Origin of the sequence: Lacihabitans sp. LS3-19 (assembly GCF_024343575.1) — a bacterium.
Classification (GTDB): Bacteria; Bacteroidota; Bacteroidia; order Cytophagales; family Spirosomataceae; genus Leadbetterella.
This window is the reverse complement of sequence record NZ_RJUA01000017.1, coordinates 1-57,671: the sequence shown is the minus strand read 5'-3', so window position 1 is coordinate 57,671 and position 57,671 is coordinate 1. Positions and strand designations below refer to the sequence as shown.

Below are 57,671 nucleotides of genomic sequence, written 5' to 3'. Positions count from 1 at the left end.
TGCCAAAATGTTCTTGATTTCAGCTTCGCCATATGCAGGAAATGCTGTCATTTGGGTTTTGTTGTATTTTTCGTACAACTCTACAGCATACTTATCTCCGCTTGAGATAACAGCAGCTGGATTGTTGACCCATTTTTTAATCCAAGCAAAATCTCTTCTGTCTTCGATTCCCGCTAAACCAGGACCTACAACAACTGAAGCGTCTGCAGCATGGCATTGAGCACAGTTGTTTTTAAAAAGCGTTTCACCAGCAGCAGCGTCGCCATCTTGGGCAAACGATTGAATTGTTAAAACAAATACAAGGGCTACTAGGGTAAGTAATTTTTTCGAAATATTATTAATCATTTTAAAATATAATATTGCAATTTTATAAGGGTGCAAAGCTAAGGTAGGAATGTTTTTTATCAAAATAAGTATTATATTTTTTTCTGAAATGAATAAATTTAGAATGATTTTAAATAAGATTTTAAAGTATTGATTTAAAATACTTTAAAACAAAAAATACCATAAGAAAAGTAGAATATCCTAACCTTTCAAATGGTATTAATTTTAGTTTGGGAACTTTCCGAAACATAAGAGGTCCCGAGCGGATTCGAACCGCTGTAGAAGCTTTTGCAGAGCTCTGCCTAGCCGCTCGGCCACAGGACCCTCTCTATTTTAAATCGAATGCAAATTTATGACCAAATAGCTGCTCAACCAAAAATATTATCTAAAATTCTTCAATTTTTATTAAAAAAAGGAATGGCTGCCTTATAGACAGCCATTTCCAAGAGAAATTATTTTTGAAAAAACTATTCAAAAACTAAAATTTTAAAACATTCAGACTGATTTAGTCTAAATATCTTACAAATTAAGCTTCATCAGTTGTTTTTTTCTTTGCTACAGCTTTCTTTTTTGGAGCCGCTTCTTCGCTTTCTAACTGATCTTTCAATGCAGCTAATGCAGACAAATCACCAAGTGTAGATTTCTCCATCTCAGGCAATTTTGTTTTTTCTGCAGCTTTAGTTGGAGCAGCTTTTTTCTTATCGGCTTTAGGCTCTTCTTTTTGAACTTCCCAAGTTTTAGTATGAGAAAGAACAATTTTCTTCTCTTCTTTATTAAACTCGATTACTTCAAAAGAAAGTTTCTCGCCCATTTCACCTAAAGTACCGTCTTCTTTAGCAATTGCTTTAAGAGCAGCTTGTCCTTCGATACCGTAAGGCAACTCAAGTGTTACTTGCTTGTCGTTTTTACCTACGATGTTACACTCATGAACAGTTCCTACTGAGAATACTGTCTCAAAAGTATCCCAAGGATTTTCTTCAAGATGTTTGTGACTTAAAGCCAATCTTCTGTTATCAACATCTAATTCAAGAACTATTACCTGAAGCTCATCACCGATTTTAACAAAATCAGATGGATGCTTGATTTTCTTAGTCCAAGAAAGATCTGAAACGTGTACTAAACCATCGATACCTTCTTCTAACTCTAAGAATAAACCGAAATTAGTAAGGTTACGAACTGTTCCTTTATGTTTTGTACCGATAGCATATTTAGCCAAAAGATCTTGTTTTGTCCAAGGATCTTCTGTCATTTGCTTAATACCCAATGACATTTTTCTTTCGTCCTTGTCCATAGTCAATACAACTGCAGAGATATCATCACCGATTTGTAAGAAATCAGACGGGTTTCTCAAATGTTGTGACCAAGACATTTCTGAAACGTGAATTAAACCTTCAACACCTGGTTTCAATTCAAGGAAAGCACCGTAATCAGCGATGTTTACGATTTTTCCACTCACTTTAGACCCTACTTCTAGACCTTCAGCTAAAGAATCCCAAGGATGAGCTTCCAATTGTTTCATACCTAAAGAAATACGTTTCTTGTCGTCATCAAAGTCAAGAACTACCACTTTGATTTTATCGTCAAGATTCAATACTTCGTTAGGGTGATTTACTCTACCCCACGAGATATCCGTGATGTGAAGTAAACCGTCAACACCACCAAGGTCGATGAATACACCGAAGTTTGTGATGTTTTTAACCACACCTTCCAATACTTGTCCCTTCTCAAGGTTAGTAAGGATTTGTTGACGTTGAGACTCAAGGTCTTTCTCGATCAACACTTTGTGTGATACTACTACGTTGTCGTTGGTATGATTAATCTTAACAACTTTCACTTCCATACGTTTTCCAACAAAAACATCAAAGTCTCTGATTGGCTTAACATCAATCTGTGAACCTGGTAAGAATGCCTCAATACCAAAAATATCTACAATAAGACCACCTTTTGTACGACGCTTGATTAAAGCATCAACAATAATGTCAGTCTCAAGTGCACTTTCAATATTAGACCAAGCTGTAAGGACTCTAGCTTTCTTACGTGAAATAACCAATTGTCCTAAAGCATCTTCTTGTTTTTCGATGAAAACCTCAACTTTATCGCCTACTTTAAGATCAGGCAAATCGCGGAATTCTGAACGAGAAACGATACCATCTGATTTGAAACCAATGTTTAATAGAACCTCTCTGTCAGTCATACCAACTACAAGAGCATCTACTACATCTTTTTCTTCGATTGCGGCGAAAGTATCACCGTAAACTTTCTCTAACTCTTCTTTTTCTGCAGTTGAATACCCTGCACCAATACCTTTTTTTGTTACTTTGTCCCAATCGAAATCAGGAAATGTTTGATTTGTCATAAAAGATTTAAAACACTCATTATTACATCAATAGACCGAGCCTTTCTATTGAAAATTGTTAAAAATTGATAATTCCTTGTTAAAAAGGAGTGCAAAGATAGGAAAGAGAGGAAATATTTCAAAGAAAAGACTTGAAATATTTTTGTGTAAAAGATTTAAAATCAAAATTTTAGGCGGGTGGGTTAAGTTTGTGAGGACACCAAACTTGGGCTGGCCACTTATCGTGCTTTACTTAGAAATGGCAGCCACTTTTCCTCCAACTTGCCAGAGCAGTCCCTAACAAACATTAAAAATGATGGCTTTACAGGTTTGTACTTAAGATTCATATTGGCTTCATCTGGCGTTGAACAACCCTTGGTTGAATTGCATCTTTTGCAAGCAGTTACTAAATTTTCCCAGTGGGTTTTACCTCCTCTTGCTTTAGGAATAACATGATCCAAGGTTAAATCTGTTGTTTTTCCACAATATACACAGGTATTATTATCTCTTTTGAATATGTTTTGCCTGGTCATCACCACATTACGGTAAGGAACGGAAACATACTTATTCAACCTGATGATGGAAGGTGAAGCGAATGAGTTGTTGATAGAACGTAACCTTTCCTTTTCAGACTCTGCAACCAACTCGGCCTTATTGAGATAGACTAATAAGAAGGCCTTAGGAACAGTGCAAATACTTATTGCACGATAATCGGCATTTAGGATTAAAACTTTCCGCCCCATAAACAATTAGATTTTTGAGTAATAGACTAATTGTCAGGCAATTTAATGAATAAGTTTATTAAAAAAAAGAGGTAATATTTAAATCACAAGAAAATAATAGAAAAAGAGAAAATTGTAGACTTTTTAATAACGCTAAAGAATTATAAATCTCTGCTTCTGTCTCTAGAAACATCCTTTTCTTTAATACTTTCTCGCTTATCGTAAAGTTTTTTACCTTTTGCTAAGGCAATTTCTAATTTCACAAATCCAGATTCATTGATAAATAATCGCGTAGGCACAATTGTCAAACCTTTATCTGTAAGTTTTGCATTTAGTTTTTTAAGTTCTCTTTTGTTGAGCAAAAGTTTACGATCTCTTAGTGGCTCATGGTTGTAATGTGTTCCCATTTCATATTTGGCAACATTTAGGTTCTTTACAAACAATTCCCCACTATTGAAAATACAATATGCATCAGACATACTAACTTTTCCTTGTCTAATAGACTTGATTTCAGTACCTGTGAGTACCATTCCTGCAGAATACTCCTCTAGAAAAGCATATTCAAATTTTGCTTTTTTGTTTGGGATACTTATATTTTTGGAGAGATTCATTATTTGTTTTAAAACCTTAATTGGGATGCAAAGATAACAAAAAAATCCCTGCCTCAATGATAGTGACAGGGATTCCGACTTACGTGCTTTCCTAATAATCCATGTGCTGGCCTAGGCCTGTACGAAGGATTAAGTCTTTAAGAGCATAGCTCTAATATTTTTATTCATTCGAATTCTAATCGACAAATGTAAAAAGCGAAAAATAAAATTCCAATCAAATTGCCGTTTTTTAAATCTGCGATCTATTAATCTTCATGTTTATATCCGTTTAATAACTTTCGGTTTCGTTTATATCCTTTACTAATACTGTGCCAAAATAAGTTTACGTATTTAAAAAAAATAATAGTTTAACAATAGAAGACTGATTTTAAGCACTTTATATAAAAATAAATTTTTCAGCAGTAAATTTAAAGCTTTCATGAAAATATTATTGGCAATGAAATGGAAAATTTATTTAATGATTCAGCCAAAAAATATTCTTAATATTGTCATAAGAATATTGATTATTGGAGTTTTATTTAGAAAAATTGTCCAATATTTCAATTGAGAAATAATTTAAAAATATCAATTTGATAAACAAACAATTAAATTCGACGGAAAAACCCCAAGAAACTGCCATTTTGGTAGGCTTGATTTCTCAGAAACAAAATGCGGAAAAAACTAAGGAATACCTCGAAGAACTGGCTTTTTTGGCAGAAACTTCAGGTGTAAAGACCTTAAAAGTATTTGTTCAGCGGCTTAACTATGCAGATCAGAAGACGTTCGTGGGAAAAGGCAAATTGGAGGAAATTCAGACTTGGATAAAAATAAATCCTGTAGATACCATAATTTTTGATGATGAGCTTAGTCCTTCGCAAGTGAGGAATCTTGAAAAGGCTTTTGAAGAAATAAAAGTTATGGACAGGAGTCTACTTATTTTAAATATTTTTTCGCAAAGAGCCCAATCAGACCAAGCAAAGCGTCAGGTAGAGTTGGCACAATACAAATATCTTTTGCCGAGACTTACCCGAATGTGGTCTCACTTAAGCAAACAAAAAGGTGGTATAGGTATGCGTGGACCTGGTGAAAAAGAACTAGAGACTGATAAGCGTATAGTACAAGACAGAATAGCTTTTTTGAAAGATAAACTTGAAAAAATAGATAAACAATCTGCCACTAGAAGAAAAGAAAGGGACAGGCTTGTGCGTGTAGCTTTGGTAGGTTATACCAATGTTGGCAAGTCAACTTTAATGCAAAAACTAGCAAAAACGGAGGCTTTTGCAGAAAATAAGCTATTTGCTACAATAGATTCTACCGTACGGAAAGTGGTTTTGGGAAATATTCCATTTCTATTGACTGACACAGTTGGTTTTATAAGAAAGCTTCCGACAACTCTTGTGGAGTCGTTTAAATCGACATTGGATGAAATTCGGGAAGCAGATATTTTGATACATGTGGTGGATATCTCTCATGGCTCTTTTGAAGAACAAATAGATGTAGTAAATACTACATTAGCCGAAATTAATGCCAAAGACAAACCTACCATATTGGTCTTCAACAAATTGGATCAATACGAACCAGAGTCTAACGAAGGTCTTGACAAACATTTGGCTACAGAAGAAGACTTGAGAATCAATTTAGAGAGGTTAAAAACAGGATATTTGCAGAAAAATGCTGAAAATGTAGTTTTTATGTCAGCTGTGAATAACGAAAATATGGCAGAGATGAGAGATGTGCTGTTTAAATTGGTAAAAGAAAAGCACTTTTTGATATACCCAAATTGGGATGCTGCCAAGAACGTTTTTTACGAATGGCAAGATGAATCAGAACTTAATAAAACAAACCCTTAAATATGGAAAACAAAAACAATTCAACAAACCTCCCTGCTCTGTATACCCTCATGACCGTATGGTTTTTTTGGAGTTTTGTGGCAGCATCCAACGGAATATTGATTCCGCTATTCAAACTAAAGTTTGATTTAACCCAAACCCAAGCCCAATTGGTAGATTTCGCTTTTTATGCTGCTTATTTTATTGGTTCGGTTTTGTATTTGATCTTTTCAAAAATAATGAAAGGAGATATTCTAAACAAAATCGGTTATAAAAACGGAATCGTGATTGGCCTTTTGATTTCTGCCGTAGGTACTTTATTGTTTTATCCGGCCGCTCAAACTGCTTCTTATCCCCTATTATTGGCAGGATTATTTATAGTTGGATTGGGTTTTTCATTACAACAAACCGCTACCCAGCCTTTTATGATAGCTTTGGGACCTCCTGAAACTGGAGCACAAAGGATTAACCTTGGTGGAGCAGTAAATAACTTAGGCGGCACAATTGGCCCAGCTTTGGTTTCATTTGCAATATTTGGTTCTATTTCTAAAGAAGCGGCAGAAAACGCTTCGATAGAAGATGTCAAAATACCTTACTTATTCTTGGGATTATTATTTGCCTTGCTTGCCTTGTTTTTCTGGAAATCAAATTTGCCTAGAATCAAAAACGATGAAGATGTTAAAGTAAGTAACGTAATGTTAACACTTCCGATGATATTTCTAAGTGTATGTGTTTTGGTAGCCATATTTACTTCTATTGAAACAGCCATCATGTTTACGTTCGGCTTGATGGTAGTTTTGATGCTTGGCTATTTGATATATTCGGTAGGTAAAAAATCTGGAGCAGTTACCAATGCAAGCTCGGTTTTATCCTATCCACAAGCGATATTGGGCATGACAGCTATTTTTGTATATGTCGGGGTAGAAGTAACTATTGGTTCAAATTTAGGTGAATACTTGAAAATCACAGAAAACTTGGACTCTTCAGAAATATCAAAATACGTTTCTCTGTTTTGGGGAAGTATGATGATTGGTAGATGGACGGCTTCAATTAGCAATTTTGACCCTTCTCCTAAACTAAAACGAATCCTAATAGTCGTAGTGCCTTTTGTGGCTTTTGCCATTATATTATTAGTTAATTCTCTTTATAGTGGTGATGTGACAGATTTATTGCCTTATGCAGCTTGTGTGGTTGTTTTAATTGTGGCTTATTTTGCTAGTAAAGAAAAACCTGTGAGATTGTTATTGTTATTTACTGCACTAGGAGCCATAATGACCATAATTGGGGTGATGACCACCGGAAAAGTTGCCTTATTTTCATTGATTTCTGGTGGATTGTTTTGTTCTATACTATGGCCAAGTATTTTCTCATTAGGAACAGCTGGCTTGGGAAAATATACCAACCAAGGCTCGGCATTTTTGATAATGATGATACTGGGTGGAGCAATAATACCAGTGGTACAAGGAAGAATTGCTGATACCGCAGGAATTCAGACTTCCTACCTTCTAGCTACAGCTTGTTTTGTTTATCTATTTGTCTTTGGAATTATCGTTCAGAAAGTATTGCGTAAGCAAGGGATTGACTTTGACAAGGAAGTTAGCAATGTGAAGGGTGGACATTGATTTGATTGGTTTAATTTTAGATTTATTGGATTGACGATTGACTCGATTTACGATTGACGATTTACGATTTACGATTTATTCGATTGACGTTTTATACGAATGACAGTTTGTGATATTTGATTTGCGTTTGACGGTTTATTTACCTCATTTGGATTTATCTGAATGAGGTTTTTTATTTCGGGCGGCGTTCCGTTTTGAGGATTTCGCTTTAGGATTATATTCTAGGCATTTGTTAATCCAGAAATTAAAATCAGCTTGGGTTCTTAACCCAGTTTCGTCTACTTGCACAAATGCTTTCATGGGTCTGCCTGTAAACATCATCTCGAAGCAGCCCTGTTTTTCTAAAAGCTCAGCTTTCTCATCAGGATCTACCCTGCACATCAACTCATCTTTGATGATGCCCACACACATTTTGTCATTCAGCATAAAACATAAACCACCCATCATTTCTTTTTCCTCGACGTTTTCGAGGTTTTGTAGACTGAACCGGATGCGGTTGGCTAGGGTTTGAGAGTAGGACATGGGTCTTTTGTTTAGAATAAATTAAAAAATACCTGAAAACCAGTAGAATAAAACCATAAAAATACTGTCTAGACAGTATTTTTTATAAAGAAATATCTTTCCAATTTTGCTTAAGAATTAAGAATAATATTTTGAAATTAGAATTATTATTTTGAATTTTAAAAGAAAAACCCTAAAAACCATTATAATCCATGGAAGCCACTAGAATCCTAATAGCTGACGACCACCATCTTGTTGCCGAAAGTTTGAGTATGCTTTTGGGTACGGTAGATGGCTTCGAGATAGTTGGCACAGTAAACAATGGTTGGCAGGCTCTTTCTTTTGCTGAAAAAAATACAGTTGACATCGTTTTGGCGGATTATCACATGCCCTTGTTAAATGGCATAGAGATGACCATGCGTATGAAGGACACCTCACCAAAAACAAGGAGCATTATGCTGACCATGAGTGAGGAAGCCCAACATATAAAGGAAGCTTTGAAAGTGGGTATTTACGGCTACGTAATGAAAAGTGCCGAAAAGCCAGAACTCATAAACGCCATAAGAACTGTAGCCAATGGCGAAAAGTATTTTAGCGAGCGAATAGTAAAAAAACTAGCCGAAATACCCGAATTCGAAAGCCCAAATGGCAAAACCCGAGTGGAAGACGTAAACCCACTCACCAAACGCGAAATAGAAATACTAAAACTAATAAGCGAAGACCTCAGCAACATAGAAATAGGCGACCGTCTGCACATTAGCAGCACTACCGTAGAAACCCACAGACGAAATTTGATGAAGAAACTGGGGGTAAATAGTGCGATTGGACTGATGAGGTGGGGGTTGAGGAATGGGGTGGTGGAATGATAGATATTAAATAAAAATATTTAATTATGAAGTCAAACTTTTTATTGTTATATACTGTGAGAAGAAGTTTAACCGAATAAAAAACTGGACAAGAAATTAAGTTTAAAAGCTTTAATTTATGTCCAATATGGGAATTAATGTTAAAGAAAAACTATGTTTAACCTAACAAAAAACAGGAATTAAATTTTAAAATAATAAATAATAAACTTTTTAATTATGAACAAAGATGCGGTCATAAAAAAACTAAACGAATTTAAGGATGGAGAAAAAAATGTGGCAATCATTGTCAATGTTGACAAAATCACCAACGATGGAGTTTCCATCATAGGCGGAATTTCTGGATTGATTGAACCTGGTAAAAACTCATTTTTTTTAGATTCCAAATACATAAAAAATTTCGTTTTAGATTTTCAAAATAAACCTTTATCAAATGATTTTGAACAAAGAATTTTGATTATGAAAAAAAATGGAACTTCTGGGCAAGGAGGTCAAATACCTGCCATTACTCAAAGGCCATGCCCTGTTACATGGACGAGATTTGAAATGAAAGGTCTAAGTTTAACATTTGATATTATCTAAATGGCACCTGAAGCCTTAAAAACTTGCCAAGAGAAATACCCTCACAAAGTGAGTATGGTAGAAACTTTATTAAAAAATGATTCTTTAAGAAATAAATTTGTAACACTTAAACAATATAAGGACTTAAAAATTATATTGGACAATATTGATTTATCAAAAATAGATAATTCGTGCTATAATGTGTCAAATATGATTGCAGAAGTTATTAACAATAATAATTTAAAATGTGAAAAAATTTATGCCATTTCAAGAAAAGATTTGGTAGCTGATACTTGGGAAAATCATCAAGCTGTTTTAGTGAGAAAAGAAGCAATAAGAAAATATAAAAATAGACAAATCAATTATCTTCAGAGCATTGTCATAGATCCTATGCTGCAAATAACCGAAAAAAAGGAAGATATGTACTTTTATTTGGATGAATGGTTCACACTTGTAACAAAAGCAGAATTAACAAATCAAAGTATTGATATTAGTCATGTATCATTTATTATTTTTCCAAGTATATACTATAAGCCTTTGGGTACAAAGTATTTAGATTTTTTCAATCCTTGTGATTACTTATTTGAGGACGAGGTAACAGAAAATGGTAAAATTAACCAAAACCCACTTATTACCATTAAATAATTTTGATTTTCACCAAAGACTATATACAATTTTGGTTAAGTCTTGTTCTTCAAGAAAAAATTGTTGTTTGGAAAATTCAGGAATTAAGAAATTCTGCAACTCTTGTTTTGAATATTAATGATGAATTCATTTTGAAATCATTTTTTAGTGAAGATAAAAAAGAGAAAAGCCGATTCAGAAAGGAAACTCGAAATCAAAAATTAATTTCGGGTTTCTTCTGTACTCCAGAAGTCTTGCATATTGATAAACTTAATGACATTATTATTTATCGGTATATCAAACCAAAACTATCGCATGGCTTGATTTTGGAGGACAAAGTATTAATTTTCTTTAGAATTCAACAGTCACTAGGAAAATTAAATCCATCATCTTTCAAAAAAAATTATCCTCCCCAATTGTTTTCTAAAAGTTATTTTATTCAGAAACTTAGCACAGATCTAGCCTTATCAATAAGTAAATGGAAAAAAAAATATGTACATGAGACTTGTGTTCATGGGGATTTGAAATCAGATAATATTATAATATTATCTGAAAATGATTATTATGTGATTGATTGGGAAAATGCTGGAATTGGTGATGAGGTTTTTGAATTGAGTTATTTTGTTTCCTCTTTAATATTATATGATACTGATAATTTTGAAATTTTGGATTTTACTGGCCGAAGTGATTTAGTCAATTTTATAACACACAATCCAGAATACAAGGTTGTTTTTAAAAATATTTACTTACGAAATACTAAAAAATTCAGAAAATTTTTAGCGTTCCTTTCCATCTCAATAATTTGGAGAATTGTTATAGATAATGAATATCAAATCAATCAAATAAAAGATAATTTTTATTTTAAATTATCCACTGATCTATTATCGGCTATAAACAGAAATGAAAGAATTATATGATTATTTTGATACCTTTTTGCAAAACAAAATAGAGGTAAATAGAAACTTAAATCCATTACTTAATGGACCATCTGTACAATCTTTATTATATCGAACGTATACAAATCCCATTGGAGAAGTAGGTAATGAGTGTTTTTTAACTGATATTTTGAAGATTGAGTATTTAGACAATGAAACGAAAAACGTTGAAGTAATTAGGAAGCTTGAAAATGGAATAGTAAAAGCAGGAAGTTTAATGGCACCTTTGGTCTTGAATCCGGGAGAATATTTTGTAAATAATAATAATAGTAATAGGATTAATTATTTTGTTTATAATCATTGGTATGATGATAATTTTTTTTATTTGAGGAAAAACTTTAGTTGTACATATCCAAATAATCATATTGGACGATTTTATTTGAACTTAACAAAGGAAGGTGTTGTGAATTTTATTAAATATGCTATAAAAGATAATACAAATTACTTTAGTTTAAAGTGTTTTTACAAAACAAAATTTTATGACAGATCTGATATTTTAGTTCTGTTTTTCCCAATTATAAATTTTGACTTATTCTTTGAGATGGTAATCAATTTTTATAATGCCAATAGGGTAAACTTTCGGTTAGGAGTTCCATTTTTTCTACATAAAATCAATAATTCAATCGGATTTGGAGAAAACCCATCTGATAATAATTTTAGTTTCGGCCTTTTGAGGGTAAATTTAATTTCAAAAGTTATTAAAGAATATCCAAGTGCTGAAAAAGAGCCATTAATAAAAAAAGTGATTAATAGAATTAAATCACAAGGATATTATTTGAATTCTTTTTTTTGTAACCCATATTCAGATTTTACTAAATTTTATCAACAGAAAGGGCTATTTTGAATTCACTTTATATACTTTAATTATTCCATTAAAAATCAACTTTTACTAAAGCTATTAACCCTTTGTTCTCTTTTGAGTTGTTTAATGTAATACTCCCATCATAAGGCCTCAATCTTTCATAAATATTATTTAAACCCATACCGATGCTCTTGGGGCTTAAACCTGAACCATCATCTTTGACAATTAAATGTAAGTGTCTATTAGAAGATGAATAAACTATCCAAATATTACTTGCATTCGCATATTTGAGAGCATTATTTACTAATTCAAGTGTAATGTTATAAAATTCTAGTAATAAATTATTATTATGAACAAATTCAAATTCCTTAAAATCGGTATGTACACCTATTTTTCTACTTTCAGTTATCTCGTCTGCAAATTTATTGATTGAATTAACTAAACCATAATTTTCGAATTGGGAAGGCATCAAACCGTGGGAAATTAGCCTAACTTCTTCATAAGCAATACCCATATTTTCTTTTATTCCTTCATATATAATTCTCTCATTCTTAGACAAATTCGTAGCATCTAAAGCTCCCAAACGCCACTTTAAAGCAGATAGAGTACTCCCAAGATTGTCATGCAATTCTGCTGCAACTCGTTTACGTTCTATGGCTTGACCTTTAAACAAGGCCTCGGTTATTTCGAAGTTTTTCATAACTAACTCTTTATTAGCTAAGAAGAGTTCAGCTGTTCTTTCCTTTACTTTTTCTTCCAAAGATGAATTAACATTCGATAATTCTTCTTTTTGAGCTTCAATAATTTTACTTTTTTTAGTCCTATCAAAAAGGAAATATGAAATTAATCCAACCAATAGGGATGCCAATAATATTCCAAAAATTAACCAAAAATTTTCTTTCTTTTTCTGTTCGATGTCCCTTAACTGCGTTTCGTTTAGTATTTTTTGTAATTCAAAATCATAGCCATATTTAGCCGCTTTAATTTTACTATTTAAGTCTTGTTTATTTATCTCATTTCTTGTTTCAATGCACTTGAATAAATAGGCATTAGATAATTTATAATTATTTAACTTTGAATATATTTTGGAGAGTAAAATTTCTGAATCATATATTAGGTTCAAATTTTTAGTTTTAATACTATTTTTATTCGCATCTAAGGCGTAAATCAATGCATTTTTAATATCATTTATCTCATAATAGGTTTTGCTTATATCAAAATAAACTTGGGCATTTAGGCCTTCATGGTTTAAAACAGCAAAAACCAATTTAGATTTTAAGTAAGCGGATAAAGCTAATTTAAATTTTTTTTCATCAAAATACACATCTCCTATATTAGAATTATATATTCCATCTCCAATAGGATTATTCTCGTTTTTAAAAACCAATAACGCTTTTTCATAGTAATATTTTGCAGAATCGATTTGTTTATTCTCAAAAAAGGCAATTCCAAAATCATTATAAAGAGATCCAAAATTATTATAGCCTTTTAATTTTAATGCTTCTGATATTCCTTTTCTATAAAATTCTATTGCATCATCATTTTTATTTTCTTGTCTATGATTTATTGCTAATCCATGATATATTTTCGACATAAAATAACTTGAATTAAGCCTTTGTGCATACTTCAAAGCTTCAAAATACTGAAAATTTGAATTGAAATACTTACTTTTAAAAGAGTCATCATCACCAAATAATATATGGCTTAGAAGTAAATCCGCATCCATTTTAGAGGTTTTTGCTTTTTGTTCAAGAAATCTCAACTTTTTGTATAGAGTCGCAGAATCTTTAAAGTAAGAAATCTCTCTAGCAATTTCTTCGTATTCTTTTATGAATTCTTTTTCTTTTACAAAAATTGTTTTTTTTCCAATTTCTGCCTCTCTAAACCACGGTTTAAAGAAAATAAGTCCTACAAGAATTAGAAGGGAAAGTAAAATACTTAAATACCTGATTTTCATTAATACATGCAAAAACTTTGTGAAGATACATAAAAATCTAAATATAGGCCCAAATCTACTGCCTAAACAGTACTCAATCCCCAAAAAATACCAAAATCACAGTATTTCCTTGCCCACTGCTTCAGCCTAATTTTGATAAGAAAAAATAGAGGATGAAGAAAGTGGTCAGCTACACCATTGGATGGGATACCAAAGCCAAAGAGGGCTACCTCACGGCTGTGGATGAAGAACAAGTATCACATGCATTTGGGCAGCTCTCACAAGAAGAATTCAGAATCCTTTATGATTTATTGAAAGAAGACAAAGTATTTATTGATAACAACCATTGGTTTGTCAGTGGTTGGGAAACCAAACACCCCAAAAGTCATGATAAAAATCAATTACCCCCAAAGCAATGAAATCCTCTTTCTGAGAGGTGATATCAACTACACAGAATTCCATCTGGTGGATGGAAAGAAGGTGGTGTCGAGCTTTACGCTTTTGAGACACCAAGAGAAGCTTGGAAGCTTCATAAGAGTTAGCAAAAACCATTTGGTGAATCCTGATTATGTGAAAGAAATGGAGCATTATGGAGTTTATGCTTCTCTGAAAATGGCCAATGGAAATCTTTTGAAAATCTCTCGCAGAAGAATCAATTATGTAAAAAATAGTATCTCAATAATTAAATAAAACAATGAAAAAATCAATTACTTTCTTATCAATTATTTGCCTTTTGGCATTTAGCCTTTCTATTTCTGCCCAGACTGTTCGCCGTTGTAACAATAACCCTGGTATTGCGGGGGTGAATGTTTATACAACCATTCAAGCCGCCCATGATGCAGCTGTTGCCGGGGATATTGTTTATGTAGAACCAAGTACAACAAACTATGGCACGTTGGATTGCCGTAAACGACTTACCATTATTGGAAATGGTTATTTTAATAGTAAAAATATAAATAATTCATTTGAAACACGTAATTCACAAATCAGCACACTAACATTTAATAATGGCTCAGCTAATAGTATTTTAACAGGAATTGACCAAGTGGGGAGCGTGAGCATTAATGATATAAATATTACTATTACTCGATGCAAATTGGGAAGTACTTTCTTTGGAGTAAGTACTAATTTAGTTGGTGGAGTAAATTCAAGAGGGAATAATGGCACAATTACGAAGTGTTATATGTCTGGAGGTGTTTCAGGAAATAATTCAACAGTAATCAATAGCCAGTATGGGTATAATTGTTTAGTCTCAAATTGTATTATTTTTTCTGGTTCAATTATTAACTTAACAAATTCTGTAATTAGCAATAATATTTATTATAGGGGCGGTGGTTCGGCTTTCTCTTCCTTATTTGGTTGTGGTGTAACCAATAACATTTTAGATGCCAGAGGTTCTGCTACAGTTCAAGAATTTGTAGTTGGTGTAATTAATGGGTCAAGTGTCGGAAATACAATTTCAAATAATATTTGCCTTGGACAGGCAGCAACCCCTTCTGGTAATGGTAATGTCAATTTCGGCGACGAAACCGTTACTTTTTTAACTTCAAATCCTTGGACTACTTGGAGCACAGAAGATGCAAACTTTCAACTTGGGGTTGGTTCTTCAGCCATCGGCATTGGTACTGGAGGGACAAATGCTGGGGCATTTGGAGGTTCAAATCCCTATATTTTGTCGGGGATGCCTGCTTATCCAATCATTACAAGTTACTTACCTTCAGGCGTAGGAAATAGCACTACACCTATAAATGTCAACGTATCTGTAAGAGGAAATAATTAGATTTAAAAATTATGAAAAAGTTATTTTTTCTAGTCCTTTTACTGCCTTACACCTTTGTTTTCGCCCAAAATATCAATAAATTAGAATATTTCATTGATGCGGATCCAGGTTTCGGAGCAGGAATAGATGTGCCAATTACTGCTAATACGTCTTTAACTGCTAATATTAATATTTCTGTTTCGAGCGTATCAGATGGGTTTCATTTTTTGAGTATCCGAGCTAAAGATGTTAATAATACTTGGGGAATAACCGCCATTAGGCCTTTTTACAAAGAGGCTATTTCTACGGCTGCCATTCCAAATATTACAGAATTGGAATATTTCATTGATGCCGACCCAGGCTATGGATTGGCTACAAGTGTAGCCGTCACGGCTGGAAGTCCATTGACTCAAAATTTTACCGTTACTTTGCCAAATACTGTATCAGAAGGTTTTCATTTTCTTTCTATAAGAGCCAAAGATGCCAATAATAAATGGTCCGAGGTAGCAGTAAGGCCTTTCTATAAAGAAGCAATTTCTACGGCAAGTATTCCAAATATTACCGCAATGGAATATTTTATTGATGCCGACCCAGGCTATGGTTTAGCTACAAGTGTGGCGGTTACAGCAGGAAGCCCATTGACTCAAAACTTTACTGTAGCTTTGCTAAATACAGTGGCTGATGGTTTTCATTTTATTTCTATAAGGGCAAAAGATGCTAATAATAAATGGAGTGCTGTAGCTGTAAGGCCTTTCTACAAAGAAGCGATTTCTACAGCAAGTATTCCAAATATTACCGCGTTGGAATATTTTATTGATGCCGATCCAGGTTATGGATTGGCAACTAGCGTAGCAGTTACAGCAGGGAGTCCAATGTCTCAAAATTTTACTTTTGCTTTGCCAAATACGGTTACAGATGGTTTTCATTTTCTCTCGGTTCGAGCAAAAGATGCCAATAACAAATGGAGTGTTGTAGCCGTAAGGCCATTTTATAAAGAATCAACGGTTTCTTCAAGCATTCCGAATATCGTTGCCATGGAGTATTTCATAGACACAGACCCTGGTTATGGGGCAGCAACTGCCGTAGCCGTAAGCCCTGATTCACCTGTTACTGTGAATTTCACAGCGGCTTTGACTAGCTTAGGCTTAGGTACTCATAAAATTTCAATTAGAGCCAAAGATATTAATAACAAATGGAGTGTAGTAGGTATAAAAGACTTTATAGTTTCAAATACTTTTACACTTTCTAGCTCACCTTCTGCTTTCTGTCAAAACACCGCTTTCAATATTCCATTTACGGCGGTCGGCACTTTCAATTCGGGTAATGTTTTCACGGCACAGCTTTCAAACGCATCAGGAACGTTTACCAGTGGAACAACTTCACTTGGGTCTTTGACGAGTGTTAGTTCAGGCACAATAGTGGCAACGGTTCCTAATTCTGTAAGTGTTGGTAGCAATTATAAGATAAGAATTATTTCATCAAACCCTTCTGCATCTGATAACCCAGCAGTTCCATTTTCGGTTTTGTCGGTTTGCCCACCGCCATGTGCTACTTCCATGACATTGGCGAGTACGGCACATGATATTTCGAGTGGGATTTTGATTAAGGAAGTAAATGCCAGCACTGGAGTTATTATCGCCACGAATAAAATAACTGGAACCGCCATTGTAACCTATAAAGCAGGAAAAAGCATCACACTTGAACCAGGTTTTAAGGCTGATAATGGGGTTGTATTTATGACTGAGTTTGGGGGGTGTAATTGATAGAGGAAAGAAATATGAGTTTACCCGTTCAAAAGGCTCTTGAATCTGAAAATTTAAACTTTTAAAAAAATAAGATTATGAAAAACATCGAATTTATTAAGGATTTATTGGGAATTATTCTAATAATACTAGGCACACTCTTTCAACTTCTTTTATTATGGAATGAACTCCATCCAAAAGAAAACACAAATAAGGGCTTAGAAGTGGCTAGTATTGATGACAACATTGCGAAAATCATTTTGGCAATTATTGAAAAATTACCATGGTTATCAGTTGTGGGTTTTGGACTACTGGTTGCTGGAATTTTCTTAATCAAAAATTGACCAACTTATTTTCTTAAGTATTTTTTTATACTTGGACAATCTTGGTTATCAAATACGGCATAAATATTACACTGTTAACAAATTCCAAAAGTTGTTTAAGCTGAAAGTATCCCGAAAAAGCAGCGATAAAAAGAGAGTAGGGCTTCATTAAATTTTTTAAAATTATGGCAATTAATTATTTAGACCCAAAGCACCGTCAGACACTGAGTGACATACAAGGAAATATTCTCAAAAGTCATGGAAGAGAACATACTGCGAATCTTTTTATTGAAGGTAGATTAGGAGAAGAAAAGGAAGTGAAGAATTGGCTAAATAGTCTAGTAAATGAAGGAATTATAAAGTCAGGATATGAGCAGTTGTATGCAACCCATCTCTGGAAAACTCAAAGAATTGATGGAGGACTTTTTGCTTGCATACACATTTCTAGACTGGGATACGATTACCTTTTCGACCCGTTGATCACAGAAGACAAATTTTTGGGTAAATCTGCTTTTTTAAATGGGATGGAACAGGCTGGTTTAGATGATCCCGACAAAGCGAAATGGGGTGAGGGCTACCAACAAAATATACATTTTCACTTATTAATAGGTGATAATGAAAAAAATAAGGTTGAACAATTGGCTGCAAAAATTAAGAATGAAGTAGAATCATTTGCTACCGTACACCATATAGAATTTGGAGATGCAATTAAAAATAGAGAAGGAGCAGGTTTGGAGCATTTCGGTTATGTAGATGGCATATCGCAGCCTTTATTTTTTGAAGATGAAATACAAAAATACAGAGATGCTCACGGAGAATCTGGAAAACTAAAGTTCGACCCAACCGCAGATCTAAAACTGGTTTTAACCCCAGATCCATTTTTCACCACTGCCCAGGGCAGTTTTTTTGTTTTTAGAAAATTAGAGCAAAACGTTCAAGGTTTTAAAAAGGCTGAAGAGAAATTGGCTGATAATTTACATTTAAAAGGTGACGAAAGAGAACGAGTTGGAGCTATGATTATGGGTAGATTTGAGGACGGCACACCGATTCAAATGTCAGAACATGAAGGCTTAATAGCCAACTCTTCCTTCAATAATTTTGATTATTCTGAAGACGAACAAAGCAAATGTCCTTACCACGCTCATATCAGAAAAACCAATCCAAGAAGTGATATAAGTGACTCAAAGTCCGCCATAATGGCAAGAAGAGGAATTCCTTTCGGAGAACGGCTAGACGATATGGACGACGGGATTGCAGAAACTAAACCCTTGGGAGGTGTTGGGCTGTTATTCCAGAGCTATCAGGCCAGTATCGAAGCTCAGTTTGAAAGAATTCAAAAACAATGGGCAAATGATAAAAGTTTTCCCAAAAATGCACTTGGGATTAATGATGGTAATGACGTTGGTCTTGACCTTATAATAGGCCAGAAAATAGGCCAAGACGGTTATCCTTCTGAAAGCTCTTACTTTAAAAAGTGGGGCGATAAGAACTCTGAGGTAAGAATGACTTTCGATCAATTTGTAACTATGAAAGGTGGAGAATATTTCTTTGCTCCAAGTATTCCTTTTTTGAAAACTTTAAAATAAGTTAGTCATGAAAAAAATAATTACGGTTTTTGCAATTCTTGGCCTAAGTTCAAATGCTTACTCTCAAGCTGTCTTTGATTTAAGTAATAATAGAGTAAATGATACATTGAAGCTTAAACATGGTAAAATAGTTACCTTAGAGGTTCAGAATGTTAATAAATTTGCTTCCGAAGTCGAAATTGACACCAAAATAGTCTCTTACGTGTCAGTTCCTTCCGCATCCTTTGCGACCCTATTTGGAATTGAAAAAAAAGCTAATGAAGATTCTATAAGTGATGCTACAAAAGCAATGTCAGCTATTGTTGCGAATAAAATCAAGAAGAATGAAATTGACAATCTTAAACAAAGTTTAGAAGACCTTGTAAAAGATTGTATTATTTACAATCAAGCTGTTAGTAATTTGAGTTCGCTTCAAAAGATTTATAGTATTCTAATACATATTTCTAAAATTGAAACCTTCAATAATGAAAATGTAATGTCTGATGCAATGAAAGATTATAAGATTGATGAATTGTTGAAAAAAGCCGAAATTGAGGAGGATAAGTTTGAACAAACTTACGAAAAAGCCTATCTATCATATGTTAAGACCCTACAATTGGCTTTGAAAACTGAGTCAGTAGATTCAAGCAGAATAAAGAAAGAAGCAGAGACGATTAGGTCAAATTATACAAGGTTAGATAAAGGTTTAGATACCCTTAATTTGAAAACTTATGAACTAAGAAAGAAGCTACTATTATCAGACTCCTACATTGCACGATCTATTGGGCGTGTGGCAAATGGAGACGAAGTAGAATTTAAAGTAAAGGTTAATAAGAAAGATTACGAACCGTTTATTTTTGAAACAAAGGGAGGCTTAAAGCTTGATTACTCTGTTGGGCCTATTCTTAGTTTTGGTAAAAATGCCCAAAATTTGGTGCCTTATTTTGATAAAAAAACAGACTCGACCGTTACTCTTCAAAGCAGAATTCCAGAAAATAGACTAAATTTAGGAATAGGTTCATTTTTGCACATTACAGGTAGAAATGGCAAAAACGCAAGAATGGGTATGTTGGTTGGTATTGGAACCGAACTAAAGGATTTGACAACGATTGAAACTAATTTGGCCATTGGCCCAACCATTGTTTTGGGAAAACAAACTAATTTAATCAGTCTTTCTGCGGGGGTAAATTTCAACAGAGTAAATAGATTAAAAACAGACGAATATAAAATTGGCAATGTGTATAAGAAAGATGCTCAGTCGTTAGATAATACCGTTGAGAAGGTTTTCAAACCAAGTCTATTTTTTTCTGTAACCTATATCTTACCGAAGAGAAAATCATCATAAAACCCCATCCACCCTCCTCAACCCCTCCACCAATTCCTCGGCAGTAGGAAATCCGAAGCCTAAACCCTAGACGGAAGCATTGGTGATTGAAATTGTAAAAAAAGCACACAAACCTATAAACTCTGTGTGCTTTTTCAATTTATAAAAACCATAACTCACCCCAACCTCCCCAAAGCCTCTTCAATAGCCTTTATTTTAGCATCTGCGTCGGCAAGCTTATCTCTTTCACGTTGAACTAAATCAGGTGCGGCGTTGGCTACAAATCGTTCATTAGCTAGTTTGCCTTCAACCGATTTTTTAAAACCTTGGGTGTATTCGAGCTCTTTTTTTAGGTTTTCTTTTTCGGCGGTTATGTCAAGGTTTTCGCCCAAGTCTATGCCGAATTCATCTCCTTTGATTACTAAGCTCATGCCTTTTACAGAGGTTGTCACAAATGTGATTTCTGAAAGGTTAGCCATTTTTTTAATTAAATCCTCCAGATGAGCATATTTATTGGCATCTTGGGTGTTGATGCTCAATGGCAAAGCTTCTTTTGGAGACATTTGTTTAGACTGACGGGTATTTCGTACCCACGAAACCAACTCAAACAATATCTCAAAATCAGCCAATATTTTGGTATCTACCTCCCCTCCTTTCGGGAATTCTTTTATACAAATGGAGTCATTCTCCGCTCGCTCTTGTATGTTTTGCCAGATTTCTTCCGATATAAAAGGCGTCCAAGGATGTACCAAACGCATGAGTTCTTCGAAGAATTCTAGCGTAGCATCGTAAGTTCCTTGGTCTATCGGTAGGCTTTGTCCATCCAAATAGGCTGGCTTTATCATTTCAAGATACTGCGAGCAGAAGTCATTCCAGATGAGATTGTAAGTTACTAAAAGGGCGTCTGACATTCTGAATTTGTCGTAGTGGTCGAGGGCTTCGGCGATGGCGGCGTTGAGTTTGGCTCTAAACCATAATATTGCAGACGTGTTCTCGATAGCTATGCTAGTAAGTTTCCTATCGTGCTCACTTATGCTCGAACTGACAAGGTTCTCGGCAGCTACGCTGGTAAGTTTCGCATTATCATGCTCACTTATGCTCGAACTGACAGTTGGATTGCTCGAATTGACAGAAGAGGAATCGCTCGAACTTACGATTTTCCAACCCTTCACCAACCTAAATGCGTTCCACATTTTATTGGAGAAGTTGCGGCCTTGTTCAACTAGTTTTTCGTCGTAAGGTAGGTCGTTTCCTGCTGGTGAACTGAAAAGCATTCCTGTACGAACGCCATCTGCTCCGAATTTGTCAATCAAATCTAATGGGTCTGGTGAATTCCCTAAAGATTTTGACATTTTACGGCCTTGCTTATCTCTTACTATTCCTGTTAGATAAACGTTTTTGAAAGGATAAGTGCCTTTATATTCAAATCCCGCAATTATCATTCTTGCTACCCAGAAGAAAAGGATTTCAGGGGCTGTTACCAAGTCGTTGGTTGGGTAATAATAGTTGATGTCAGCATTATTGGGGTCTTTGAAACCATCAAAAACCGATATTGGCCATAACCATGAACTAAACCATGTGTCCAACACGTCTTCGTCTTGGGTGAAGTCAGCGGCCGTAACATTTTTGCCATTTTTTGTTTTAGCGATTTCAACTGCAGCCTCTACTGATTTGGCTACGATGTAAGTTCCGTCTGCCAAATAATAGGCGGGAATACGATGTCCCCACCACAGCTGACGACTGATACACCAATCACGAACGTTTTCCATCCAGTGGTTGTATGTATTCTTGAATTTAGGCGGAATGAGTTGAATGGTGTCATTCATCACATTTTCGTGAGCTGGTTTACTCAATCTTTCCATTTTCAAGAACCACTGCAAAGAGATTTTAGGCTCAATCACAGCACCCGTTCTTTCTGATGTTCCAACGTTTGATTTGTATTCTTCCACTTTTACCAAATTGCCCGATTCCTCCAACATTTTGATAATCATTTTACGAGCAACAAATCTATCTTCACCTACTAAAATCTCCGCTTTTTCGTTGAGTTTTCCTTCATCAGTCAGGATATCGATAACTTCGAGTTTATGTTTTTCTCCTAGAGCAAAGTCATTTTGGTCATGGGCTGGAGTTACTTTCAAACATCCCGTTCCAAATTCCATCTCTACATATTCGTCGGCAATAATGCTGATTTCTCTGTTGATAAGTGGAATTCTAACTTTTTTGCCTATCAAATTTTTATAACGCTCGTCTTCAGGATGCACACATATAGCTGCGTCTGCCATAATTGTTTCTGGACGAGTTGTGGCGATCGTCACCTCGGCGTCATCTCCGATGTATTTTATATGCACCAATTTCGAAGGCATTTCTTTCGTGATTACCTCCTCGTCAGATACCGTTGTTTTGGCCTGCGGATCCCAATTTACCATACGGTAACCACGGTAAATGTCGCCTTTTTGGTGTAAGTCTACGAAAACGTCAATTACGGCATCATAAAGGCTTTCCTCCATCGTAAAGCGTGTACGATCCCAATCGCAAGAAGCTCCTAGTTTGCGTAATTGTTTCAGGATTATTCCACCGTATTTCTCTGTCCATTCCCAACAATATTTCAGAAATTCGTCTCTTGTTAGATCTGCCTTATTGATGCCTTGTTCTTTGAGCATTGCCACCACTTTCGCTTCAGTTGCTATCGATGCGTGGTCAGTTCCAGGCACCCAACAAGCTTCTTTGCCTTCCATCCGAGCTTTACGAATTAGCACGTCCTGGATGGTGTTGTTGAGCATGTGTCCCATGTGTAACACACCCGTTACATTTGGTGGCGGAATGACAATTGTGTACGGTTCTTTGTCTTTGTTAGGCGTAGATTTAAAGAATTTGTTTTTTTCCCAATAAGCATACCACTTATCTTCAATTTCCTTGGGAATATATGTTTTTGAGATTTCCATTTGCTGAATTCGCTGAAACTTAAATTTATAATTTGCAAAAATAAGAAATTAGTGGCAGAAAATTGATGAGGATATGGGTAAGTTTGTACAGACACAAACTTGGGCGGTTTATAAGTTTGTGGGGACACTAACTTGGGCGGTTGCAAGTTTGTGGGGACTCAAACTTGGGCTTTAAAGAAATAATTTTTAAAGAAATCAATTCGGTCGATTTTTCGTTTAAATTTGTAGTAATAATTTTATATTTAGTTTGGAAAATAAACTTAAAATATAAAAATTGGGATGAAGTGCCCAAAAACAATCTTGAATTTTGGTTAAGAAAAACCCCAAATGAAAGACTTTTAGCAGCTAAAGAACTTAATCGTTTAGCAAAAGATTTGTTTTCCTCCAACCCAAATAAAAAAATTGAAAATAATGGAAGACGAATATCTAAGTTTCGTTCAATTGCTGAATGCGAAACTTAAAATTTGTAATTGATTGCCACAAATGCACGAAGTTTACACGAATCTAATATTTACACCAATCAATTCACTTCAATATTCAAACATGAATTCTTCGATTCTAATCAGGAATTTCTATTTTTTCTCCTAAAAACTTGGGTTTGGTGTTAAATAAATAATCAAAATACACTTTTACTCTTGCTAGCTTTTCTCTGATTTGGGTTTTTAGACCTTGTTTCTGATTTACATCTTTGGCATTATAACCTATAGCTTTTAATCCTTCTTTTTCTGCTATAAAAATATCTCTTTCATTGTGCCACGCCTGTGAAATGATGGTTAGAGAATCTTGTCCGAAAATTTCTTTCGCTCTGATTACAGAATCAAAAGTCCTAAAACCAGCGAAATCTAAATATAGCTTTGTAGAGTCTATTCCTAAAACTACTAAATCCTGTTTCATCATTTCGGGTTCATTGTAGTTTTTCTGGCTATTGTCGCCACTTATTATCAAGAATTTGATTTTTTTAGCTTGCATTAAATCTGCCGCTGCATTAATTCTGTAGGTATAATACGGATTGATGTATCCGTTGGCAAGGAATTTGGATGTCCCTAATAGTAGCCCAGTTTTTGAAGATGGAATTTCCGAAACCTTATAAAAAGTTTTATTTTTAGAATTGCTACTAATGGTATAATTACACCAAAATATTGAAGTAAAAACTAAGGCAATTAGTACAAGAGCAATTTTTAATAGTCTCAAATTTCATGAATTTTTGTTTCAAAAATAGCCTGTTTTATTCCAAAAGTAACATAAGTTTGATGAAATAAAACCTCATAAAATAATGAAGAGGCACAGATTAATGCTAATTGTCATTTTTAAACTAATCTAGCAAAATTAAATTTGCAAAAAAATATGCTTATGAGAATATTAAATATATATACGCTTACTCTATCCGTTTTTTTGATTTTGAACCTCAATGTATATGCTCAAATTAAACAAGATTCAACCAAAATACTCGAATTAAAGGCAGTAGAAATATCTGAGCAACAATACAAATTCAATATTCAAAACATGCCCAAGACCAAAGGCACATTTTTATATTCGGGCAAAAAGACCGAAGTAATAAATGTAGTAGGCTTAGATGCTAATATAGCTGAGAAAACACCTAGACAAATTTTTGCAAAAGTACCGGGTGTTTTTGTGTACGACATGGATGGTTCGGGAAATCAAATCAATATTTCGACACGAGGCTTAGATCCGCATCGCGGCTGGGAATTTAATATTAGAAAAGATGGCGTAATGACGAATACCGACATTTATGGTTATCCGGCAAGTCATTATTCTATGCCGATGGAGGCTATTCAAAATATTGAATTGATAAGAGGTACTGGATCACTCCAGTATGGGGCACAGTTTGGTGGAATGCTCAATTATATCAGCAAAAGTGGTGATTCTACGAAAGCGTTTGATTTTCAAAGTACCAATAGCATTGGCTCTTTTGGGCTTTTGAGTTCTTATAATGCCGTTGGAGGACAAATAGGCAAAGTGAACTATTACGCATATATCAGCAAAAGAGTTTCTGATGGGTATCGAGACAATAGCCACAGCGATTACCAAGCACAATCTGCCCAGATCACTTACCGACCAAGTTCAAAATTCTCAATAAAAGCAGATTTCTCGAGGTCAAAATACATTTTCCAACTGGCCGGACCTCAAAACGATGCACTTTTCAAGACCCATCCAAAAGCTTCAATAAGGTCCAGGAATTATTATAGCCCTGATATTTATGTACCTTCAATATCCTTATTCTACGATATAAATCCGAATACTAAATTGTCACTGGTAAGCTCGGCTGTACTTGGCTCTCGCAGTAGCGTAATGTTTGATAAACCATCTGACGTTGTAGATAAAATAGACCCTATAACACTTCAATATGCGAATAGACAAGTAGATATTGACAATTATCACAGTTACACTACCGAGCTCAGAATGCTCCATTTTTACAAAGTAGCAGGTCTGAATGCGATTCTTGTAGGTGGGGTGCAATATATGAACAATGACTTACACCGAAGACAACAAGGAAAAGGAAGTACAGGGAGCGACTTTGACTTAAATATTGAGGGCGATTGGGGTAGGGATATGCATTTCAAGACGCAAAATTATGCTCTTTTCTTAGAAAATCACCTTAGTCTTGGAAAAAGGTTGTCGATAAACCCAGGCTTAAGAATAGAATCGGGGGAGTCGAAGATGAGTGGTTTTATTAGCTATTTGGACCCAACAAAAATACCTAATTTGATCGTTCATAAATTTCCTCTTTTTGGAGCAAATTCTGAATATTTGATAAATCAAAACCAGAATATTTATGCGGGAATTTCTCAAGCATATAGACCAGTGATTTTTAAAGATATAGTGCCTGGCTCAATTTATGAAAAAACATCTGATAACTTAAAAGATGCCTATGGATACAATGCCGAAATAGGCTATAAGGGCAATTTTGAAAACATGAAAATGGAGTTTACTTATTTTCAGCTTTTATACAAAAACAGACTCGGAACCTTAGCACAAACCGATAAAAACGGTAATTTTCAAATTTTAAGGACGAATATTGGAGATTCATTTACAAGGGGAATTGAAAGTTTTGTTGAGTATTTTGTAAGAATAAATAGTCACGCTAATTTTTCGATATTTACGTCCACATCGGTCATGAATGCTAAATATTTAAAAGCAGAAATAAGATCTGGAGATAAAAATATAGATATTGAGGGGAATTATGTAGAAAGCACACCGAGGTTAATTTCTAGAAATGGCCTAACATTTAGATTTAAAAAACTAAGCGTGACCAGCTTGTATAGTTACACATCAAAAAGTTATGCTGACGCACTTAATACAATCGAGCCAAGTGCCAATGGAAGCGTAGGTTTGGTGCCTTCTTATGGTATTGTTGATTTTAGTGCTACCTACAGAATATCAAAAAAATGGATGCTAAAAGGCAATTTGAATAATGCTTTGAACAAGCAATATTTCACAAAACGTCCGCAATTTTATCCTGGCCCGGGCATTTGGTCTTCGGATGGGAGAGGTTTTGGTTTAAGTGTTTCGGCTAAAATATAAACCGAGGAATGCAAAAATAATTAAAAAAGCCACCAAAAACTTGGCGGCCTTTCATTATAAATTCTTACCTACAAATTGATTGAATTCGTCTTTTAATTCTTCAAAAAGTTTAACAAACATGTGATATCTATCTCTTATTCCTAGGTTTTCGGTAGTTTTCCGGTGGTCTACCGCAATGGGATTCTTCTTCACTTCTTCCTCAATATCATGCTCCGAGTGACGGATATAATGTTTCAGATTATCAATTTCGTCTTTTTGAATAATAAATTTGTTTTGAAATTTTTCGACTTCTTTTTTAATATCCAAATCTGTATTTTTTGCACTTACTTCGGCTAATCTATTTTTGAATACCATGATTTCGTCTTGGTAAAAATCTAAAGCCTTAAGCCATTCTACATGGTCTTCATGAAGGTCGAATATGTATGTTTGAGTTTCCATAATCTATTGTGTTTTGTTTAAAAATATTCTTTAGAGTAATAAGCCAATCAGGAGTTAGGCTTGAATACTTTATAGTTTGAAAATAATCTAAATGTGTTTTTCTATAAATGTATCAAACTCTAGTTGTAAATCTAAAAACAGCCTTTCAAATGTATCCATTCTGTCTTTCAGGGTAAACTCTTCAGTAATAGTTTCCATTTCAGATATTATTGGAGCAGTTTTTTCTTCTCGTTCTAATTCGTTTTCCTGCTGTTTAATGTCATGTCTTAAATAATCAATTTCATTTCTTTGAATAATAAACCTATTCTGAAATTTTTCAACTTCTATTTTTACATCTTTGTCAACATTATTTAAACTGACCTTAGCCAATCTTTCTTCAAAAACTTTAACTTGCTCTTTGTAAAAATCTAAATCATTTATCCATTTTTTATGAAAATCTTGTAGTTCAAATATGTATGCTTTGTTTTCCATCGTCGTATTTGTTTTATATACCAAATCAAATAAAACTCAGGCATAATTAATATGAGGATGGTCAAGTGTACGACTGGAAAAAGTCAGAAAAGAGAGCTTTAAAAATACTCTAGAATATGATTAAGCTAGAAGCTGAAGAAAAAGAAACTAATTTATAAATCTAAAAAGAGGATTTCCTCTATGGTCTTCAAAATATTAAAGACGCAATGATTAATCCCCTTTTTTAGATTTCATGGCTACAAAAGTATTCAAAACTTTGTGTATCTTAATTAGAATGCTATCAAACCCCTTTAACAGCAAAACTTAATACAAACCTAAAGAAATTAGATTGGTGAAGAATAGCCCAAAAAGACAAATCGATAGCCCAAAGAGAATTTAATAGGATTGATTAAAAAATAGAAGTGCCTCGCTGAATTTCCGAAGGTAACTTACCATGTATTTTTTTAAAAGCAATAGAAAACTTAGAAGGGTTTTCATATCCAAAAATCGTCGATAAATTTTTAATTTGGATTTCAGGGTCTTTCAACAACTTTATAGCAAGCTCCATTTGTTTTTCTTTAAAATATTTAAAAATTGAAGTTCCATATGATGCCTTAAAACTTGTTTTTAATTTGGAAGGCGACATGTGAGCCATATTTGCCAAAAAATCAATCCCTGGAAAATTACCTTTAAGATTTTGAGACAAATATTCTTCTATTTTACTCAAAGATTCGTGGTTTGAATTATTCTGAACTTGAGAACTATTTAAAATCGTTTTTTGATAAATTTTTGTAAAAAACAAAGTCAAAATTTCTAAGGTCTGAATTTTCAATTGCAACTTACTGAAAATTAAATCAGGGTTTCTTGAGAGGCAATGCCAAATATTTAGAGCATATTCTTCAGCCTCTGGCACAAGTCCTTCCCAACTTAAATAACCCAACTCAGAATCAATGATTTTTTGAATCAATACCTCAGATGGGTCATTTCTACCGATTAGGTTGTTTTCAATCCAATTTTTATTAAAGCTAAAATTGAAAAACAAACCTTTCGTGCCTTTTTCATGAAAAGCATCTATGGGTATTCCCGGACTATAAATTGACCAACTATTACTCGCTACTAAAGCATTGTTGATTTTCATTTTCTGTTTTGGAATAATAGTATTTTGATAGATTGAAAATGCCAGAAAAAAATAATCTGAGCCTAGATTATCATACATAGACTTCGTTTGCACATTCGTTTTAAACTCTAATTCGGTTACCGTTAACCACAAACCTGACTCAACCTCTTGATACCGAAGTACACCTTCCGTGAAAGGCGTATTAGTATAAATGGCATTTTCGGATGAATTGTGTTTTGTAAATGGCAGATTAATCAGACTTTCTATCATCAACTCTGGCGAGTTAGTCAGATAAGGAAGGACAAAATAACCATCTTTGTAAGAAAAAATATACTTCTCGAATTTCTTAATCCATTTTCTTACCCGGCTTAAAGGCATACTAATTCTTCTTTTATTTTCATGTCTAATTTTTATAAAAGCTGAGGCATGAGTAGCAAAAAAAAGTTTTCGAAAAAACAAAAATCTCGAAGTAATAAGAAAGCAAAAATCGAACCTTAAATTCTGCACGAAAGTATATGAATTTTATGATTTTTTGCAAAAAAAATTGGCTAATTTTCTTCACTGATGCCATCCCCTAATTATAGTAACTGATATTCAAAGCATTACATGAAAATCTACTTTAAATTCAGAAAAACAAATCTTATTTTTTTCACTTTAGTAAAATATATTGCTATATAATTTTAAAATGGTTAAATATTAAAAGTTGAAATTAAAATGCGTTTTTATCTGTGTAAAAATAGTCCAGGCCATTCAAAATTTGAAAATTGATCCATTTTTGTATTTGAAAAAATAACTAACCTTAAAATAAGTTTTCATGCCCAATGAAAATGATAGACAAAAATCAGAAGTGCATTTCAATTATATTTGGGTACAAATGGAACCACTTATGAAATTTCTCTCTACAATTTTCACGCTATTATTGATTTCCAACCTAGCTTTAGGAAATAACTCTATTTTCCTTAATACTTATCAACAAAATCAAGACAGTTCAGATTCACTTTTTTTTACAGGCCTTAAAGGTAGCTATTGTCCTAATGAGAAAATAAAATTCGACCTATACTTGCCGGCTAACATACCACAAGGAGCAAAATTTGTACTTAAAATTATTTCAAAACCTTTTGGTTTTGCACCAATTTCTCCTATTTATATTTTAGATACCATTTCTGGAAATAAGCAGGAAATAAGCCTAGAAAATTATGACATATCAGGAAAATGTTATTTTGAAATAGAAAGTTTAGACAAAAAAATTCATGCAGAAAGTCCTTTTTTTTATGTTGAAGAATTAAAACTTATACTTACATCAATCATTTCATCCTCAAACATTTGTCAAGAAAACTTACCTGTTACTTTAAGTGCCCTACAACTAACTTACAGTGGTGGGCAACTAAATAGATATGGAATTTTTAAAAAAAATGGAATTGTTATAAATGCAACTGAAACCAGTGAGATAACCGTAAACGAATCTGGCCTTTATACTTTTGAAACAAATAATTTTGGATGTATTTATGAGACTAAACCATATGATTATGCAAATCCAAAAATTCAGAAACCAAAAATTCAGTCCACAAACAATATATACACAACCTGTAACGGAGGATCCATTGAACTAAAATATTTAAACAATATCAATATTCAATTTACCAAATATAATTGGCTCTTTAATAGTACTTCTTTGGAAATAAATGCGACTACTTTAAGTGCAAAAAAAACTGGATATTATCAATTGGTTGGATTCAAAGATGATTGTGTCTTTATCTCCGATTCTCTTTTTATAAATATAAATACTTCGATTGAAAACCATATTGAAGCCACTTCAAATTTTGGCCTTGAAACTATTAGGGGAGCTATCCATATATGCAATGCTGATTTTGTGAATTTTTCGTCCTCCGAAGCCAAACATTATTTAGCTCAAAATAGCAACAATACTTCAGAGATAAATAGTGTTATAAGGTCAATCTGGCAAAAAGATGGAATTGACCTTCCCAATTCTGATGGATTTTATTTAAAAAAAAATGAAGAAGGTACTTATCGCCTTAAAATCCAGCAAAATGAATGTTTCTCCTATTCCAATGAAATCAAAGTCACTAAATCAGATATTTTTAAACCTATTTTAAAATTAATGGTAAATGAATATGTAGGTTTAGAAAAAATACATTTAAGTACCAATGAAGAGATATATTTGAAATCTGATGTTTGGTACCCTCCATTTAATACTTGGAAAACGGAACTATACAAAAACGGGGTAAAAAATAAAGAATATTCCAATACTTCTGACTACTTTACTTTAGAAGAGCCCGGAGTATACTATTTGAAATTTTTTGATCCACAACTTATAGGTTGTACTGCAATTAGCGATACCTTTCAGATAATCAAAGACTCTTCAAACAAAATTCTAAAAACAGATACGGTATCATTATGTTCTAATACCTATCTAAAAACCCCAAGTTTATTATTTAATACACGATATATAAGCAGAGTTAACAAATGGTATTTTGAAGGAAATCTTATTGGTAATAAAAGTTTGATAAATATTTCAAAACCTGGATTATACACCCTTGAAAGTTTTGATGAATTTGGGTCTAAAATTACCAAACAATATTTCGTTAAGGATATTTTAAATTTTTCATTAAAAGACAAATTATCTATAGCTAATAGGAAAGGAAAGTTTGAAATATGTGATGGAGAGATGTTAATATTATTTCCAAATTCAAGTTTAATTTTTGATAAATATGACATTTTTAAAGATGAAAAGTTGATTAAGGAAAATCAGACAGGAATATTCTTAAATGAATCGGGGAAATATTATGTAAAAACTAAATATAAAGGATGTGAAGCAACAAGCGATTCTATAGATTTAAACGTCATTAAACCAAATTCAAATTCTATTTTGCCCATTGAAGACAGCCTAAATATCTGCAAAGGTGGATTTCAAGATTTAACAATTAATAATTTAGACAATACCAGAATTAATTGGTTTTTATATTATTGGCCCTTAGAAAACGAATTGTCAACATACAGAGCTCGTTCACAAGGAAAATATTATGCAACAATAGATAATGGCAAATGCATTTTTAAGACAAAAGATAAATGGATTTTGGAAAACAAAAACCTCCCAACGGCAACAATTTCAGGAGATACAATAGTAAATCTTGACGAAAATGCTACGCTGAAAATAAATTTTACTTCTAGTCCACCATTTGATTTTACGATAAATGGAAACATCATAGGTAATTCTGACAAATCGTACACTGAAATAAGCATTAAGCCACAGACAAGTACAGAATATAAAATAACATCTATAAAAAATACTTGTGGAGAAGGTACAGCTTTAGGTACGGCAAAAATATTAGTTTCGGTTTTAGGGGTTGAAAATCCAGAAAATTATAGTCTAAATGTTTACCCAAATCCAAGTTCTGATTATTGTATAATTTCTTTTGAAAACCAGTCTAATAAATCAGTTAAGGTCGTTTTAACCAATAATAATGGTCAAGTCCTTTTAACCAAAGATTACCAAAGCCAAATTAATGACCAAATTGATTTCAAAGATTTACCCTCTGGAGACTATTTCTTAAATCTTAAGGCTGGAAATGAAAGCTTTTCAAGGAAAATAATTAAGCAATAATCACTCAATTCTTTGGCAAATTTTCCAAAAGGAATCTTTTAACATTTCCGCCCATAACTTTTCGGATATCATCTCTCGAAACTCCTAGTTTTAACAATTCCTCCACATAAAGTGGCAAACCTGTTACATCGGTATGGATTTCTATAGCTCCATCAAAATCTGATCCTAAAGCAACATAATCTGCACCAACTAAATCAATACAATATTTGATGGCCTTGGCAGTAGAAGCTGGAGTTTTTGTGCCTGTCGCTGGCTCAAACATGGCTATACTAATCAATCCACTAGTTTTCGCAATTCCTCTTATGTGTTTATCGGAAATATTCCTTACCGAATTATGCGTTCCTTTTACACCTGTATGCGAACTTACAATTGGCTTGGTAGTTATCGCCAGAATATCATCCACCATTTGCGGTGAGCAGTGAGCCACGTCCAAAATCATGCTTTTTGCTTGCATTTTTTTGATAACTTCTTTGCCAAATTCTGTAAGTCCAGCATGGTCAACGCCATGAGCCGAACTCCCAAGTTCATTGTCAAAAAAATGTACTGGCGACATCATTCTTACACCAGCATTATACAATTCATCCACATTTTCTAATTTGCCTTCCAAGGCATGCATTCCCTCTATTCCAAGAAATCCCGCCGTAATGTTTTTGTTTGATTTTCTATCAGAAATATACTGTTCCAAACCTTTAGCAGAAGAAATCACCCTAAACTGGCCATCAGATTTTTTTTCAAAACCATATAAAGCATCGCACTGTGTTAAAGCTCTCTCGGTAAGATTAAACCAAGAAGCTATTGGCCTCATTTGCAATATGAACGGAAGTGTAATTTGGTCAGTTTCTCCAGTATTTTTATCAAAATTCATGTTCCTTGGGGCCTTGGTCACTATCGTAAAAGCTTGTAAGGCCATGTTGGCTTCCAACATTCTCGGAATATCCACCGAACCAAAATCATTTTTAGCCAAAAGATCTCTCTTCCAAAGCAATGCGTCACAATGCATATCAGCTACAAAATCCAAAGAATCATAAAGAACTTGAGCTTCTTTATCTACTTTGTAAGGTGGTCTTGTTGAAACAGTATTAAATTTTTTATCAACTATTTTTGGTACAAAAAGAAATGCGAAAAGTAGAACTACTATAATTAGCCCAAACAAAATTTTGAATACTTTTTTCATTTAATAGGTTGTTTTTGTAAAAATAGGAATAAAATGCTCTTTTTAAAACCACATAGGTCAGATAGTTAAACTTTATCTTATTTTTCACATAGTTACTTAGACATTCATTTTGCTATTCTTCCTATGCACCTATGAGGTATTTCCAATTGTGAACTATGTGGTTAAAAAAACACCACGAACGCTAAAAAAAATAGTGCATTCATGGCAAAAGATGTTTGCAAATTTCAGGTCCGACAATTGTCTGACCGTTTTTTAGGTTTTTCTTTTGCTCTTTGTTAATTCTATGAACCTATGTGTTATTTCCTATTGTGAACTATGTGGTTAATAAAATGCCACGAATGCAAAAAAAATTCGTGCATTCGTGGCAAATATTTGAATCCTAATTTCAGGTCCGACTATCGTCTGACCGTCTTATCGCCTAAACAGACTTTTTATTTCTTCACACCAAACTTATAAACCGTAGTTGTTTTATAGGTTTCGCCTGGCTTCAAAACTGTGGTTGGAAAAGCGGCTTGATTTGGAGCATCAGGGAAATGCTGCGTTTCTAAACAGAAACCATATCTACGCTCATATTTTACACCTGATTTGCCTGTAGCCGTTCCGTTTAAGAAATTTCCAGTATAAAACTGCACCGCAGGTTCTGTGGTCAAAACTTCCATGGTACGTCCTGAAACAGGCTCAGTAACCATTGCCACTGACTTCAATTTATTACTTTGATCAGTAAATACCCAGCAGTGGTCGTAGCCTCCACCTAATTTGATATCGATATCTTTAGTGTCATTGATTCTTTCACCAATCAAATGTGATGTTGTGAAGTCAAACGGTGTCCCAGCAACAGGCTTTAGTTCGCCAGTGGGAATCAAACCAGCATCTGTTGGCAAAAACTTATCTGCATTTAGTACAATTTCATGGTCCAAAATATCGCCTTGCCCCTCTCCTTTTAAATTAAAATACGCATGATTTGTCAAATTCACCACAGTGTTTTTGTCAGTGGTAGCCGTGTAATCTATAGAAAGTGAATTGTCGGCCTTTAAAGTATAAACCACCTCCACGTTCAAATTCCCAGGATAACCTTCTTCTCCATCTTTAGACAAATAAGTCAATTTTAAACCCGGCTCTGCACCTTCAATTGGAGTTGCATTCCATATCACGGCATTAAAACCTTTCAAACCTCCATGCAAAGCATTTGGGCCATTGTTAACAGCCAAAGTGTAATCATTACCATCCAAACTAAATTTCCCTTTGGCTATTCGATTCCCAAATCTACCAATCAAAGCACCCAAATATTTTGTACTTGTCAAATAATCTTCTGGCGTATTTGAACCCAAAGTAATATCGGCAAACTTACCCTCTTTATCAGGGGCTGTCCATTTAATTATCGTTCCACCCAAATCCATAATACTTACCTCCATGCCAGCGACATTTTTCAAAGTATATACTTTCACACTATCTCCCGACGCCAACACACCGGCATTTTCTACTTTAATACTCATTGCTTCTTCTTTTTTTGATTCGTTGCACGACCATACCGAAATGGCCAAGGCTAAAATTAGTACTTTTTTCATTTTTAAACTTTTAAAGGTTGAATTAAATATTACCAAAATATATAATAAATCACACAGAATACGGTAATGATGGCGATAGTCCCGTATCTAAACTCAGGCGTAACTTTAAACCAATCTTTATTGACGGCAAAGGCATTGTTGCTTTCTTTACCTCTCGACTCTACCAAACTGATGGCCACCATCACCAAAGCACAAATCCAGAAAACCACACCCATACGGTTCATAAATGGAAACTCTGGCCAAACATAAGCTATCAAACTGCTCAATGCAATACTTAAAATAGCCGAAACCAAAGCCGAATTGGCTGTAGTTTTTTTCCAGAAAAACCCTAAAAGGAAAATCGACAAAATACCCGGAGAAATATATCCAGTGTACACCTGTATGTATTCAAAAGCTTGACCAAAATTAGCCAAAAGTGGGCTAATCAGTAATGCCAAAACAAATGCCACCAAAATAGCAATACGCCCGGTACGTACAGTTTGTTTCTCACTCATGTTTTTATTGAAAAACTTCTGGTGAATATCCAATACATATATCGTCGAAATACTATTGGCTTTACCCGCCAAACTTGCTACAATCGCGGCCGTTAAGGCAGCAAACGCCAAACCTTTTAGCCCAGTTGGCAAAATATTTAATAAAACTGGGTAAGCATTATCTGGCTTTACTATTCCATTTTGAGTAATACCGTTCACAATAGCTGGATCGGCATTTTCTTGAAACAATACATAAGCCGCCAAACCCGGCAATACTACTATAAATGGCATCAACATTTTAAGACCCGAAGCAAACAACAGCCCGTTCCTCGCAGTTTTAATATCGGCACCCAAAGCTCGTTGTGTAATGTATTGATTACAACCAAAATAATTCAGGTTGTTAACCCACTGCCCACCAATTACAAACATCATAATGCCCGGCAATTGCTTGTAGGCGTCTATAAAACCACCTTTCCCGTCATGCACTGAGTATTGACCCGGACTAAACATCATGTGTAAATGACTATCTGCTTTTTCTTTTATCAAACTCAGCCCTTCCATTACACCTGAGCCTGACCCTACTCTATTCGACAATAAATCCAATGCCAAGTAGGTGGTAGCTAAACCTCCAATCACCAAGCAAACCACCTGAATCACGTCAGTGTAGCCAATAACTTTCATGCCACCCAATGTAATAATGATGGCAAAAATTGTAAGGAAAACTGCACATTGCATAAAACCAAAACCTGTCATTTTTTCCAAACTCAATGCACCCAAATAGATAATCGAAGTAAGATTAACGGTGATATACAAAAACAGCCAAAACACAGCCATAATTGTAGCTAAACGCATATCATAACGTTTTGCTAAAAACTGCGGCATTGTAAAAATCTTGTTGTTGAGATACATCGGCAAAAAATACACCGCTACTATAATCAAGGAAACACCACCCAAGAGCTCATACACCGAAATCGCCAAACCCAGCTGAAAGGCCTGCCCGGACATGCCAATAAACTGCTCAGCCGAAATATTTGAGGCAATCAATGAGGCACCAATTGCCCACCACGTGAGCGAACCTTCTGCCAAAAAGAAGTCTTTTGAGTCGGCGGTTTGTTTGCCTTTATTTTTATAGACCCAATAGCCATAGCTAGCCACGATCACAAAATAAACCAAGAAAATAAGATAATCCAACGTCTCCAATCCAAGTTTCATATGTTTTTATTTAGGGTTGTTTTTTAAAAATTAGTTCTGAGTGGTGAGTTTTGAGCTGCGAGTTATCGTCTCTAGTAAAAAAATCTATAATTTATCGAGCATCCAATCATTCTATCGTTACTGCAATCAATCATTTTATCTTTCATTCTTTAAATCATTTTATCTTTTATCAAGGGCGTATCCCCTCCGTTCCTCCGGGGTCGGGCTGTCCGCTCCTACTCCTCGTCGCCTCCTAAGGTCGGCTCCTGCGGGGTAACCGCTACCATCCCTTACGCAAAATTAAGTACCGAGTTGCGAGTTCGATATTGCCATTATCAATTATTTTACCTAATTCAAACTTTTGCCTTTATACCTTTTTTCTTACCGCCTTTTGCCATACTGACTTATGCCTTTTGCCTTACCGTCTTTTGCCTAAAAAACTCAGCATCCCTGCCCATAATAAGCATCTTTTCCATGTTTACGCTCATAATGTTTCATTCTCAACGAATCCTTCAATTTTGGGGTATTTGGGTTTATTTGTAAGGTAAACATTGCCATTTTTGCTACTTCTTCCAGCACAGCTGCGTTATACACCGACTTGGCTGCGTCTTTACCCCAAGTGAACGGTCCGTGGTTTTGCAAAAGTACCATTTCCACTTCTTTATGGCTTAGACCTTTCTCTTTAAATATATCAAAAATCTGATTCCCAGTTTCATGTTCATAGTCGCCTTTTATCATTTCGTCCGACAATGCAGGTGCACAAGGAATGTCTTGATGGGTATGATCGGCGTGGGTAGTTCCAAAAATCGGAATGTCCATACCAGCTTGTGCCCAAGCTACTGCATGTGTGCTGTGCGTATGCGTGATCCCACCAATATCGTCCCAAGTTTTGTACAATAAGGCATGTGTTTTGGTATCCGATGAAGGTCTCATTTTGCCATCCACCACCTTGGCATCATAATCCATAATTACAATATCTTCCCATTTCAATTCTTCATAAGGCACACCAGAAGGCTTAATGGCAAAAACACCATTGGCCCTATCTACCGCACTTACATTGCCAAAAGTAAACAGCACCAAACCCAATTTGGGCAATTGCATATTTGCTTCGAAGCATTCTTGTCTGAGTTCTTTATGAATCATTTCTTTTTCAAAAAAATATTGTTTGTCTGTTTTAACCACATAGTTCACATAGCTCAATTTAAACTTTATATTTCACATAGGTACATAGGTAGTTTCTATGTATCTATGTTGTATTTCCTATATGACCTATGTGTTAATTTTTAAAGTACTAACCTCTCAACTCCCTCTTCAAATCCCTAATCCTAGTATCAGCATCAATCACCACCAAATCCAAGTCAAACATTTCTGCAAAATCTTCAAGATATTCAGTCGTTAAATTCTGACTGAAAACCGTATGATGTGCACCACCCGCCATTAACCATGCTTGAAGGCCAATTTCCATGTTTGGAAGTGGTTTCCACAAAGCACGAGCAGTCGGCAATTTTGGAAATTTCTCTGTAACTTCTACAGCTTCCACCTCGTTTACCAACAATCTAAATTTACTGCCCAAATCTATCAAACTTACATTGATCGACGGTCCAGCACAAGCATTAAACACCAATCTCACCGGATCTTCTTTACCCCCAATTCCCAATGGATGCACTTCACAGTTTATTGTTCCATCGGCTATCGAAGGACATATCTCTAACATGTGAGAACCCAAGACCATAGGATTGGTAGGATCAAAATGATAGGTATAATCTTCCATAAACGAGGTGCCGCCTTTCAATCCAGTTGCCATTACTTTCATTACACGCACCATGGCCGAAGTTTTCCAGTCGCCTTCGCCACCGTAACCATAACCTGCGGCCATCATACGTTGTGAACCTATGCCAGGCAATTGTCGCATTCCATGCAAATCTTCAAAAGTATTGGTATAAGCTCCGAATCCGCCATCTTCCAAAAAGGCCTTGATTCCCAACTCAATTCTTGCAGCCTCTATCAAAGAAGAACGCATTCCTCCTTCCGCCTTCAACGACGACATCATTTGATACGTAGCTTCATATTCTTTTATCAAATTCTGTATTTCAGCATCCGAAATTTGATTTATAACTTGTACCAAATCACCAACTGCATAGGTATTTACAGCCATCCCGAATTTCTCTTCAGCTGATACTTTATTACCATCAGTTACCGCAACTTGTCGCATATTATCACCAAAACGAGCCACTTTGAGGTTTTTCATTTCGTTTCTGCCCAAACAAACTCTTGACCAAACCCCAATTTTTGCTTTCACACTAGGTGAATCCCAATGCCCAACTACAGTTTTGCGGTTGATTTTCATTTTGGTTAAAATAAAACCATGTTCTCTATCGCCATGTGCCGACTGGTTGAGATTCATAAAATCCATATCTATTTCAGCATATGGAATATCGCGGTTAAATTGGGTATGAAGGTGCAAAAGAGGCTTTTGTAGAGCCGTCAATCCTTTTATCCACATTTTAGAAGGCGAAAATGTGTGCATCCAAGTGATAATACCGATGCAATTCTTGGCATAATTGGCCTCGTTGCAAATCGTCAAAATCTCCTCTGGAGTTTTCACCACTGGTTTAAATACCACTTTCACAGGTATCTCTACTGAAGCATTTAATGCCTCTGCGATAATCTTTGAATGTTCATCGACTTGACGAAGTGTTTCTTCTCCATATAAATGTTGGCTGCCAGTCACAAACCAAACTTCGTATTGTTTTAAATCTATCATTTTCTATTCTGTCGGTAACTTTTTAAAATATTCGTTTACTAGAGTTTTTTGGCCTTCTTTAAATATGTTTGTTACATTAAAGTTTATTAAAATCCCTTTTGGCTTTTTGTACAATTTCATGTAAGTCAATAGTTGAGCTTCAAAAAGTGGGTGAATCGCATCTACTGATTTTATTTCAACAATTATTGTATTATTTAACATAATATCATACCTCAACTCACATTCCAAGTCAATTCCTTTATAATTAATCGGAATGGTTTTCTGAAAATCAACTTTAAATCCCATATCAATCAACTCTTTAGTAAGACATTTTTCATAAACCTTTTCCCAAAGTCCAGGACCTAAATTTCTATGAACTTCTATTGCTGCTCCTATAATCTTATAAGTTAATTCATTTATATGTTTCTGTGTCATTTTCAGAATATTTAATAACCACATAGTTCACATAGACAAACTGTTTCTAGATTTTTCACATAGATACATAGTCATTTCTATGTTCCTATGTTGTATTTCCTATTGTGACCTATGTGTTTAAAAAAATCAAGCCTTATTTTCAATAAACTCACCAAATACCAAATACTTAGAATACAATTTGCGATAAATTTCCACTTTTTCTTTCTCAGGAAAATAGGTCGCATCAAAACCAGAACCCATAGCTTTTTGAGCTTCGTTGATGTTAGAAAAAACTCCTGCTGCGGTCGCTGCATTCATGGCGGCTCCTAAAGCACATGCTTGGTCAGAACTTGCCACTTTTATGGGCATATCTAACACATTTGCCAAGGTTTGCATTACAAAAGCCGATTTTTTAGCTACGCCACCTATCGAAATCACTTGCTTGATAGGCACGCCTTCATTAATGAATCTATCTACTATGGCTTTTGACCCATAGGCTGTAGCCTCCACCAAAGCTTTAAATATCTGAGCAGCATCTGATCCTAAATTTAAACCGTAAATTGCTCCTTTTAAGGTGTGATTAGCGTCTGGAGTTCGTCTTCCATTAAACCAATCTAAAGCAATTGGGTCATTTTCGGTAAGTAGTATTTGAGCTGCTTTTTCTGATAAATGAGGAATCAATTTTTCTGACAATTTATCTTTTTCTTCCTGGCTTTCTATCAAATCAAAAACTGGCCCTAAAAGCATTTTTTGGAACCAAGCATATACATCTCCAAAAGCAGACTGACCAGCTTCCATACCCAACATGCCTGGCACAATCGAACCGTCAATTTGACCACAGATTCCTTTTACCAACAAATGTCCAACTTCATCGTTTGGTGCAATTAGCATATCACAAGTAGAGGTTCCCATTACCCGTACCAAAGAATAAGGCTCAATCTCGGCACCTACTCCACCCATGTGTGCATCAAAAGCTCCTACGCCTATTACAACTGTCTCTGGCAATCCTAATTGTGCAGCCCATTCTTTTGTGATAGTGCCCATGGCTTGGTCAGAAGTATAAGTCTCAGTAAATAGTCTTTCTCTTAAACCTGCCAAAAGGGGGTCTAAAGTAGTTAAGAATTCTTCAGATGGCAAGCCTTCAAATTCTGGATGCCACATGGCTTTGTGACCTGCCGCACAACGGCTTCTTTTTAATGTTAAAGGATTGGTATTTCCTGTTAAAACAGCCGAAACCCAGTCGCAATGTTCAACCCATGAAAAGGCTTTTTCACGAATACTTGGATCAACTCTAAGTGTTCTCAAGATTTTAGCCCAAAACCATTCCGAAGAATAAATGCCACCTACATATTTGGTATAATCTACCTTCCAGCCATGAGCCAAAGTGTTTAATTGTTCAGCTTCTGCATTGGCGGTGTGGTCTTTCCAAAGTATAAACATACCATTTGGATTTTCGGAAAATTCCGGCAACATGGCCAAAGGTGTCCCATTTACATCTACAGCCACTGGTGTTGAGCCGGTGGTGTCTACCGAAATACCAACAATGTTTTGTACAACGTCTTGACTTTGATTTTGCAAAGCACCTTTAACGGCATTCTCTAAACCTTCCAAATAATCCAATGGATGCTGACGAAACTGTGAATTTGCAGGATCACAATACATTCCTTTTTTCCAACGGTCGTAGTAATGTACATGGGAAGCAATTTCTTTTCCTGAAGTATCAACCAAAAGTGCTCTTACTGAATCAGTGCCGTAGTCAAGGCCAATAGTGTATTTAATGCTCATTTTTTAGAAAAATTCAAATAATCTATACTTTTAAAATCAATCAAAGGATTCATTACTAAATCCCTCGGGACATTTCCAACATTATTTCTTTACATTCAAAACCACCACTGAATATGCCGGTAAAGTCAATTTTAAAACGCCTTTGTCTAATTTAGCACCAGAAAAATCTTTAATAGCTACTTTGTTGGGTTGCTCAAAAGTATTGTGGTCACTTATTTTGCCAGAGGCTAATATCTGACCCGAAACCTTGGTAAAATCTTCTCCTCTAAGGTTAATACTGATTTCTTGAGATTTGCTATAATCAATATTTGTCAATGAAATATTTAAAGCACCTGAGGCATCTTTGGATGCTGAGGCCGAAACTGCTGTTAACTTTTTGTCGCCAAATTGGTAGCTTGGAGATTCTATATGAATAGGCACTAATGTGGCATCCTGATGCACATTGTACATTTTCATAACATGATAAGTTGGCGTAAGAATCATTTTTTCCTCTTTGGTCAAAATCACCGCCTGAAGCACGTTTACGATTTGAGCTAAATTTGCTCCACGGACTCTATCAGCATGATTGTTGAAAATATTTAGCGTCAAACCGGCAATCATGGCATCACGCATGGTATTTTGTTGATACAAGGCTCCCTTTCCGTCAGCATCTGTATCGTACCAACCGCCCCATTCGTCCACAATCAAGTCGATTTTTTTCTCTGGGTCATACTTGTCCATGATAGTGCTGTGCTTGGTTACAAATTCCTCCATTTTCCAAGCTTCTTGCATTGTTTTGAAATAAGTTGCTTCAGAAAAACCTACTGAAGGTCCTTTGGTTTCTACCCAACTCAACACCGAATAATGGTGCAAAGCCAAAGCAGACATCATGTTATGAGGAATATTTTTCATCAAAGTCTCTGTCCAGGCAAAGTCGTCACTACTAGCACCCGAAGCCACTTTGTAAAGTTTAGATTCCGGCGTAATGTCTTTCATGAAAGTGGCATACTGACGGTAAATATTGGCATAATAGTCAGCGGTCATATTTCCACCGCAACCCCAAGCCTCGTTGCCAACTCCCCATATTTTTACGTTCCAAGGTTCTTTACGACCGTTTTTTATACGTAAATCTGACATCGGGCTACCTGTAGGCTGATTTACATAACTTACCCAATCTGACAAGTCTTGTACTGTGCCACTACCCACATTACCAGCTAAATAAGGCTCCGCTCCTATTCTTTCGCACAAATCCAAGAAATCGTGTGTTCCAAAACTATTGTCTTCCGTCACACCGCCCCACCATACATTCACCATTTTTGGGCGATTGGCTTTAGGGCCAATACCATCTTTCCATTGGTAAGCATCAGCAAAACAGCCTCCTGGCCAACGTAGATTGGGCACTTTAAGGTCTTTTAGAGCAGTTATAATGTCATTTCTGACACCAGCTGTATTAGGGATTTTGGTATTACCTTCTCCAACATAAATACCCTCGTAAATACACCTACCTAAGTGCTCAGCAAAGTGTCCGTAGATATGTTTGTTGATTTTGGTTTTGGCCAAATCGGTGTTTAGGGTGATTTTTGTTTGCGAAATGCCTGAAAATACACTTAATGAAAATAGAAAAATCAAATACTTTTTCATAGAAAAATTTAAGGTTTTAAAACAATTGTGTAATATTAACACATTTATAAAAAAGTGCAAAATTTTTTGAAAAAAAATAAATATAGCAAGAAATGAATTATAAATTCACAAAATAGTGGAAAGCGTTAAATTGGCTTTCATATTTAGCTTGATCCAATTTAAAAAGTGCGGCTTTTTTAGTAGAAGAATTTTCGTTTTTCTCGCCAGTATCAATCAAGAGTTTGGTAGAAAGAATCTTTCTACTAAAATTTCGCCTATCAAGAGTTGTTCCATAAATTGCCTCATAAAGTTTCTGCAATTGAGGAATTGTGAACTTTTCTGGTAAAAGCTCAAAGCCAATAGGGTGCAATGCAGCCTTATATCTGATTTGGCTTAAAGCTTTCTCAACCATTTGATCATGATCAAAAATCAGCTCTGGTTTTTTATTGAAATCAAACCAATACCCATTTTTGGATTTAGCCTCCTCAATATCATGTTCTTGGATGTTTATCAATGCAAAAAAACAAATAGAAACGGTTCGTTCTACCGGGTCACGGTTGATATTTCCGTAGGAGTTGAGCTGCTCCATATATATATTGTCCAGACCTGTAAGATCTTTCAAAATTCTTTTAGCTCCATCTTCAAGGTCTTCAGTTGACTTTAAAAACCCACCCATCAAAGACCATTTTCCCATTTCAGGCTCAAAATTACGTTTGATTAGCAAAATCTTGAGATTTTCGCCATCAAATCCAAAAATACAGCAATCGATAGCGAGCATTATTCTAGATTCTGATGGGTACTGCATTTCAGGTTTTAAGGGTTTTTGAAATTCAAATTTATAAAATATTTTATAAAGTACCTCCTAATTTTATAAGACTATATAATGCATGCTATCAAAATCCAATATATTTGCTAAAATTTCTCATCAAATTATGCCAAAAATAGCTTTTGCTACTTACACCGAATTGCCCAATTTAACCGAAAACGATAAACTTTTGATTCCACATTTTGAAGAAAAAGGTTTCATAGTCACCGCTGAAATCTGGGACAATCCTGCAAGCGACTGGGAACAATATGACATAGTTTTGATTAGAAGCACATGGGATTATTATCTGAAACCAGAAAAGTTTCAGTCTTGGGTTTCACTGTTTATTGATTCTAAAACCAAGTTGTTAAATGCTCCCGAGATCATTCTTAAAAATTCGCATAAGTTTTATTTGAAAGAGCTAAAAGAGCTAGGGGTAAATATCATCCCAACTATCTTTTCATCCGAAAATATCAATTTGGAAGATTTAAAAAAATGGAAAAAAGTGGTAATCAAACCGGCCGTTTCTGCTGGATCTCATGAAACAGAGGTTTTTGAAACCGAAACTTTGACTTCAGAAATTTTAGACTCAAAAATTGGCGAAGGAGATTGGCTTATTCAACCTTTCTTGGAAGAAATACAAAATGCGGGAGAGATTTCTATGATCTTTTTTAATGGAAATTTTTCTCATGCCATACAGAAAGTACCCAAAGTGGGGGACTTTAGGGTTCAGAAACAATATGGAGCTAAATATCTCAAATTTGAACCATCAAAAGATTTACTTTTAATAGCAAAAAATATTGTGGAAATTTCTGGAAAAGGTTCCACTTACGCCCGTGTAGATGGTGTAATGACACAAAATGGATTTTTGCTGATGGAAATTGAGATGATTGAACCTGATTTGTTTTTTGATTTATATCCTGACGCCGCATACATATTTTGCCAAGAAATTGTAGCTTTACCATTCCAAAACCCTAAGGAATGAAATTAAACAAAACAGAAGTATTTGCTGGTATTTCATCGTTTTTAGCCACTGTTTATATCGTAATTGTGAACCCCGCTATTTTATCACAAGCTGGGATGCCATTTAATGCGGTAGTTACATCTACAATTATAGTTGCATTTTTTGGCAGCTTAATGATGGGCTGGTATGCCAAAAACCCAATAATAGTAGCTCCAGGCATGGGTATGAATGCATTCTTTACTTTTACTGCCGTGAAACATTTGGGTTTAACTTATCCTCAAGCCTTGGGTGCTGTATTTTGGGCTGGGGTATTTTTTATGTTGATTTCATTTTTCAATGTTCGAGAAAATGTTTTGAGGGCTATTCCTAAAGCAATAAGGCATGCAGTTTCGGCAGGCATTGGCTTATTTATTTGCTTTGTGGGATTACAAAATGCCCATATTATTATAGACAATCCAGCTACTTTGGTTGGTTTAAACTCTTTAAAAGACCCGAATACAATTACGTTTTTCGCGGGATTATTTTTTACGGCGATTCTACTAATTAGAAAAACCCCAGGTGCTATTGTTTACGGAATTATAGCCACCACAGTTTTGGCCATTCCGATAGGAAGATGGTGGGGCGATGCTGCTGCTTATAACTTTGGTTTATCTACTGTGGTAAATTATTCGGGCTTGTTTTCAGCACCAGATTTCAGCCTTCTCTTTTCTTTGGATATTTTAGGCAGCTTTAAATTTGCCTTCCTTCCTGTTATCTTCGTTTTTGCCTTTACAGACTTGTTCGACGGTATTTCTACTTTGGTTGGCCTATCTGAAGCCTCAGGACTAAAAGAAGAAAACGGCGAACCTAAAAATTTAAGAAAATCTCTTCTGACCGATGCCATGTCAACTTTAGTGGCTGGAATCTCAGGAAGTAGCCCAGGCACGGCATTTATTGAGTCTGCGGTGGGAATTTCGCAAGGTGGAAAAACAGGCCAAACCGCCATAGTGGCTGCTTTTTTGTTTTTGCCATTGATGTTTCTTTCTCCCTTGGTTTCTATGGTGCCTGCTGTAGCAAGTTCTGTTGCATTGGTATTGGTAGGGGCTTTTATGTTAGAACCTATCAAACTCATCAAATGGAACCAAATGGATGAAGGTATTCCGGCATTTTTGGCTTTAACTTTAATTCCTTTTTCCTACAGTATTACGCAAGGTATTGTCTTTGGCCTTTTGGCTTGGACCATTTTGAAGTTTTTTGTAGGAAAAAAAGAAGACATTTCCTTGACCTTAATTATCATTAATATTTTATCCGTTTTAGCCTTATGCGTCTAAATTTTATCTTTCTTTTTTGTATTTCAACCGTCTCTCTTTTTGGCCAAAGAATTGGTATAATTGGTGCTATGCCAGAGGAAATACGGATTTTAACTGAAAATTTGGAAGACAAAAAGATTGTAAAATATAAAGATTTGACTTTTTACGAAGGCCAACTGGAAAACAAAAATGTGGTAATAATGAAAGCTGGAATTGGCAAAGTAAATGCGGCTTATTCGACAGCCTTGCTTTTGGAAAAATACCAAATCAGTGAAATAATTTTTACGGGCGTTGCTGGAGGATTACATCCAGATGCATTGCCTGGAGATATTGTTGTGGGTGATTCTATATTCCATCATGATTATGCGAGGCATTTGGCCAATGATGAATACCTAGTGAGACCCACACAGAATATTGCGAATAACCAGCTGAATCCTCTGTATTTTGTTTCTGACAGTACGCTTCTTGCAAAAGCAAGAAAGGTAATTCCAAATCTGAAAACCCTGAAAGTTGGGGAACATAATCCCAAAATATTTATTGGAAAAATAGCTACTGGCGATGTGTTCTTGAGCAATTCGGTAAAAGCTAAATGGCTTTATAAAACATTTGGTGCTTTAGCCACCGAAATGGAAGGTGCAGCTATAGCCCAAATAGCCTATCAACAAAAAGTGCCTTTTATAATCATCCGAAGCTGCTCAGACAATGCCAATAACGATGCCCACCTAGATTTTCAAATATTCATGAAGCCTGCAGCCGAAAATGCCATTAGATTGGTTTTGGCTATTTTGCAGGAGTGAGTTAGTTGATCCCCAAAACCTTTAAATTGTTTCTTGCAACCACGTTGTTCGGATGGTTTTTAAAGCGGTTTTAAGATCTTTTGCGTCTCCAAATGTGTTCCTATTTTAAAAATATGAATAATTATGAATAAGTCTTTTACTTAGCAAATTGGCAAAAATCTATTACTATTAAAGACTTAGAATACTTAATTTTTCGATTTAAACAAAAAAATTAACCTCAATTTTCTATTGAAAAATATCAATCAAATGCTCAATCTTTAAACCTTTAGAATTGATTATACCATTTGTTATACCAATCTTTAAAATTTTATTGCCCAGAATTTCTAAAATCTCTTCTTTTTGCTTATGCGAGAAAGAAATCATTATACTTGAATTCGAATCTTCAACTTGAAATAAGTTATCGCTTACAAAATTCCTTAGTTCATAAAATTCTTTTTTGTTAATATAAATTTGGTTCATTATCTAAACGAATTAGGATGGCTAACAAAACATTAATCTTCAATATGATTATTGTCAAGCTTTATATTTATTCTATTCCAATTCTCTTTCTATTCTCATCCATCCATAAATTAAGAAAAGTCTGCATATTTTCGGATTGCAGTAATAGTTCAATATTACTAATGATCTTTTTCGCAAAAGGATTATTAACATTTTCTCGATTGCTACAAAATGATTTTAGATCTTTTAATATTTCTATTCTATTTTTTTGTTTTGAATAACATGCTGATAATGCAATAGCCTCGTAATAACGGAAGTTTATTTTTCTATCTTTATAATAATAATTCAGGAAACTCAAACTGTCATAAATTTTGGCAAAAAAAGAGTTCTCAACATCTACCATCTTACTTGCTATTTCTTTAGCAATTACTTCACCATTTTCCTCGTTTAATTCCCACCATTGTCTTTTATTATTTAGAATAGTACCACCAAAAGTAAGTTTAATAGTTTCTGATGGTTTATATAACGGGAATACAAAGTATCTTAATTCAAATTGCATTTTATTAAGTCCCGACTTATTAATACAATATCCTCTCAATAACTCATTTGTCGGTTCTAAAAAAAGAAAATCTTTATTTATACTAAGTTTACTATTAATTCTGAAGTTATTAATTGAATTTGTTAACTTATTCAAAATTGATTTATTCATTTTATGGTTGTAATCTGTTTAGTACTATTTACCCCAGGTGCATTTTTGAAATTAAACAAATTTTTTAAATTATATTTCCTTCCCAATCAGTCATTGTTGGATTGTGCATTTCGTGCCATCTTTTAATGAAAGAATCTATTGATAATAAATCATCCTCTAATAAATTTCCAAGTCTTTCTAACTCTCGAATTAGTCCAGTTTTAGTGAAATATGTCCTAATTTTATGCTGCTTAAATAAATCAAGATTTAAAACTGGAATTCCTCGTGAGTCATCAACTCTCAATCTCATTCTCGAATTTGAATTGGGGTACATTCTAAACTCCAAACCATTTAACCCCAACAAATTATCTAATGAAAGTGGGTTTGGATGCAATTCGAATATGTTTAAGTATATTTGAACATATTTATCTCCCCTACAAATATCTATATTAACGAATAATAAGAATTTGTTTTTATCAATTCTACAAAATTCGTATTGAAAATCGTTTAAATTATTTCTACCAAAAGTGGTCAAACGAAATAGAGACTTTTCGAAATTATTTCTTATTAATGCTTGAATTCCTTTGGCAAGAAAAACCTTATTTCTTAATTCTAATAATTCTTTATCTGTTGCACTATAAAACAATCCCATAATTGATATTAATAAACCTACTCAATTTATCCCCAAAACCTTTAAATTGTTTCTTGCAAGCTCATTGCTGGGATTCAACTTTAATGCCATCTCTAGATCTTTTACAGCACCTACTCTATCCCCTAACTCATATTTTGCAACCGCCATATCGGTAAAAGTACTATCTGAAGCAAAACCTTTTGTGTAAACTTCATTTAGATCGGCCAATGCTTCATTGTATTTCCCTAAGGCGAGATTAGTACCTCCTCTAAGTTTCAGTAAATCCACGTCTTTTTTCAATTCATAAGCCAGCGTAAAATATTTTAATGCTTCATTTTGATCTGTTTTTTGAAAAGTTACGCCCATATTACGATAAAGTGTGTTTTTCTCAGTGCTATCCTTGGCAAACTGCAATCCGTCATTGTAAAACTTTATTGCGGTTTTATAATCATTTTTAAGAAAATATGAATTCCCTGTAATTTCGTAAAATTTTGAATTTGCAGCTCCCCTAGAAATTGGACCACTACAAATCTTTATTGCCTCGTCAATTCTGCCATTTTTAGCGTAAATAGTAGCCAATGAACTTGCCAAATAAGAATCGTCGGGGTGATGGGGAAGTGAATTTTCCAGCAATGCGGTTGTGTCCTTCCATGTATCTACTTGTCTCGCAGTTAAAAATACAAAAATTAAAGAAGCTACTCCTGCAAACAATATCAATTTATTATGACTTAAAACACTATTTAAGGTATATACTGCTGCGAATATTAAACCAATATAAGGTATGTAAGTATATCTTTCTGCCATAGTAGCGTTGCCAACTGCTATAATTTGAAGTACCAAAATCAAGGTTACAAAATAGAATCCAATGCCAAAAAACAAGATTTTATTTTTCCGATACGATAAAACGCTTATGAGCAAAAGTATTAAACTGAATACAGGAAGAATGTAATAAATACTGCTTTTGACTTCATTGGTATACGGGTAAGCATAAAAATGATGTAAATTAAAAGGAACAATAAGTTTGACGATATACATAAAAAAGCCATAGCCTGCAAAAAGTAATTTGTCAGAAAAGCCCCAATGTTGATTCATCGCAGAGCCTTCGCTTGCTCTAAGGAATAAACCGCCAAATGTTCCCCCAGATTGAGCGTTTAAAGCGATCAAACCAAAGAGTAAAGCCAAACCAAAAAAATGCCATTTCGACAAAAAATCTTTTAGCGTGATTTTACCTGAGAACCAATAATCTATTAAAACCAAAACCATCGGCAAAACCACCGCCATACCTTTGGAAAGGCAGGAAAGCAAAAACATTAACAGAGAGAGGCTAAGATATTTTCTCGTTTTTTCTTCGATGAATTTGACGTAATAAATACAAGAAAGCAGGAAAAAGAAAGTATAAAGTACATCTTTCCTTTCTGAAACCCAAGCAACTGACTCTACGTGCATTGGGTGAATACCAAATATTAAAGCAGTGAAAAAAGCTACATTCAAACTTCCTCTAGTAAGCTTTTTAATAAAAACGAATACCAAAATAGAATTAAGTACATGAATGATCACATTGGTAAATATAAAAATACCTGCTTTTTTAGAAACCAAGGCGTTGATTCCAAGTGTTAGCATAGTCAATGGGTGATAGTTAGCCTCATAAATAGCCCTTAGTAATCGACCCCAATTTTGTTTTAAAACATCTTGGTTTTCATATACATAAGCATTATCATCCCAGCCTACAAAATCATTGTTAAACGCCCTGAAATATGCTATGAATATACAAATAGCCAAAATGGAATATGTAAGCCATTTGTTATCAAACATTGAAAATTTTGTGGTTTCAATAGACGTAATTTTAGGAGCAGCTGCATTGTTTGTTTTCAGGTTTGCAGCATTTTTGTTTTTCTTGCTCATATTTTTATTGTTGGGTTACTGTTTTTCTTTAGAATCACTTTATCAAATGAAAAGAATAAATTCTTTAAAATTGCTAATTTACTTTTAAAACTCCTCCCTTTTTGCCAACTAAAAAATATAAAATAGAGCCAAAAAACGGAACTAGTAATATAACTAAAGCCCAAATTAATTTGGTAGACTGATCATTAAACTGCCTTTTGATCAAATCCAAGATTGCAATTATCCAAAATACAAGTGACAAGGGAATTAGTATAATAAACAATATTACAAATAGTTCTGTAAGTCCAAAATTACCCAAAAATAAAGTAGCCATAGTTATTGTGTTTTATATGCAATTAGATAACTAAAGTTCAATATTCCAAAAAAATAAGACAAACTGTTTTTGAGCAAAAAAATTTCACTATTATTGCCTCCGAAAACCTAAAATCATTAGATTTTTGCCATGAAAATACTATTAATTCTCCTTACCATTTTTAATGCTGGTACTTTGGTCCTATGGGTTATTTCTGCACCGATGTCTTTAATGGTATTTGATTCACCTGGCTCTACAGAATCAGTTGGGCCATACATTATCATTGGCCTAATGTTGCTGTACCCCTTTTTTGTGTTTTTTTGTATTTACAAAACTTGGTCACAAAAATCAAAAAGGTGGGCTGCTGGGCCTTTTTTTGTTTTATTTATTTTTTTTATTGGCTTATTAATTATCAATATTTAATTTCTTAAAAATGAAAAACCGCATAGGTGGTTACAAAATTGGCAAAATGCCAGCAGGAGCTAATAAAAAGTCATTAAAAAACAACAATTACTTACCTCAAAAGGTTGATTTACGGAAATTTCTATCTTCTATCGAATACCAAGTAGGTAATAGTTGTGTTGCCAATGCAATGGCTGGAGCATATGAATATTTGGCAAAAAGAGAACTAGGTGAGGCCTCAGATGTAAGCCGGCTGTATATCTATTATAACGCAAGATATATAGACGGCACACAAGATGAAGATTCAGGCTCCTATATGCAATGTGCGATCGATGGGCTCATTGAATATGGTGCATGTGCTGAAGAGTTGTGGCCAAATGAAGAGGATAATATTAATAACGAACCTCACGAAGAGGCATACAACCAAGGAGCTGCCTTTAAGGTTGTGGACAAGGAATTTATAGATACGGATCTTGACCTCTGGCGAGAAACCCTCGCCGAAGGATACCCTATTGCTTTTGCTATAAATACGTTTGATTCCTTTGATGATGCCTGCGAAAACAAAGGACGAGTGCCGATGCCCAAAAAGTCTGATAATGTGCGGGACACGCACGGATGGCATGCCATGTTGTGTGTAGGATATTCGGATATTGATAGGGTTTTTATTGTACGAAACTCTTGGGGTGACGAATGGGGACATAAAGGTTACTGTTATATTCCTTATGATTATATGATGCATGATGACTATAATTCACATGATAGCTGGATTATAAAATCTGTAGAAAACCTGGATTATAGCGAAGGAGTTGAAGTAAATGATGAGGATTCGTTGTTTTATGATAGCGAGTATTTGATTTTCAAAGATTTCTATGTCTATACTGAAGACTCAGAAGGCTTTGCGGAAGAACTTGAAGCCTTAATACTAGAATATGTTGAAAAAGAAGAAGATTTTTTCTTTGATTGGGAAACGCTTGAGGACGATGGTGGGGAATACATTTCGTTCAAAGAATTGTATTTGTTTTGCGAAGACGAACTTGGTTTTTGGAATGACTTAGATGACCTTGCAATAGCCTACGGAGACGACGACGGCTATGATTATACCGTAAACCGGGCAGATAGAGAATAAAAAAATCACAAAATCGCTTTTGTGATTTTTCAATAATCAATAAGAAGCTTCTCTTTATTTCAAAGGAGAAGCTTCTTCCATTATAATATCGTATTTGTATCCAGCCCCAAAGTCTTTATCTAAATAAAGCTTACCTTGAAAAGCAACAGCCGCACCCAAAGGGATGTTTTCAGTAGAGGTAATTGTTAAATCACATAATTTGCCGTCTTTCTTAGTACCGTCTTGGATATGAAACCAGTTTTTGTTCATAATACCATAATTGGCTTTTACAACTTTACCCGCTACTGTAATAACCTTGCCATTGTATTTATCCTTTTCGCCTAAAACTACATTGAGTTTTATAGCACCAGGTACATCTTTAATATCTTTTAAACTAACAGGAGCGGCTTCGTTGGCTATTTCACCCGTGCCATTTGAACCTGGATGAGCAGCAGCGTCAATAATTTCAGAAACCAAAAATATTTTGTCAAATACTCTTTTGTGCTCTACACTTTCAAAGTCTGTTTTCAACAATCCCCCTCTGTAAAAATATTCATTTCCTACTTTAGCGTCTAATTTTGCGGTTGCAATCCAAAATGGCTCACCACCATTTTCTGATACTTTAATGTAGCTATATCTGTCCGCTTGAAGGATTTCTACTGCCTTTACTTGGTGCATATCTCCACCACCTGTCATCCCCGTAGCCGCACCAACAGGAGCAGTGGTACTTGCAGCACCGCCTTGTGTATCTTCAACAATAACTTTAGGCTTAGATTTGCAAGAGAAAAGATTAATCACTAATACTAAAAGCGATAATTTTAGGAGTTTCATATAGGAAATTTTTATTTGTAAAAATAATTAAAATTTATTGAAAAGGGTTTAATTCTTGTTTCTAAATCTTTGAGAGATAGTAATAAAGTATCGATTATACTGCGTTGTAGGCTCGAATGTTCCTTCATAAGATAACATGAAGGAAGTATTCTTTTTACCGTAAATATTTGCAGAAAAACCTAGAATGTCTTGGTTCAAATTTGGCTGCTCAGTATTAACAAATCTATAGTCTACTTTTCTATAATTAAACTCGGTGTATAATTTACTTTTGAAAAAATCTTTGGTAATTCTGGCTCCATAAATATTACCATCAAAATAATAAGTATTCATTGTATTTACACTTAAATTAAGCTGAGCTTTTAGCATTGGGATTTTTGAAAAGGAAATATTTGCCACGTAGTTTTTAGTGGGTTCAGGCTTACTTTCTTGATATCTATAAAAACCTGAAGCATTAAAATAAATGGATTTTGTTACTCTATAATTCATATTCAACCTTACACCTTGTCTTGTTTCTTGATTAATAAGTTGGTCTAAGTATGTTCTGAAAGATTCATAATAGATTACATTTCTTCTATTATCATACGTAGTCGTAATGCTTAATTTCTTGAAAGGTTTATATCGTAATGAAACAAAAGTACTGGTTAAGTTAATTTTGTTAGTTTTGACACTATCAATGTTTTGAAAAAGATCTAATTCAATTGAATAAAAAAGAGATAGATTTTTTATAATCGAATTAGAATGTTGGAAATAAGCAAATCTTCTGTCAGTTTTGAAGTGGTTTCTTTGATCAGCAAAAGCCAAACTAGTTTGCATTATTCCTTTTCCTTTCTCAGTTTCATGGGCTATAAAAGCTCCAACTTGTTGCAAATTCAGATTTATACTATAGTCATCATAATCAGGCCTTTCCCCAGCAAATCCTCCGAAAACCACTTTTTTGTATTTATGCTCAATTTGAAGGCCGTCAATAGCACCCATATTAGCCATTCTGTTATTTATTTTTCTACCAAAAGAAGCCCTCGTATTATTGTTTATATCGTATAATAATGCAAGTGTATAAACTTTAAAATCATTATTGAAACTATCTTGCGTTTGATCAGTTCCAAATCTTCGTCTGTAGGTTAGATAACTTTCTACTGAAAACTTTCCACCTTTTATATTATAAATGTCAAAATTGTAAGAAGTCCTAACTCTATTAAAACTTTGCTCCTCTTTCTTCATGCTACCATTGGTAGAAACCATAATTCTACCATTATAAGTTTGTTTTCTTTCTTTTGAATCCTCTTGTGAACTAACAAGAAGTTTGGTTCTTACAATAGGTGTAGGCTTATTGGTTCTTTCCTCAATTTTATTTCTTTCCTCAATTTCAGATAATTCATCAGCTGTTTTCTTATAATACCCTGCTTTTTGACCAATAAAAATACCTTCTTTTAACAATGGTATCGTAACATAAGACCTTGAAGAAATCATTTGGACTACTAAAGACTTTGTCCATTTATCATTTATTAATAGGAGAAGGGTATCATTTATAGTGATATCCTTGGTCTTTTCAAATTTAATATAAACGTTTTTTGTATTTACAAAAGTCACTTCTCCTTCAACAACCTTCTTTTCTTGAGCAAAAAGTTGAGAATTTATTAATACAAGTAATATTACAGAAACAAATGTATTCTTCATATTAATTTTATTTATACCCTTGGGTGGCAAGAAAGACAAGCATTACTTTCGTAAACATAGTTTTTCACATCTTTGTGATTACTATCTGTTTTGCTTTTCTTGTGACAATTTAGGCAATTAAATATGCTAAAATTATTAGGCGTAGTATGGCATTGCGTACAATCGTTATTCCATTCCCCTTTGTGTTTTCCACTGTATATTCTAAAATACATAGCGTCGTGATCCCAATTCGCTGGCTTCCATGAATTCTGCGAATGACAATCTGTACATGAAGTTGGAAATCCAGAAGATGCATGACTTGGCTTAGCTGTATTGTATTTGTCCGAATGACAACCATAACATGTATTTGGTGTATTGTTATAATTTCCACCAATATGGCATTGCGTACAGTTGTTGGCTATTGCAGCATGAGCACCTTCTAGAACATAGAAATTATTATGATTAAAGGTCGATGGTCTCCAACCTGGATTTGTTGTATGACATGATGCACAATCAGTTGAGAATGAGGCCGAAACGTGGTTAGGGTTTTTAGCCCCTTGATATGCTGCATTATGACATGAGTTACAATCGGTAGGCGTATTGCTTACATTTCCCGAATTATGACATTGAACACAATTTGAGGCTATATTGGCATGAGCTCCAGTTAATGCAAAATAATTACTATGATTAAATGTAGATGGTCTCCAACCAGGAGTTGTAGTATGGCATGATGCACAATCTGTTGATAATCCCACGGTAGTATGATTAGGATTAGCAGCAGATTTATAGGCAGCATTATGACATGAATTACAATCTGTTGGCGTATTGTTAAAGTTTCCTCCAATATGGCACTGTGTACATGCACTTACCGTAGCATGAGCCCCTGTTAACGGATAGAAACTGCTATGGTCAAATGTCGAAGGTCTCCAACCTGGTGTGGTTGAATGACACGAAGCACAGTCAGTCGAAAACCCTGATGTAGCGTGATTAGGATTCTTGGCACCATTGTATGCTGCATTATGACATGAGTTACAATCAGTAGGTGTCTGATTTGCTGGTCCTTTATGACATTGCATACAATTTGAGGCAATATTAGCATGGGCACCAGTTAGCTCATAGAAATTTGTATGATTAAACGAAGTCGGTTTCCATCCTGGTGCCGTGGTATGACATGAAGCACAATCTGTGGATAATCCTAATAAAGCATGGTTTGGATTAGTAGTAGCTGTATAATTTGCATTATGACAACTGTTACAGTCCGTTGGAGTTTGGTTAGCATTTCCTTTATGACATGCCGCACAATTCGAAGCAATATTTGCATGTGCTCCAGTTAGTGCATAGAAATTATTGTGATTAAAAGAAGTAGGTTTCCATCCTGGAGCCGTAGTATGACATGAGGCACAATCTGTGGATAGACCCAAAACACCATGGTTTGGATTAGAGGTAGAAACATAATTTGCATTATGGCATCCATTACAATCGGTAGGTGTATTTTTAATATCGCCACCTTTATGGCAAGAGGCACAATTTGAGGCAATATTTGCATGAGCTCCAGTTAAAACATAATAATTATTATGATTGAATGTACTAGGTCTCCATCCTGGGTTCGTAGTATGACAAGATGCACAGTCAGTTGAGATTCCTAAAGCCTTATGGTTTGGACTAGTAGCTCCATTAAATGCTGCATTATGACATGAATTACAATCAGTTGGGGTACCTGAATATTTCCCTCCTACGTGACATTGTAAACAATTTGCCTTAATTAAATCATGAGCTCCTGTTAATGGATAAAATTGACCATGATCAAATGTTGAAGGCGACCAACCTGGAGCTGTAGTATGACATTGAGCACAATCGGTAGGGAAACCTAGGGCTTTATGGTTAGGATTTGTTGTTGCATTGTATTTTGCATTATGACAACTATTACAATCCGTTGGTGTATTACTAATATTTCCGCCTTTATGACAAGTTGTACAGTTTGCTGCTATAACGGCATGACCTCCAGTTAATACATAATAGTTATCATGATTAAACGAAGTTGGCCTCCAACCCGGTGCCGTAGTATGACAAGTTGCACAATCTGTTGAAAGTCCAATGGCGGCATGGTCTGGATTCTTAGCACCTGTGTATTTTGCGTTGTGACAACTATTACAATCCGTTGGTGTATTACTAATATTTCCGCCTTTATGACAAGTTGTACAGTTTGCTGCTATAACGGCATGACCTCCAGTTAATACATAATAGTTATCATGATTAAACGAAGTTGGCCTCCAACCCGGTGCCGTAGTATGACAAGTTGCACAATCTGTTGAAAGTCCAATGGCGGCATGGTCTGGATTCTTAGCACCTGTGTAATTTCCGTTGTGGCAACTATTACAATCGGTTGGGGTTTGATTGGCTGGTCCTTTATGGCAAGCCATACAGTTGCTTACATTGGCATGTGCTCCTGTTAGTTCATAGA

48 protein-coding genes and 1 tRNA gene (1 of these 49 running past the window's edge) are annotated in these 57,671 nt (G+C 34.7%); 20 read left to right on the top strand and 29 right to left on the bottom strand.

Annotation, left to right across the window (positions count from 1 at the left end; genetic code table 11):
- The 5 genes from EGI22_RS12755 to smpB all read right to left on the bottom strand — a co-directional run.
- Positions 1–345 carry the start of a cytochrome c3 family protein gene (locus EGI22_RS12755; RefSeq protein ID WP_255068851.1) on the bottom strand. It extends 852 nt beyond the left edge of the window, so the window shows 345 of its 1,197 coding nt (coding positions 1–345); it begins with the start codon at positions 343–345; the stop codon falls past the left edge of the window.
- A gap of 232 nt (positions 346–577) precedes the next feature.
- A tRNA-Cys gene (locus EGI22_RS12750) sits at positions 578–648 on the bottom strand.
- A 202-nt stretch (positions 649–850) separates the two neighbouring features.
- The gene (gene rpsA / locus EGI22_RS12745) at positions 851–2,680 is read right to left on the bottom strand and encodes a 30S ribosomal protein S1 (protein WP_255068850.1); all 1,830 of its coding nucleotides are present in this window, start codon (positions 2,678–2,680) and stop codon (positions 851–853) included.
- A gap of 218 nt (positions 2,681–2,898) precedes the next feature.
- A complete protein-coding gene (locus EGI22_RS12740) occupies positions 2,899–3,402 on the bottom strand; it encodes an HNH endonuclease (protein ID WP_255068849.1) in 504 nt (167 codons plus the stop codon).
- Between the two features lie 140 nt (positions 3,403–3,542).
- Positions 3,543–3,992, bottom strand: coding sequence for an SsrA-binding protein SmpB (gene smpB / locus EGI22_RS12735; protein ID WP_255068848.1), 450 nt, complete (start codon positions 3,990–3,992; stop codon positions 3,543–3,545).
- A 569-nt stretch (positions 3,993–4,561) separates the two neighbouring features.
- Between smpB and hflX the strand changes: the two genes are divergently transcribed.
- Complete coding sequence (hflX, locus tag EGI22_RS12730) at positions 4,562–5,821, top strand: GTPase HflX (RefSeq protein ID WP_255068847.1); 1,260 nt, start codon at positions 4,562–4,564, stop codon at positions 5,819–5,821.
- Between the two features lie 2 nt (positions 5,822–5,823).
- On the top strand, positions 5,824–7,422 hold the full coding sequence (locus EGI22_RS12725; protein ID WP_255068846.1) for an MFS transporter: 1,599 nt from the start codon (positions 5,824–5,826) through the stop codon (positions 7,420–7,422).
- Between the two features lie 144 nt (positions 7,423–7,566).
- On the opposite strand, the gene EGI22_RS12720 is transcribed toward EGI22_RS12725, so the two are convergent.
- A complete protein-coding gene (locus EGI22_RS12720) occupies positions 7,567–7,944 on the bottom strand; it encodes a TfoX/Sxy family protein (protein WP_255068845.1) in 378 nt (125 codons plus the stop codon).
- Positions 7,945–8,135: 191 nt separating this feature from the next.
- Here EGI22_RS12720 and EGI22_RS12715 point away from each other — a divergent pair, with 191 nt between their 5' ends.
- From EGI22_RS12715 to EGI22_RS12695, 5 genes are all read left to right on the top strand, one after another.
- Entirely contained in the window at positions 8,136–8,789 is a 654-nt protein-coding gene (locus EGI22_RS12715) for a response regulator transcription factor (protein WP_255068844.1), read from the top strand.
- 216 nt (positions 8,790–9,005) lie between these two features.
- Positions 9,006–9,368, top strand: coding sequence for a hypothetical protein (locus tag EGI22_RS12710; RefSeq protein ID WP_255068843.1), 363 nt, complete (start codon positions 9,006–9,008; stop codon positions 9,366–9,368).
- On the top strand, positions 9,369–9,992 hold the full coding sequence (locus EGI22_RS12705) for a hypothetical protein (RefSeq protein ID WP_255068842.1): 624 nt from the start codon (positions 9,369–9,371) through the stop codon (positions 9,990–9,992).
- A 2-nt stretch (positions 9,993–9,994) separates the two neighbouring features.
- Positions 9,995–10,888, top strand: coding sequence for a phosphotransferase (locus EGI22_RS12700; protein ID WP_255068841.1), 894 nt, complete (start codon positions 9,995–9,997; stop codon positions 10,886–10,888).
- Positions 10,872–11,750: a T3SS effector HopA1 family protein gene (locus EGI22_RS12695; protein WP_255068840.1), complete on the top strand. Its 879-nt coding sequence runs from the start codon at positions 10,872–10,874 to the stop codon at positions 11,748–11,750. The genes EGI22_RS12700 and EGI22_RS12695 overlap by 17 nt, the downstream gene beginning before the upstream one ends.
- Before the next feature lie 28 nt (positions 11,751–11,778).
- Here EGI22_RS12695 and EGI22_RS12690 read toward each other — a convergent pair whose 3' ends face one another.
- Entirely contained in the window at positions 11,779–13,665 is a 1,887-nt protein-coding gene (locus EGI22_RS12690; RefSeq protein ID WP_255068839.1) for a tetratricopeptide repeat-containing sensor histidine kinase, read from the bottom strand.
- Positions 13,666–13,817: 152 nt separating this feature from the next.
- On the opposite strand from EGI22_RS12690, the gene EGI22_RS12685 reads away from it, so the two are divergent.
- The 7 genes from EGI22_RS12685 (at position 13,818) to EGI22_RS12655 (ending at position 20,378) form a co-directional block, all read left to right on the top strand.
- A complete protein-coding gene (locus EGI22_RS12685) occupies positions 13,818–14,063 on the top strand; it encodes a hypothetical protein (RefSeq protein ID WP_255036176.1) in 246 nt (81 codons plus the stop codon).
- Complete coding sequence (locus tag EGI22_RS12680) at positions 14,032–14,334, top strand: LytTR family DNA-binding domain-containing protein (RefSeq protein WP_255068838.1); 303 nt, start codon at positions 14,032–14,034, stop codon at positions 14,332–14,334. Before EGI22_RS12685 ends, EGI22_RS12680 begins: the two co-directional genes overlap by 32 nt.
- A 4-nt stretch (positions 14,335–14,338) precedes the next feature.
- Positions 14,339–15,424: a hypothetical protein gene (locus EGI22_RS12675; RefSeq protein WP_255068837.1), complete on the top strand. Its 1,086-nt coding sequence runs from the start codon at positions 14,339–14,341 to the stop codon at positions 15,422–15,424.
- Positions 15,425–15,435: 11 nt separating this feature from the next.
- A complete protein-coding gene (locus EGI22_RS12670) occupies positions 15,436–17,166 on the top strand; it encodes a 3-coathanger stack domain-containing protein (protein WP_255068836.1) in 1,731 nt (576 codons plus the stop codon).
- A 77-nt stretch (positions 17,167–17,243) separates the two neighbouring features.
- Positions 17,244–17,489 carry a hypothetical protein gene (locus tag EGI22_RS12665; protein WP_255068835.1) on the top strand — a complete coding sequence of 82 codons (246 nt, stop codon included), beginning with the start codon at positions 17,244–17,246 and terminating at the stop codon, positions 17,487–17,489.
- A gap of 164 nt (positions 17,490–17,653) precedes the next feature.
- On the top strand, positions 17,654–19,054 hold the full coding sequence (locus tag EGI22_RS12660) for a Dyp-type peroxidase (protein WP_255068834.1): 1,401 nt from the start codon (positions 17,654–17,656) through the stop codon (positions 19,052–19,054).
- Positions 19,055–19,061: 7 nt separating this feature from the next.
- Positions 19,062–20,378 (top strand): hypothetical protein, encoded by a 1,317-nt coding sequence (locus tag EGI22_RS12655; RefSeq protein ID WP_255068833.1) that lies wholly within the window; start codon positions 19,062–19,064, stop codon positions 20,376–20,378.
- Between the two features lie 155 nt (positions 20,379–20,533).
- Here EGI22_RS12655 and EGI22_RS12650 read toward each other — a convergent pair whose 3' ends face one another.
- Both EGI22_RS12650 and EGI22_RS12645 read right to left on the bottom strand, forming a co-directional pair.
- Positions 20,534–23,299, bottom strand: coding sequence for a valine--tRNA ligase (locus tag EGI22_RS12650; protein ID WP_255068832.1), 2,766 nt, complete (start codon positions 23,297–23,299; stop codon positions 20,534–20,536).
- A 558-nt stretch (positions 23,300–23,857) separates the two neighbouring features.
- A complete protein-coding gene (locus EGI22_RS12645; RefSeq protein ID WP_255068831.1) occupies positions 23,858–24,490 on the bottom strand; it encodes a vancomycin high temperature exclusion protein in 633 nt (210 codons plus the stop codon).
- A gap of 159 nt (positions 24,491–24,649) precedes the next feature.
- On the opposite strand from EGI22_RS12645, the gene EGI22_RS12640 reads away from it, so the two are divergent.
- A complete protein-coding gene (locus EGI22_RS12640; RefSeq protein WP_255068829.1) occupies positions 24,650–26,842 on the top strand; it encodes a TonB-dependent receptor in 2,193 nt (730 codons plus the stop codon).
- A gap of 54 nt (positions 26,843–26,896) precedes the next feature.
- On the opposite strand, the gene EGI22_RS12635 is transcribed toward EGI22_RS12640, so the two are convergent.
- From EGI22_RS12635 to EGI22_RS12625, 3 genes are all read right to left on the bottom strand, one after another.
- Positions 26,897–27,280 carry a hypothetical protein gene (locus EGI22_RS12635; protein WP_255068827.1) on the bottom strand — a complete coding sequence of 128 codons (384 nt, stop codon included), beginning with the start codon at positions 27,278–27,280 and terminating at the stop codon, positions 26,897–26,899.
- Between the two features lie 87 nt (positions 27,281–27,367).
- Positions 27,368–27,751 carry a hypothetical protein gene (locus EGI22_RS12630; RefSeq protein WP_255068826.1) on the bottom strand — a complete coding sequence of 128 codons (384 nt, stop codon included), beginning with the start codon at positions 27,749–27,751 and terminating at the stop codon, positions 27,368–27,370.
- Between the two features lie 388 nt (positions 27,752–28,139).
- Positions 28,140–29,225 (bottom strand): AraC family transcriptional regulator, encoded by a 1,086-nt coding sequence (locus tag EGI22_RS12625; RefSeq protein WP_255068825.1) that lies wholly within the window; start codon positions 29,223–29,225, stop codon positions 28,140–28,142.
- Between the two features lie 436 nt (positions 29,226–29,661).
- Between EGI22_RS12625 and EGI22_RS12620 the strand changes: the two genes are divergently transcribed.
- Positions 29,662–32,469, top strand: coding sequence for a T9SS type A sorting domain-containing protein (locus tag EGI22_RS12620; RefSeq protein ID WP_255068824.1), 2,808 nt, complete (start codon positions 29,662–29,664; stop codon positions 32,467–32,469).
- Positions 32,470–32,473: 4 nt separating this feature from the next.
- Here the strand turns inward: EGI22_RS12620 and EGI22_RS12615 are convergent, their stop codons facing one another.
- The 9 genes from EGI22_RS12615 to EGI22_RS12575 form a co-directional block, all read right to left on the bottom strand.
- Positions 32,474–33,643 (bottom strand): dipeptidase, encoded by a 1,170-nt coding sequence (locus tag EGI22_RS12615; RefSeq protein WP_255068823.1) that lies wholly within the window; start codon positions 33,641–33,643, stop codon positions 32,474–32,476.
- Positions 33,644–34,074: 431 nt separating this feature from the next.
- Entirely contained in the window at positions 34,075–35,208 is a 1,134-nt protein-coding gene (locus EGI22_RS12610; protein WP_255068821.1) for an aldose epimerase family protein, read from the bottom strand.
- Positions 35,209–35,237: 29 nt separating this feature from the next.
- Positions 35,238–36,893 (bottom strand): sodium/sugar symporter, encoded by a 1,656-nt coding sequence (locus tag EGI22_RS12605; protein WP_255068818.1) that lies wholly within the window; start codon positions 36,891–36,893, stop codon positions 35,238–35,240.
- Between the two features lie 420 nt (positions 36,894–37,313).
- Entirely contained in the window at positions 37,314–38,012 is a 699-nt protein-coding gene (locus EGI22_RS12600) for an L-ribulose-5-phosphate 4-epimerase (protein WP_310588151.1), read from the bottom strand.
- A gap of 151 nt (positions 38,013–38,163) precedes the next feature.
- The gene (gene araA, locus EGI22_RS12595; protein WP_255068814.1) at positions 38,164–39,636 is read right to left on the bottom strand and encodes an L-arabinose isomerase; all 1,473 of its coding nucleotides are present in this window, start codon (positions 39,634–39,636) and stop codon (positions 38,164–38,166) included.
- 3 nt (positions 39,637–39,639) lie between these two features.
- Entirely contained in the window at positions 39,640–40,050 is a 411-nt protein-coding gene (locus EGI22_RS12590) for a GxxExxY protein (protein WP_255068813.1), read from the bottom strand.
- Positions 40,051–40,176: 126 nt separating this feature from the next.
- Positions 40,177–41,814 (bottom strand): ribulokinase, encoded by a 1,638-nt coding sequence (locus tag EGI22_RS12585; RefSeq protein ID WP_255068812.1) that lies wholly within the window; start codon positions 41,812–41,814, stop codon positions 40,177–40,179.
- Positions 41,815–41,895: 81 nt separating this feature from the next.
- Positions 41,896–43,434, bottom strand: a complete 1,539-nt coding sequence (locus EGI22_RS12580; RefSeq protein ID WP_262925436.1) for an alpha-N-arabinofuranosidase — start codon at positions 43,432–43,434, stop codon at positions 41,896–41,898.
- A gap of 97 nt (positions 43,435–43,531) precedes the next feature.
- The gene (locus tag EGI22_RS12575; RefSeq protein ID WP_255068811.1) at positions 43,532–44,218 is read right to left on the bottom strand and encodes an NUDIX domain-containing protein; all 687 of its coding nucleotides are present in this window, start codon (positions 44,216–44,218) and stop codon (positions 43,532–43,534) included.
- Between the two features lie 127 nt (positions 44,219–44,345).
- On the opposite strand from EGI22_RS12575, the gene EGI22_RS12570 reads away from it, so the two are divergent.
- From EGI22_RS12570 to EGI22_RS12560, 3 genes are read left to right on the top strand one after another with little or no spacing between them, the layout of a single operon-like run.
- A complete protein-coding gene (locus tag EGI22_RS12570; protein ID WP_255068810.1) occupies positions 44,346–45,203 on the top strand; it encodes a RimK family alpha-L-glutamate ligase in 858 nt (285 codons plus the stop codon).
- The gene (locus EGI22_RS12565; RefSeq protein ID WP_255068809.1) at positions 45,200–46,492 is read left to right on the top strand and encodes an NCS2 family permease; all 1,293 of its coding nucleotides are present in this window, start codon (positions 45,200–45,202) and stop codon (positions 46,490–46,492) included. The genes EGI22_RS12570 and EGI22_RS12565 overlap by 4 nt, the downstream gene beginning before the upstream one ends.
- Positions 46,483–47,268 (top strand): 5'-methylthioadenosine/adenosylhomocysteine nucleosidase, encoded by a 786-nt coding sequence (locus tag EGI22_RS12560; protein WP_255068807.1) that lies wholly within the window; start codon positions 46,483–46,485, stop codon positions 47,266–47,268. Before EGI22_RS12565 ends, EGI22_RS12560 begins: the two co-directional genes overlap by 10 nt.
- A gap of 526 nt (positions 47,269–47,794) precedes the next feature.
- Here the strand turns inward: EGI22_RS12560 and EGI22_RS12555 are convergent.
- The 5 genes from EGI22_RS12555 to EGI22_RS12535 all read right to left on the bottom strand — a co-directional run bounded on the left by EGI22_RS12555 (position 47,795) and on the right by EGI22_RS12535 (position 51,503).
- A complete protein-coding gene (locus tag EGI22_RS12555; RefSeq protein ID WP_255068806.1) occupies positions 47,795–48,415 on the bottom strand; it encodes a hypothetical protein in 621 nt (206 codons plus the stop codon).
- A gap of 64 nt (positions 48,416–48,479) precedes the next feature.
- Positions 48,480–49,046 (bottom strand): hypothetical protein, encoded by a 567-nt coding sequence (locus EGI22_RS12550; RefSeq protein ID WP_255068805.1) that lies wholly within the window; start codon positions 49,044–49,046, stop codon positions 48,480–48,482.
- Positions 49,047–49,067: 21 nt separating this feature from the next.
- Positions 49,068–50,927 carry a hypothetical protein gene (locus tag EGI22_RS12545; protein ID WP_255068804.1) on the bottom strand — a complete coding sequence of 620 codons (1,860 nt, stop codon included), beginning with the start codon at positions 50,925–50,927 and terminating at the stop codon, positions 49,068–49,070.
- A 73-nt stretch (positions 50,928–51,000) separates the two neighbouring features.
- A complete protein-coding gene (locus tag EGI22_RS12540; RefSeq protein WP_255068803.1) occupies positions 51,001–51,240 on the bottom strand; it encodes a PLDc N-terminal domain-containing protein in 240 nt (79 codons plus the stop codon).
- 116 nt (positions 51,241–51,356) lie between these two features.
- Positions 51,357–51,503, bottom strand: a complete 147-nt coding sequence (locus EGI22_RS12535) for a hypothetical protein (RefSeq protein ID WP_255068801.1) — start codon at positions 51,501–51,503, stop codon at positions 51,357–51,359.
- Positions 51,504–51,652: 149 nt separating this feature from the next.
- Between EGI22_RS12535 and EGI22_RS12530 the strand changes: the two genes are divergently transcribed.
- Positions 51,653–52,747 carry a C1 family peptidase gene (locus EGI22_RS12530; RefSeq protein ID WP_255068800.1) on the top strand — a complete coding sequence of 365 codons (1,095 nt, stop codon included), beginning with the start codon at positions 51,653–51,655 and terminating at the stop codon, positions 52,745–52,747.
- A 54-nt stretch (positions 52,748–52,801) separates the two neighbouring features.
- Here EGI22_RS12530 and EGI22_RS12525 read toward each other — a convergent pair whose 3' ends face one another.
- From EGI22_RS12525 to EGI22_RS12515, 3 genes are all read right to left on the bottom strand, one after another.
- Complete coding sequence (locus EGI22_RS12525; RefSeq protein ID WP_255068799.1) at positions 52,802–53,557, bottom strand: GW dipeptide domain-containing protein; 756 nt, start codon at positions 53,555–53,557, stop codon at positions 52,802–52,804.
- A 48-nt stretch (positions 53,558–53,605) separates the two neighbouring features.
- Positions 53,606–55,231 (bottom strand): hypothetical protein, encoded by a 1,626-nt coding sequence (locus tag EGI22_RS12520; RefSeq protein WP_255068798.1) that lies wholly within the window; start codon positions 55,229–55,231, stop codon positions 53,606–53,608.
- Between the two features lie 11 nt (positions 55,232–55,242).
- Positions 55,243–57,671 (bottom strand): hypothetical protein (locus EGI22_RS12515; protein WP_255068797.1); only part of this gene is annotated, 2,429 nt, incomplete at its 5' end.

Excerpts from the sequence above, each read along its gene's own strand:
- EGI22_RS12650 (WP_255068832.1), bottom strand. The coding sequence starts at position 23,299 with ATGGAAATCTCAAAAACATATATTCCCAAGGAAATTGAAGATAAGTGG.
- EGI22_RS12725 (WP_255068846.1), top strand. The coding sequence starts at position 5,824 with ATGGAAAACAAAAACAATTCAACAAACCTCCCTGCTCTGTATACCCTC.
- EGI22_RS12715 (WP_255068844.1), top strand. The coding sequence starts at position 8,136 with ATGGAAGCCACTAGAATCCTAATAGCTGACGACCACCATCTTGTTGCC.
- EGI22_RS12685 (WP_255036176.1), top strand. The coding sequence starts at position 13,818 with ATGAAGAAAGTGGTCAGCTACACCATTGGATGGGATACCAAAGCCAAA.
- EGI22_RS12525 (WP_255068799.1), bottom strand. The coding sequence starts at position 53,557 with ATGAAACTCCTAAAATTATCGCTTTTAGTATTAGTGATTAATCTTTTC.
- EGI22_RS12690 (WP_255068839.1), bottom strand. The coding sequence starts at position 13,665 with ATGAAAATCAGGTATTTAAGTATTTTACTTTCCCTTCTAATTCTTGTA.
- EGI22_RS12535 (WP_255068801.1), bottom strand. The coding sequence starts at position 51,503 with ATGATAATGTATGGCCCAACTGATTCTGTAGAGCCAGGTGAATCAAAT.
- EGI22_RS12740 (WP_255068849.1), bottom strand. The coding sequence starts at position 3,402 with ATGGGGCGGAAAGTTTTAATCCTAAATGCCGATTATCGTGCAATAAGT.
- EGI22_RS12530 (WP_255068800.1), top strand. The coding sequence starts at position 51,653 with ATGAAAAACCGCATAGGTGGTTACAAAATTGGCAAAATGCCAGCAGGA.
- EGI22_RS12545 (WP_255068804.1), bottom strand. The coding sequence starts at position 50,927 with ATGAGCAAGAAAAACAAAAATGCTGCAAACCTGAAAACAAACAATGCA.
- smpB (WP_255068848.1), bottom strand. The coding sequence starts at position 3,992 with ATGAATCTCTCCAAAAATATAAGTATCCCAAACAAAAAAGCAAAATTT.
- EGI22_RS12565 (WP_255068809.1), top strand. The coding sequence starts at position 45,200 with ATGAAATTAAACAAAACAGAAGTATTTGCTGGTATTTCATCGTTTTTA.
- EGI22_RS12590 (WP_255068813.1), bottom strand. The coding sequence starts at position 40,050 with ATGACACAGAAACATATAAATGAATTAACTTATAAGATTATAGGAGCA.
- EGI22_RS12605 (WP_255068818.1), bottom strand. The coding sequence starts at position 36,893 with ATGAAACTTGGATTGGAGACGTTGGATTATCTTATTTTCTTGGTTTAT.
- EGI22_RS12675 (WP_255068837.1), top strand. The coding sequence starts at position 14,339 with ATGAAAAAATCAATTACTTTCTTATCAATTATTTGCCTTTTGGCATTT.
- EGI22_RS12705 (WP_255068842.1), top strand. The coding sequence starts at position 9,369 with ATGGCACCTGAAGCCTTAAAAACTTGCCAAGAGAAATACCCTCACAAA.
- EGI22_RS12575 (WP_255068811.1), bottom strand. The coding sequence starts at position 44,218 with ATGCAGTACCCATCAGAATCTAGAATAATGCTCGCTATCGATTGCTGT.
- EGI22_RS12665 (WP_255068835.1), top strand. The coding sequence starts at position 17,244 with ATGAAAAACATCGAATTTATTAAGGATTTATTGGGAATTATTCTAATA.
- EGI22_RS12580 (WP_262925436.1), bottom strand. The coding sequence starts at position 43,434 with ATGAAAAAGTATTTGATTTTTCTATTTTCATTAAGTGTATTTTCAGGC.
- EGI22_RS12710 (WP_255068843.1), top strand. The coding sequence starts at position 9,006 with ATGAACAAAGATGCGGTCATAAAAAAACTAAACGAATTTAAGGATGGA.
- EGI22_RS12640 (WP_255068829.1), top strand. The coding sequence starts at position 24,650 with ATGAGAATATTAAATATATATACGCTTACTCTATCCGTTTTTTTGATT.
- EGI22_RS12520 (WP_255068798.1), bottom strand. The coding sequence starts at position 55,231 with ATGAAGAATACATTTGTTTCTGTAATATTACTTGTATTAATAAATTCT.
- EGI22_RS12585 (WP_255068812.1), bottom strand. The coding sequence starts at position 41,814 with ATGAGCATTAAATACACTATTGGCCTTGACTACGGCACTGATTCAGTA.
- EGI22_RS12660 (WP_255068834.1), top strand. The coding sequence starts at position 17,654 with ATGGCAATTAATTATTTAGACCCAAAGCACCGTCAGACACTGAGTGAC.
- EGI22_RS12570 (WP_255068810.1), top strand. The coding sequence starts at position 44,346 with ATGCCAAAAATAGCTTTTGCTACTTACACCGAATTGCCCAATTTAACC.
- EGI22_RS12550 (WP_255068805.1), bottom strand. The coding sequence starts at position 49,046 with ATGGGATTGTTTTATAGTGCAACAGATAAAGAATTATTAGAATTAAGA.
- EGI22_RS12555 (WP_255068806.1), bottom strand. The coding sequence starts at position 48,415 with ATGAATAAATCAATTTTGAATAAGTTAACAAATTCAATTAATAACTTC.
- EGI22_RS12680 (WP_255068838.1), top strand. The coding sequence starts at position 14,032 with ATGATAAAAATCAATTACCCCCAAAGCAATGAAATCCTCTTTCTGAGA.
- rpsA (WP_255068850.1), bottom strand. The coding sequence starts at position 2,680 with ATGACAAATCAAACATTTCCTGATTTCGATTGGGACAAAGTAACAAAA.
- EGI22_RS12540 (WP_255068803.1), bottom strand. The coding sequence starts at position 51,240 with ATGGCTACTTTATTTTTGGGTAATTTTGGACTTACAGAACTATTTGTA.
- EGI22_RS12670 (WP_255068836.1), top strand. The coding sequence starts at position 15,436 with ATGAAAAAGTTATTTTTTCTAGTCCTTTTACTGCCTTACACCTTTGTT.
- araA (WP_255068814.1), bottom strand. The coding sequence starts at position 39,636 with ATGATAGATTTAAAACAATACGAAGTTTGGTTTGTGACTGGCAGCCAA.
- EGI22_RS12620 (WP_255068824.1), top strand. The coding sequence starts at position 29,662 with ATGCCCAATGAAAATGATAGACAAAAATCAGAAGTGCATTTCAATTAT.
- EGI22_RS12655 (WP_255068833.1), top strand. The coding sequence starts at position 19,062 with ATGAAAAAAATAATTACGGTTTTTGCAATTCTTGGCCTAAGTTCAAAT.
- EGI22_RS12635 (WP_255068827.1), bottom strand. The coding sequence starts at position 27,280 with ATGGAAACTCAAACATACATATTCGACCTTCATGAAGACCATGTAGAA.
- EGI22_RS12615 (WP_255068823.1), bottom strand. The coding sequence starts at position 33,643 with ATGAAAAAAGTATTCAAAATTTTGTTTGGGCTAATTATAGTAGTTCTA.
- EGI22_RS12695 (WP_255068840.1), top strand. The coding sequence starts at position 10,872 with ATGAAAGAATTATATGATTATTTTGATACCTTTTTGCAAAACAAAATA.
- EGI22_RS12560 (WP_255068807.1), top strand. The coding sequence starts at position 46,483 with ATGCGTCTAAATTTTATCTTTCTTTTTTGTATTTCAACCGTCTCTCTT.
- EGI22_RS12720 (WP_255068845.1), bottom strand. The coding sequence starts at position 7,944 with ATGTCCTACTCTCAAACCCTAGCCAACCGCATCCGGTTCAGTCTACAA.
- EGI22_RS12610 (WP_255068821.1), bottom strand. The coding sequence starts at position 35,208 with ATGAAAAAAGTACTAATTTTAGCCTTGGCCATTTCGGTATGGTCGTGC.
- EGI22_RS12625 (WP_255068825.1), bottom strand. The coding sequence starts at position 29,225 with ATGCCTTTAAGCCGGGTAAGAAAATGGATTAAGAAATTCGAGAAGTAT.
- EGI22_RS12630 (WP_255068826.1), bottom strand. The coding sequence starts at position 27,751 with ATGGAAAACAAAGCATACATATTTGAACTACAAGATTTTCATAAAAAA.